At 57.0% G+C, this 57671-nt stretch carries 54 protein-coding genes; 19 read left to right on the forward strand and 35 right to left on the reverse strand.

Annotation, left to right across the window (positions count from 1 at the left end):
• Positions 1–85: 85 nt before the first annotated feature.
• From IM304_RS20910 to soxR, 4 genes are all read right to left on the reverse strand, one after another.
• Positions 86–1732 (reverse strand): Na+/H+ antiporter, encoded by a 1647-nt coding sequence (locus tag IM304_RS20910; RefSeq protein WP_148422186.1) that lies wholly within the window; start codon positions 1730–1732, stop codon positions 86–88.
• Positions 1733–1884: 152 nt separating this feature from the next.
• A complete protein-coding gene (gene ghxP / locus IM304_RS20915; protein WP_193356430.1) occupies positions 1885–3234 on the reverse strand; it encodes a guanine/hypoxanthine transporter GhxP in 1350 nt (449 codons plus the stop codon).
• Between the two features lie 297 nt (positions 3235–3531).
• Positions 3532–4203: a glutathione S-transferase family protein gene (locus IM304_RS20920; RefSeq protein WP_193356429.1), complete on the reverse strand. Its 672-nt coding sequence runs from the start codon at positions 4201–4203 to the stop codon at positions 3532–3534.
• Positions 4204–4498: 295 nt separating this feature from the next.
• Positions 4499–4957, reverse strand: coding sequence for a redox-sensitive transcriptional activator SoxR (gene soxR / locus IM304_RS20925; protein ID WP_176608944.1), 459 nt, complete (start codon positions 4955–4957; stop codon positions 4499–4501).
• Positions 4958–5055: 98 nt separating this feature from the next.
• Here soxR and soxS point away from each other — a divergent pair, with 98 nt between their 5' ends.
• Positions 5056–5382: a superoxide response transcriptional regulator SoxS gene (soxS, locus tag IM304_RS20930; protein ID WP_148422194.1), complete on the forward strand. Its 327-nt coding sequence runs from the start codon at positions 5056–5058 to the stop codon at positions 5380–5382.
• A 6-nt stretch (positions 5383–5388) separates the two neighbouring features.
• On the opposite strand, the gene IM304_RS20935 is transcribed toward soxS, so the two are convergent.
• Positions 5389–6954 carry an EAL domain-containing protein gene (locus IM304_RS20935; protein ID WP_193356428.1) on the reverse strand — a complete coding sequence of 522 codons (1566 nt, stop codon included), beginning with the start codon at positions 6952–6954 and terminating at the stop codon, positions 5389–5391.
• A 719-nt stretch (positions 6955–7673) separates the two neighbouring features.
• Here IM304_RS20935 and IM304_RS20940 point away from each other — a divergent pair.
• The 8 genes from IM304_RS20940 (at position 7674) to fecE (ending at position 15646) form a co-directional block, all read left to right on the forward strand.
• Complete coding sequence (locus IM304_RS20940; RefSeq protein WP_148422198.1) at positions 7674–7955, forward strand: YjcB family protein; 282 nt, start codon at positions 7674–7676, stop codon at positions 7953–7955.
• A gap of 121 nt (positions 7956–8076) precedes the next feature.
• The gene (gene fecI / locus IM304_RS20945) at positions 8077–8598 is read left to right on the forward strand and encodes a ferric citrate uptake sigma factor FecI (RefSeq protein ID WP_020686643.1); all 522 of its coding nucleotides are present in this window, start codon (positions 8077–8079) and stop codon (positions 8596–8598) included.
• The gene (fecR, locus tag IM304_RS20950) at positions 8595–9548 is read left to right on the forward strand and encodes a ferric citrate uptake sigma factor regulator FecR (protein WP_193356427.1); all 954 of its coding nucleotides are present in this window, start codon (positions 8595–8597) and stop codon (positions 9546–9548) included. The genes fecI and fecR overlap by 4 nt, the downstream gene beginning before the upstream one ends.
• Before the next feature lie 86 nt (positions 9549–9634).
• Complete coding sequence (fecA, locus tag IM304_RS20955) at positions 9635–11959, forward strand: TonB-dependent Fe(3+) dicitrate receptor FecA (protein WP_193356426.1); 2325 nt, start codon at positions 9635–9637, stop codon at positions 11957–11959.
• A gap of 74 nt (positions 11960–12033) precedes the next feature.
• On the forward strand, positions 12034–12936 hold the full coding sequence (locus tag IM304_RS20960) for a Fe(3+) dicitrate ABC transporter substrate-binding protein FecB (RefSeq protein ID WP_193356425.1): 903 nt from the start codon (positions 12034–12036) through the stop codon (positions 12934–12936).
• Complete coding sequence (fecC, locus tag IM304_RS20965) at positions 12933–13931, forward strand: iron-dicitrate ABC transporter permease FecC (protein WP_176611146.1); 999 nt, start codon at positions 12933–12935, stop codon at positions 13929–13931. Before IM304_RS20960 ends, fecC begins: the two co-directional genes overlap by 4 nt.
• Complete coding sequence (fecD, locus tag IM304_RS20970; RefSeq protein WP_193356424.1) at positions 13928–14878, forward strand: Fe(3+) dicitrate ABC transporter permease subunit FecD; 951 nt, start codon at positions 13928–13930, stop codon at positions 14876–14878. Before fecC ends, fecD begins: the two co-directional genes overlap by 4 nt.
• On the forward strand, positions 14879–15646 hold the full coding sequence (gene fecE, locus IM304_RS20975; RefSeq protein WP_193356423.1) for a Fe(3+) dicitrate ABC transporter ATP-binding protein FecE: 768 nt from the start codon (positions 14879–14881) through the stop codon (positions 15644–15646). It abuts the gene before it with no gap.
• Positions 15647–15691: 45 nt separating this feature from the next.
• Here fecE and IM304_RS20980 read toward each other — a convergent pair whose 3' ends face one another.
• Both IM304_RS20980 and ssb1 read right to left on the reverse strand, forming a co-directional pair.
• Entirely contained in the window at positions 15692–16327 is a 636-nt protein-coding gene (locus tag IM304_RS20980; protein ID WP_193356422.1) for a hypothetical protein, read from the reverse strand.
• Positions 16328–16427: 100 nt separating this feature from the next.
• Positions 16428–16952: a single-stranded DNA-binding protein SSB1 gene (gene ssb1, locus IM304_RS20985; RefSeq protein ID WP_003860284.1), complete on the reverse strand. Its 525-nt coding sequence runs from the start codon at positions 16950–16952 to the stop codon at positions 16428–16430.
• A gap of 251 nt (positions 16953–17203) precedes the next feature.
• Between ssb1 and uvrA the strand changes: the two genes are divergently transcribed.
• A complete protein-coding gene (uvrA, locus tag IM304_RS20990; RefSeq protein WP_176608951.1) occupies positions 17204–20026 on the forward strand; it encodes an excinuclease ABC subunit UvrA in 2823 nt (940 codons plus the stop codon).
• 3 nt (positions 20027–20029) lie between these two features.
• Here the strand turns inward: uvrA and IM304_RS20995 are convergent, their stop codons facing one another.
• The 8 genes from IM304_RS20995 to dnaB form a co-directional block, all read right to left on the reverse strand.
• A complete protein-coding gene (locus IM304_RS20995) occupies positions 20030–20383 on the reverse strand; it encodes an MmcQ/YjbR family DNA-binding protein (RefSeq protein WP_148422293.1) in 354 nt (117 codons plus the stop codon).
• Positions 20384–20385: 2 nt separating this feature from the next.
• Complete coding sequence (locus tag IM304_RS21000; RefSeq protein ID WP_063159204.1) at positions 20386–20802, reverse strand: secondary thiamine-phosphate synthase enzyme YjbQ; 417 nt, start codon at positions 20800–20802, stop codon at positions 20386–20388.
• Positions 20803–20913: 111 nt separating this feature from the next.
• Positions 20914–21627, reverse strand: coding sequence for an acid phosphatase AphA (gene aphA, locus IM304_RS21005; protein WP_148422216.1), 714 nt, complete (start codon positions 21625–21627; stop codon positions 20914–20916).
• Between the two features lie 212 nt (positions 21628–21839).
• Entirely contained in the window at positions 21840–23033 is a 1194-nt protein-coding gene (gene tyrB / locus IM304_RS21010; RefSeq protein ID WP_193356421.1) for an aromatic amino acid transaminase, read from the reverse strand.
• Between the two features lie 72 nt (positions 23034–23105).
• On the reverse strand, positions 23106–24119 hold the full coding sequence (locus IM304_RS21015) for an AAA family ATPase (protein WP_193356420.1): 1014 nt from the start codon (positions 24117–24119) through the stop codon (positions 23106–23108).
• Positions 24116–24673, reverse strand: coding sequence for a nicotinamide riboside transporter PnuC (gene pnuC / locus IM304_RS21020; RefSeq protein WP_193356419.1), 558 nt, complete (start codon positions 24671–24673; stop codon positions 24116–24118). Before pnuC ends, IM304_RS21015 begins: the two co-directional genes overlap by 4 nt.
• Positions 24674–24693: 20 nt before the next feature.
• Entirely contained in the window at positions 24694–25773 is a 1080-nt protein-coding gene (gene alr, locus IM304_RS21025; protein ID WP_176608954.1) for an alanine racemase, read from the reverse strand.
• An 11-nt stretch (positions 25774–25784) separates the two neighbouring features.
• Positions 25785–27197 carry a replicative DNA helicase gene (gene dnaB / locus IM304_RS21030; RefSeq protein WP_003860298.1) on the reverse strand — a complete coding sequence of 471 codons (1413 nt, stop codon included), beginning with the start codon at positions 27195–27197 and terminating at the stop codon, positions 25785–25787.
• 66 nt (positions 27198–27263) lie between these two features.
• Here dnaB and IM304_RS21035 point away from each other — a divergent pair, with 66 nt between their 5' ends.
• On the forward strand, positions 27264–28247 hold the full coding sequence (locus tag IM304_RS21035; RefSeq protein ID WP_148422224.1) for a quinone oxidoreductase: 984 nt from the start codon (positions 27264–27266) through the stop codon (positions 28245–28247).
• A 184-nt stretch (positions 28248–28431) separates the two neighbouring features.
• On the opposite strand, the gene pspG is transcribed toward IM304_RS21035, so the two are convergent.
• From pspG to IM304_RS21055, 4 genes are all read right to left on the reverse strand, one after another.
• Complete coding sequence (gene pspG, locus IM304_RS21040) at positions 28432–28674, reverse strand: envelope stress response protein PspG (protein ID WP_148422226.1); 243 nt, start codon at positions 28672–28674, stop codon at positions 28432–28434.
• 136 nt (positions 28675–28810) lie between these two features.
• On the reverse strand, positions 28811–29806 hold the full coding sequence (gene dusA / locus IM304_RS21045; RefSeq protein WP_193356418.1) for a tRNA dihydrouridine(20/20a) synthase DusA: 996 nt from the start codon (positions 29804–29806) through the stop codon (positions 28811–28813).
• An 82-nt stretch (positions 29807–29888) separates the two neighbouring features.
• Positions 29889–31175, reverse strand: a complete 1287-nt coding sequence (gene traF / locus IM304_RS21050) for a conjugal transfer protein TraF (RefSeq protein ID WP_227009758.1) — start codon at positions 31173–31175, stop codon at positions 29889–29891.
• Positions 31176–31367: 192 nt separating this feature from the next.
• Positions 31368–31856, reverse strand: a complete 489-nt coding sequence (locus tag IM304_RS21055) for a cupin domain-containing protein (protein WP_176608958.1) — start codon at positions 31854–31856, stop codon at positions 31368–31370.
• A gap of 117 nt (positions 31857–31973) precedes the next feature.
• On the opposite strand from IM304_RS21055, the gene zur reads away from it, so the two are divergent.
• Positions 31974–32486, forward strand: a complete 513-nt coding sequence (gene zur, locus IM304_RS21060; RefSeq protein WP_047052067.1) for a zinc uptake transcriptional repressor Zur — start codon at positions 31974–31976, stop codon at positions 32484–32486.
• Positions 32487–32534: 48 nt separating this feature from the next.
• Here the strand turns inward: zur and IM304_RS21065 are convergent, their stop codons facing one another.
• The 4 genes from IM304_RS21065 to IM304_RS21080 form a co-directional block, all read right to left on the reverse strand.
• Complete coding sequence (locus tag IM304_RS21065) at positions 32535–32744, reverse strand: CsbD family protein (RefSeq protein ID WP_003860314.1); 210 nt, start codon at positions 32742–32744, stop codon at positions 32535–32537.
• Positions 32745–32863: 119 nt separating this feature from the next.
• Positions 32864–34201, reverse strand: a complete 1338-nt coding sequence (gene dinF, locus IM304_RS21070; RefSeq protein ID WP_193356416.1) for an MATE family efflux transporter DinF — start codon at positions 34199–34201, stop codon at positions 32864–32866.
• A gap of 63 nt (positions 34202–34264) precedes the next feature.
• Positions 34265–34873 carry a transcriptional repressor LexA gene (gene lexA, locus IM304_RS21075; RefSeq protein WP_148422235.1) on the reverse strand — a complete coding sequence of 203 codons (609 nt, stop codon included), beginning with the start codon at positions 34871–34873 and terminating at the stop codon, positions 34265–34267.
• 108 nt (positions 34874–34981) lie between these two features.
• Positions 34982–35350, reverse strand: coding sequence for a diacylglycerol kinase (locus tag IM304_RS21080; RefSeq protein WP_148422237.1), 369 nt, complete (start codon positions 35348–35350; stop codon positions 34982–34984).
• 154 nt (positions 35351–35504) lie between these two features.
• Between IM304_RS21080 and plsB the strand changes: the two genes are divergently transcribed.
• A complete protein-coding gene (gene plsB / locus IM304_RS21085) occupies positions 35505–37925 on the forward strand; it encodes a glycerol-3-phosphate 1-O-acyltransferase PlsB (RefSeq protein WP_148422239.1) in 2421 nt (806 codons plus the stop codon).
• Between the two features lie 97 nt (positions 37926–38022).
• Here the strand turns inward: plsB and ubiA are convergent, their stop codons facing one another.
• The 5 genes from ubiA to malK all read right to left on the reverse strand — a co-directional run bounded on the left by ubiA (position 38023) and on the right by malK (position 43095).
• Positions 38023–38892: a 4-hydroxybenzoate octaprenyltransferase gene (gene ubiA, locus IM304_RS21090; RefSeq protein ID WP_193356415.1), complete on the reverse strand. Its 870-nt coding sequence runs from the start codon at positions 38890–38892 to the stop codon at positions 38023–38025.
• A gap of 12 nt (positions 38893–38904) precedes the next feature.
• Positions 38905–39402, reverse strand: a complete 498-nt coding sequence (ubiC, locus tag IM304_RS21095; protein WP_193356414.1) for a chorismate lyase — start codon at positions 39400–39402, stop codon at positions 38905–38907.
• A 172-nt stretch (positions 39403–39574) separates the two neighbouring features.
• Positions 39575–40513 (reverse strand): maltose operon protein MalM, encoded by a 939-nt coding sequence (gene malM, locus IM304_RS21100; RefSeq protein ID WP_148422248.1) that lies wholly within the window; start codon positions 40511–40513, stop codon positions 39575–39577.
• A gap of 113 nt (positions 40514–40626) precedes the next feature.
• A complete protein-coding gene (locus IM304_RS21105) occupies positions 40627–41943 on the reverse strand; it encodes a maltoporin (protein WP_193356431.1) in 1317 nt (438 codons plus the stop codon).
• Positions 41944–41985: 42 nt separating this feature from the next.
• Complete coding sequence (malK, locus tag IM304_RS21110; protein ID WP_148422249.1) at positions 41986–43095, reverse strand: maltose/maltodextrin ABC transporter ATP-binding protein MalK; 1110 nt, start codon at positions 43093–43095, stop codon at positions 41986–41988.
• 370 nt (positions 43096–43465) lie between these two features.
• On the opposite strand from malK, the gene malE reads away from it, so the two are divergent.
• The 3 genes from malE to malG all read left to right on the forward strand — a co-directional run bounded on the left by malE (position 43466) and on the right by malG (position 47231).
• Positions 43466–44656: a maltose/maltodextrin ABC transporter substrate-binding protein MalE gene (malE, locus tag IM304_RS21115; RefSeq protein WP_176608966.1), complete on the forward strand. Its 1191-nt coding sequence runs from the start codon at positions 43466–43468 to the stop codon at positions 44654–44656.
• Between the two features lie 125 nt (positions 44657–44781).
• A complete protein-coding gene (malF, locus tag IM304_RS21120; RefSeq protein WP_176608967.1) occupies positions 44782–46326 on the forward strand; it encodes a maltose ABC transporter permease MalF in 1545 nt (514 codons plus the stop codon).
• Positions 46327–46340: 14 nt separating this feature from the next.
• Positions 46341–47231, forward strand: coding sequence for a maltose ABC transporter permease MalG (gene malG, locus IM304_RS21125; RefSeq protein ID WP_042716434.1), 891 nt, complete (start codon positions 46341–46343; stop codon positions 47229–47231).
• Between the two features lie 96 nt (positions 47232–47327).
• Here the strand turns inward: malG and psiE are convergent, their stop codons facing one another.
• The 6 genes from psiE to pgi all read right to left on the reverse strand — a co-directional run bounded on the left by psiE (position 47328) and on the right by pgi (position 53688).
• On the reverse strand, positions 47328–47738 hold the full coding sequence (psiE, locus tag IM304_RS21130) for a phosphate-starvation-inducible protein PsiE (RefSeq protein WP_063449873.1): 411 nt from the start codon (positions 47736–47738) through the stop codon (positions 47328–47330).
• Between the two features lie 159 nt (positions 47739–47897).
• Positions 47898–49994: a YjbH domain-containing protein gene (locus IM304_RS21135; protein ID WP_148422255.1), complete on the reverse strand. Its 2097-nt coding sequence runs from the start codon at positions 49992–49994 to the stop codon at positions 47898–47900.
• Positions 49994–50731 carry a capsule biosynthesis GfcC D2 domain-containing protein gene (locus IM304_RS21140; RefSeq protein ID WP_148422257.1) on the reverse strand — a complete coding sequence of 246 codons (738 nt, stop codon included), beginning with the start codon at positions 50729–50731 and terminating at the stop codon, positions 49994–49996. Before IM304_RS21140 ends, IM304_RS21135 begins: the two co-directional genes overlap by 1 nt.
• A complete protein-coding gene (locus IM304_RS21145; protein ID WP_148422259.1) occupies positions 50728–51366 on the reverse strand; it encodes a YjbF family lipoprotein in 639 nt (212 codons plus the stop codon). Before IM304_RS21145 ends, IM304_RS21140 begins: the two co-directional genes overlap by 4 nt.
• Positions 51367–51429: 63 nt before the next feature.
• A complete protein-coding gene (gene yjbE, locus IM304_RS21150; protein ID WP_003860341.1) occupies positions 51430–51672 on the reverse strand; it encodes an exopolysaccharide production protein YjbE in 243 nt (80 codons plus the stop codon).
• 366 nt (positions 51673–52038) lie between these two features.
• The gene (gene pgi / locus IM304_RS21155; RefSeq protein WP_148422261.1) at positions 52039–53688 is read right to left on the reverse strand and encodes a glucose-6-phosphate isomerase; all 1650 of its coding nucleotides are present in this window, start codon (positions 53686–53688) and stop codon (positions 52039–52041) included.
• Between the two features lie 374 nt (positions 53689–54062).
• Between pgi and lysC the strand changes: the two genes are divergently transcribed.
• The 3 genes from lysC to IM304_RS21170 all read left to right on the forward strand — a co-directional run bounded on the left by lysC (position 54063) and on the right by IM304_RS21170 (position 56773).
• Positions 54063–55412 (forward strand): lysine-sensitive aspartokinase 3, encoded by a 1350-nt coding sequence (gene lysC / locus IM304_RS21160; protein WP_193356413.1) that lies wholly within the window; start codon positions 54063–54065, stop codon positions 55410–55412.
• A gap of 93 nt (positions 55413–55505) precedes the next feature.
• Positions 55506–56450, forward strand: a complete 945-nt coding sequence (gene panS / locus IM304_RS21165; protein WP_193356412.1) for a ketopantoate/pantoate/pantothenate transporter PanS — start codon at positions 55506–55508, stop codon at positions 56448–56450.
• 50 nt (positions 56451–56500) lie between these two features.
• On the forward strand, positions 56501–56773 hold the full coding sequence (locus IM304_RS21170; protein WP_193356411.1) for a DUF3811 domain-containing protein: 273 nt from the start codon (positions 56501–56503) through the stop codon (positions 56771–56773).
• Here IM304_RS21170 and rluF read toward each other — a convergent pair whose 3' ends face one another.
• The gene (gene rluF, locus IM304_RS21175) at positions 56774–57646 is read right to left on the reverse strand and encodes a 23S rRNA pseudouridine(2604) synthase RluF (protein WP_193356410.1); all 873 of its coding nucleotides are present in this window, start codon (positions 57644–57646) and stop codon (positions 56774–56776) included.
• Positions 57647–57671 lie beyond the last annotated feature (25 nt).

A 57671-nucleotide genomic window follows, 5' to 3' on the forward strand; every position in this document is an offset into this window, starting at 1 on the left:
CCCCAACCCCTCTCCCCATAGGGCTAGGGGCTCGATCGGTTCCCTCTCCCCTATGGGGAAAGGGTCAGGGTGAGGGGCAACAGCGCTACTGATTCTCTATCAGCAGCGCTTCCAGCAGATCCAGATCGTGCAGCAGCTTTTGCAGCGTCTCGTTGCTGATCTGACGCGTCGCGCGCAGGTGATACAGCTCGGCACGCTCGGAGCGCAGCGCCGCAAGGCGGAAACGCCGCTCCAGGTTCTCTTCCTGCAACGAGCTTTCCACGTCGTTACGTCCGTCAGCACGGCGACGCAAATTACCTATCACGCGTGAGCTGACTTCCTTCAGCAGCTGGTTATCAATATTCTCTTCGGCATCGGCTGCCAGACGCTCCTCCATCTTCTCGATGGCCACAATCGCCACCTCTGCCGTCGCCGCACGGGCAATCCGCTCCTCTTTGTGCTGCTGCGAAGAGTCACCCGCGTCAATATGTTGCAGCAGAATCGGCAGCATAATCACGCCGACAAACAGCGAGAAGAGGATCACGCCCGCCGCCAGGAACACCAGTTCGTAACGCGCCGGGAAGACGTCGCCCGTCGGCAGCAGCAGCGGAATAGAGAGCACACCGGCAAGGGTAATCGCCCCGCGAACGCCAGCGAAAGAGGCAATCAGCAGCTCGCGCGTGGTCCAGGAGCCGAACTCCATCGGCTTTTTCGTCAGGAAGCGAACGCTGAACTTTTTCATCGTCCACAGCCAGCCGAAACGCACCAGCATCAGCGCGATGTAGATCAGCACGATGTCGGTAAACAGCATCCAGACTTCAACGTTGGGATCCGCTTCTGCCGCGATAAGCGAGGATTCCATGATGCCCGGCAGCTGCAGGCCCAACAGCAGGAAGACCATGCCGTTAAAGACAAACTCCAGCATCGCCCAGGTGCTGTTTGCGCGCAGGCGCATCGCCAGCGGCGCGCGGCGCATCACGCCGGAACGGGTGATGGTCATCCCCGCCGCTACCGCCGCCAGAATGCCCGATACGCCGATATGTTCGGCAATCAGGTAGGAGGCAAACGGCAGCAGGAACAGCAGAACGATCTGCGTCGCCGGCTCATCGCCGCCCCAGCGGCTGAGGAAGCGCAGCGAGCGGCCGTACAGCCAGCTCACCACAAAGCCTGCGAGGATGCCGCCAATCGCCACCTTGAAGAACTCCAGGGTCGCGCCGCCCACGGTAAAGACCATGGTTCCCATGGCAACCGCCACGGCAAACTTCAGGGCCACCAGGCCGGAGGCGTCGTTCATCAGCGCCTCGCCCTGCAATATGCCCATGATTTTCTTTGGAATACGGCCTTCGCCCACGATGCCGGACAGCGCCACGGCGTCGGTAGGCGACAGCACGGCGGCCAGCGCAAAGGCGGGAATTAACGGGATACCCGGTACGGCCCAGTAGATCAGGAAGCCAATCCCAACCACGGTAACGACCACCAGCGCCAGCGCCAGCCCGAAGATCTCTCGCCCGTGCTCAAGAAATTCGCGCGTCGGCGTTTTCCAGCCATCGGCAAACAGCAGCGGCGGGATAAACAGCACGAGGAACAGTTCCGGATCGAACTCCACGTGCAGACCGAACGTCGGCCACGCCAGCAGCGCGCCGATAGCTATTTGCATTAAAGGCAGGGGGACCTGGAAGGGCAGTACGCGTGTAACCACCCCGGATAATGAGACCACAAGGGTCATGATGAGTATTGTGAAGAAAATTTCCATGCGTTCCCTGTTTGCTGTGTTACTTATGTACTACGGAAGGCGTCGTGCCTTTTATTCTATCCTCACCAGAGTAACGCAAAAGACAACGGGATGAGTCCTGAAAATAAAAAAACGGGCGGCCTTAGCCACCCGTTTTCGCATCAAAGGTTAACTCAGATTGCCCAGCCGCCCGCGTAGAACGCGACCAGCGCAACGGCGATAACCACGGTACCGACGTTCAGCTTGCGCCACTCGCCGGATACCAGACGGCCAATCACCAGCGAGGCGAAACCGATCATAATGCCGGTAACGATGTTACAGGTCAGCACGATAAACACCGCGGTGATCAGGCCGGACATGGCATCCACGAAATCCGCAAAGTCGATTTTCGCCACGTTGCTCAGCATCAGCAGGCCGACGTACATCAGCGCAGGCGCGGTCGCGTAAGCCGGCACCAGATAGGAGAGCGGCGAGAGGAACAGGATCAGCAGGAACAGCACGCCGACGGTAATTGCCGTCAGGCCGGTTTTACCGCCTGCCGCCGTACCCGCCGCGGACTCAATGTACACTGCCGCAGGCGCGGCCCCTACCAGCCCAGAGAAGACGCTGCTCAGGGAGTCGGTGGTCAGCGCTTTGCCGCCGTCGATAATCTGACCGTCTTTATCCAGCAGGTTTGCCTGACCGGCCACGGCACGAATGGTACCGGTCGCGTCAAACACGGCGGTCATCACCAGCGCCAGCACGCTTGGCAGAATAACCGGGTTCAGCGCGCCCACGATGTCCAGTCTGCCGATCAGAGAGTTGCCGTTGTCGTCGCTCAGCGACGGCATGGCGAAGATACCGGAGAAATGAACGGCTGGATCGAAGATCAGGCCGACGATGGAAACGCCGATAATGGTCAGTAGAATGCCGCCCGGCACCTTCAGCTTTTCAAGACCGATAATTACCGCCAGCCCCACCAGCGACATGATCACCGGGAAGCTCGCGAAGTTACCCAGCGCAACCGGCAGGCCGTCCAGCGGGTTCTTGATGACCAGGCCCACGCCGTTCGCGGCAATCAGCAGCAGGAACAGGCCGATACCGATACCGGTACCGTGCGCCACGCCCTGCGGCAGGTTGCGCAAAATCCAGCTACGGATGCCGGTGGCAGAGATTACGGTGAACAGTACCCCCATCAGGAATACCGCGCCGAGCGCTACCGGCACGCTGATCTGCTGGCCCAGCACCAGGCTGAAGGCGGTAAACGCGGTCAGGGAGATGGCGCAACCGATCGCCAGCGGCAGGTTCGCCCACAGGCCCATCACAATAGAGCCAACACCCGCAACCAGACAGGTAGCAACAAAAACCGCCGCTGGCGGGAAGCCGGCCTTGCCGAGCATGCCCGGCACGACGATAACGGAGTACACCATCGCCAGGAACGTCGTCAGACCGGCAACGACTTCCTGACGCACGGTGCTGCCGCGTGCAGAAATTTTAAACATGGCGTCAAGTGAACCGCCGGTACGCGCGGATGGCGTAGACATAGAAAACATCCCCTGAGAGTTTTTATAGAAAGTCCGTAAGCGTGGTGGAGACTCCACTGCCAGCGAAACGTCAAATCCTTGTGCTGCGTTTGCGACGAAAGGGGCGTCACAAAAAAAGCAAACGTTTAGCTCCGCGCTTACAAAACGGGTGGTCAAATTTAGGCAAACGATTATCCAGCCTAATACCCGCCCTTTTCAACTGAACTTTCTCGTTTTTCGCTAAAATTCCCTTATGACGATGAAGAAGTAATCAGAGGATGCGCAAACGTTATCGTCCATGCGCAATTTCGTTACAGATCATTCCTCGCCGGGAATGGTCAGCGGGCCGCCTTTCTCCAGCGTGGTCTGCCAGCCAGGACGCGCTTCCACTCTCTGCTTCCACGCCTGAATATGGTCCAGATTGTCGATGCCGCCTCGCGCCAGCAGGGCAAAAAGCGGAAAACTCATCTGTATATCGGCCATGGTCAGCGCGTCGCCCGCAAACCAGGGGCGCTTAGCCAGATAATCGTTGATAAAACGCGCGTGCGTTTCCAGCTGGCGGTTGAGATATGCCTTTTGCACCCCCTGCCCCAGCGCCTTACCCAGCGTGCGCAGGCCAAACGGTACGGGAGGTTTACCCAGGCTGCTGAAGACCAGCTTCATTAACAGCAGCGGCATCAGCGAACCTTCGGCGTAGTGGAGCCAGAATCGATACTGCACTTTATTGGCGGGATCTAACGGCTTAAATCGTGATTCCGGATCGTACGTTTCCTGAAGATATTCCAGGATAGCCCCCGACTCGGCCAGAACCAGTCCGTTATCTTCCAGCACCGGGGATTTACCCAGCGGATGCACTTTTTTGAGCGAGTCAGGCGCCAGCATGGATTTTTCGCGCTGGTAGCGCACAATCTCATACGTCAGCCCCAGCTCCTCCAGCGCCCAGAGGACGCGATGTGAACGAGACTGGTTAAGGTGGTGGACCGTTAGCATGATGTTCTCCTGTGAGTCATACTTATTAACTATAGAAAACTGAACAACTTCACGAAAAAAATTCGGCTAAAATCCGACCGTCCCCGCTGGAAAAAACGACCACCACGCTTAGAATTAAAGTGTCAGCACAAACCGGAACCTCCTCCACAAGCTCGACACGAGGGGTGCTGACGTCGGGGGAAACCCTCCCGTGAACCAGCGGGATAGAGCGAAAGACAAAGACCGGAAATAAACTAAAGCGCCCTTGTGGCGCTTTAGTTTTTGATGCTTTTACACGGCAACAGGCGGCGCAGGCTCAATCTTCCTCCAGCAGGCGCGCCCCCGTCCCCTGCTCGCCCAGCCTGTCGCCCGGGTTACGTAGCGGGCAATCGCTACGGGATAAGCACCCGCAGCCAATGCATCCGTCCAGCTCATCGCGCAGCGCTACCAGGGTATGAATACGCCGGTCCAGCTCCTCTCGCCACTGGGACGACAGCTCCTTCCACTCTTTTGCGCTCAGGGAGTGCCCTTCCGGCAACACGCCGAACGCGTCCCCAATCGTGGCCAGGGGGATGCCGATACGTTGCGCAATTTTAATGATGGCCACGTAGCGGAGCACGTCACGGGTGTAGCGCCGCTGGTTTCCGGCGTTACGGATACTTTTTATTAACCCTTTGCTTTCATAGAAGTGAAGCGCCGACACCGCCACGCCGCTTCGCTTAGCCACTTCACCGGGGGTTAACAGCGCTTTGATGCGCGGCAATCTCTTTTCCATAAAACCTCTTTACCTCAAGTTAACTTGAGGAATTATACTCCCCCGCAGAGAAAACGACGAATCAACCAGGACAGATGTCTCCACAGAGGGGTAACCTTATGTCGCATCAGCAAATTATTCAGACGCTTATTGAATGGATTGATGAACACATCGACCAGCCGTTAAGCATTGATGTGGTCGCTAAGAAGTCGGGCTATTCGAAATGGTATCTTCAGAGAATGTTCCGCACCGTGATGCACCAGACGCTCGGGGACTATATCCGCCAGCGCAGGCTGCTGCTGGCGGCACAGGCGTTACGCTCTACGCAGCGGCCCATTTTTGATATCGCGATGGATTTGGGTTATGTGTCGCAACAAACGTTTTCCCGCGTGTTCCGCCGCGAGTTTGACCGTACGCCGAGCGACTACCGCCATCAGCTTAATTAATGCGTGTTAACGCGATGGCTGCTGCTGCCAGGCCATAAACGCCTGGGGCGGCATCGCTTTCGCGAAGTGCCATCCCTGACAGTACTGCACGCCGCGTTTCAGCAGCCAGCTCACCTGATCCCCCGTCTCGACCCCTTCCGCAATGGTTTTCAGCCGCAGGCTTTGCGCCATCTCTATGATGTGCTCGGCAATCAGGTGGCTGGTGCTGTTGGTGGTTAAGGTATCGATAAAGGATTTGTCGATTTTCAGAATATCGACGTTCAGCGAATAGAGGTTATGCAGGTTAGAGTAGCCGGTTCCGAAATCATCAATCGCCACTTCATAGCCCGCCTGGCGGAACGCCTGAATCACCGGCGTGGTTTTGGGCACATCAATAAAGCCACGCTCCGTCACCTCAATTTTGATCTGCTGCGCGCGAACCGCGTAATAGCGGGCTTTGTCTGAGATCAGCGCGATAAGACGCGAGGAGTGGAAGTCCGAGGCCGACAGGTTAATCGAGATATAGAGATGAGGATGAGCGGCAAGAAAATGCCCCAAATCGCTGAACACCTCCTCCACGACGTAATCCGTTATGCGCTCAATCATCCCCTCTTTTTCGGCCAGAGGAATAAACTCCGCCGGGCTCATGACCTGTCCGTTAAAGCCGGGCCAGCGCAGCAGCGCCTCTGCACCCACGCACTGGTTATTTTTAATATCAATAATGGGCTGATAATGTACGCAAAGCTGCCGCTTATTCAGCGCCCGGTGCAGAAGGCGGCCAGGGGAATTAAATTCACGGTGCGTGCGGGACCACACCAGCAGAATAATAATGCTGCAAATCATCCCCAGCGGGAGAGTCAGGGTAGCCTGATGATAAAGCGTTTGATAAAAGCGGGCGCTGGAGGTTGAAACGATGGCGGCAATGGGCCGCGTTTCCGATTTCACGATCGTATAAAACCGGTCATCCTTTTGAAACGCCGCGTCCTTATGTCCAATCATCGAGCTTAATAAGGAAATATTGGCTTTCTGGCTAACGGAAAAAAAAGCATTGCTGACGGTGTCATACACGCCCCACGCCAGGGCACGATCGTCTGACATCACTTCGCTATATGAAAGCGGATTAACCACCACCACATTATGTCCGCGCTGCACATATATCATTTTATAGCCGTTAAAAAATGGCGTATCGCGAAAATAATAGATGGCAACGTCGGGCTTACGATTGTAATTGGCAGTGGAGATCGTATAAGGATGTGCCGGTGTAGAAATGGTCGAACAAAGAAAACTCTGACCTTCAGCATAAATTAAATCAGCAACAAACAGGCGGCCGCGGACAACGTTCAACATATATTGACGATGCTCCGGCGTACAAACTTTACCCTGATATTTTTCCGCCTCGTCCTGCGCCAGACCAATCTGTTGAATAACCAGTTCAGTTTTGTCTAAAGCAAGTTCAGCAAACGTGCGAAGCTGGGAACTGGTTTCCGACACGGCTCTCAGCTGGGCAAACCATAGCGCAAGCATCACCGGCAGCATGACTACCATGATAATCCCTACCGCTCTGAGCACCTTGCGCCGCGCGCTACGATTCATTTCCCGCTCTATATCCCTGCATGTTGTACGCCTGCGGCAATCAAGGCCGGCTGCTTTGAAAAACAGGTGATTACGTTGCATGAATCATGCGAAGTTAGCAACTGACTTTTGGTATTAAAAATCTGAAATTTCATGATGACGATAATATTTTCCCGTAAGCCAAACTAAAAGTATTCGTTTCGTTTAAGGTAAGGAAATAATTACCCGCGGCAGAAGTGAAAAGTCCGCCAACATGAAATAGGGGCTATTTGTTCCCGTGCTGATTTATAAATAATCAGATGCCAGGACCGTTTTCCGTTTTTCCGTACGCCTGGCGTCATATAAGGCATTATCGGCACGGGTCAGTATTGCTGAGTTTCCCGCTGCCGCTCACGCTTCAACCACGCCTGCGCTGAAGGAGAGCTCCGGCGCCGCCCCAGGAGAGATTTGCCCCATGCCGCCGGCTGGTGCAGCTTTTTCAGCGAACGCCGGGCGTTGAGCGACGCCAGCGCCTGCATGCCGTCGTTAATAAGCGCCCGTTTTTCTTACATTATCTGTTCTCTGCACCGCAGAGATGCTGATTTACGCGACGGAGATATATTTTCCTGAGCTATAAATCCCCTTTTTTCGACGCGCAGAGACTGGCGAATAAAACAGCAAATGTGATATAGTTCACACATCTTATGTAACGAGAAACATTGTTTCATTCCAGTTCGTCTGCTCTGTCGAGGATGGGTTTTATGGCAACCATTACCACCAGCATGGTACTCCTGCGCTGGCCGTTGTTAAGCGCGGTTTTGATGTTCCTGGCCAGCACGTTAAACATTCAGTTTCGAAAATCGGATTACGCGGGTCTTGCCGTCATTAGCACCCTGCTGGGACTAGGCGCCGCGTGCTGGTTCGCGACAGGTCTGCTCGGCATTACGCTGATGGATATGGCCGCCGTCTGGGAAAACATTAAAGTGGTAATGGTGGAAGCCATGAGCCATACGCCACCAGACTGGCCGATGGTCATTACCTGATTATCTTTTGATAACAAACTGTTGAAAGCCTCCTGCGGGAGGCTTTTTTATTTCCAATTGTAATGATAACCATTCTCATATTAATATAGCGGCGTGATGATTAACTTTTGATGCATTCCGCATGTCTGACCGCGCCGCCAACACAGCTTCTTTGACCCTCGAATCGCTTTACGGCGCGCATCACGGCTGGCTGAAAAACTGGCTTACCCGCAAACTGCAGTCCACCTTTGATGCCGATGATATCGCGCAGGACACCTTCCTGCGGGTGATGGGCAGTGACGCCCTGACCACAATCCGCGATCCGCGCGCCTTCCTGTGCACGGTTGCTAAACGGGTGATGGTCGATCTCTTTCGCCGAAACGCGCTGGAAAAAGCCTACCTGGAGATGCTGGCGCTTATGCCAGAGGCGCTGGCACCGTCACCGGAAGCGCGCGAAAGCCAGCTGGAAACCCTACAGCTTATCGACGCCATGCTTGACGGGCTCAGCGGCAAAACGCGCGAGGCTTTTTTGCTGTCACAGCTCGAGGGTCTTTCCTACAGCGAGATTGCCCAAAGGCAGTCCGTCTCCGTCAGCTCGGTAAAAAAATACGTGGCAAAGGCCGTTGAGCACTGCCTGCTGTTTCGCCTGGAGCACGGCCTGTGAATCCTTCCGTAACCGACTCCCGCCGCCGGGCGCTGCGCTCGGCATCGCACTGGTATGCGGTATTAAGCGGCGAACGCGTCAGCCCGCAGCAGGAAGCGCGCTGGCAGCAGTGGTATGAAGAGGACCAGGATAATCAGTGGGCCTGGCAGCAGGTCGAAAACCTGCGCAGCCAGCTCGGCCGCGTGCCGGGTAAGGTTGCCAGCCGGGCGCTGCAGGACACCCGTCTTACCCGTCGCCACGTCATGAAAGGTCTGCTGCTGTTGCTCGGCGTCGGCGGCGGCTGGCAGCTCTGGCACTCTGAAGCCGGGGAAGGCCTGCGTGCCGACTACCGTACCGCCAGAGGCGCGGTCAGCCATCAGCGGCTGGAGGATGGTTCACTGCTCGCGCTCAACACGCAGAGCGCAGCGGATGTTCGTTTTGACGAGCATCAGCGTACCGTCCGGCTCTGGTACGGCGAAATTGCCGTCGCTACCGCTAAAGATGCGCGCCAGCGGCCTTTCCGCGTTCTGACCCGCCAGGGCCAGCTCACCGCGTTAGGCACGCGCTTCTCCGTGCTGCATCAGGACAACACCACGCTGCTCACGGTCCAGCAGCATGCCGTTGAGGTTTCACTGGCACGCCATCCTCAGGAAAAACGCATCGTAAACGCTGGCGAAAGCCTGCGGTTCAGCGACGCTGAGTTCGGCGAGACGATGCCGGCGGAGGAGGAAAGCGCCAGCTGGACGCAGGGGGTGCTGAGCTTTAGCGATAAACCGCTGGGTGAGGTTATTGCCACGCTGAGCCGCTACCGCAGCGGCGTACTGCGCTGCGATCCGGCGGTGGCGCAACTACGGCTGAGCGGCACCTTCCCGCTAAAAGATACCGATGCGGTTCTGAACGTTATAGCACAGACGCTGCCGGTGAAAATTCAGTCAGTTACGCGCTACTGGATCACCCTCTCTCCAGCGTAAGAAAAATAATTCTCATTTCGATTGTCCTTTTTACCCTTCTCGTTCGACTCATAGCTGAATACAACAAAAATGATGATGGAGAAGGTATGACGCCTTTACGCGTTTTTCACTCAGCAACACCTTTGGTTAACGCCATTCGCCTGAGCCTGCTGCCGCTGGCCGGGCTTTCGCTATCCGCCTTCGCCGTACAGGTTGATATCGCACCGGGCACGCTCGATAAAGCGCTTAACCAGTATGCCGCACGCAGCGGAATTACCCTGTCGGTTGACGCCAGCCTGACGCGCGGCAGGCAAAGTAACGGTCTGCACGGCGACTACAGCGTCGAAAGCGGCCTGCAGCAGCTGCTGAACGGCAGTGGCCTGCAGGTTAAAGCGCTGGGTAACAACAGCTGGACGCTGGAGCCTGCTCCCGCCCCACAGGAAGATGCGCTGATCGTATCAGGAGACTGGCTGGGCGAAGCGCGTGAAAACGACGTATTCGAACATGCCGGCGCGCGCGATGCGATCCGCCGTGAGGATTTCGCCAAAACCGGCGCAACCACCACGCGCGAAGTGCTCAACCGCATTCCCGGCGTTAACGCCCCGGACAATAACGGAACCGGCAGCCACGATCTGGCGATGAACTTTGGTATTCGCGGCCTCAACCCGCGTCTGGCCAGCCGCTCGACCGTGCTGATGGACGGTATTCCTGTGCCGTTTGCCCCTTACGGCCAGCCGCAGCTCTCGCTTGCACCCGTCTCGCTCGGCAACATGGATGCGATTGACGTGGTGCGCGGCGGCGGAGCGGTTCGCTACGGGCCGCAAAGCGTGGGCGGCGTGGTGAACTTTGTTACCCGCGCGATCCCACAGGATTTCGGCATCGAAGCGGGGGTGGAAGGCCAGCTCAGCCCCACCTCTTCACAAAACAACCCGAAAGAGACCCACAACCTGATGGTGGGCGGCACGGCGGATAGCGGATTCGGCACTGCCCTGCTCTACTCCGGCACCCGCGGCAGCGACTGGCGCGAGCACAGCGCAACCCGCATCGACGACCTGATGCTGAAAAGCAAATATGCGCCGAACGACGTGCACAGCTTTACCAGCCTGCTGCAATACTACGACGGCGAAGCAGATATGCCCGGCGGCCTGTCCCGCGCGGATTACAACGCCGACCGCTGGCAATCTACCCGTCCGTACGATCGTTTCTGGGGCCGTCGCAAGCTGGCAAGCCTGGGCTATCAGTACCAGCCTGACGGTCAGCATAAGTTTACCGTTCAGGGCTTTTATACCCAAACCCTGCGCAGTGGCTATCTGGAGCAGGGGAAACGTATCACGCTCTCCCCGCGAAACTACTGGGTACGCGGCATCGAGCCACGTTACAGCCAGAGCTTTACGATCGGCCCGACCGCGCACGAAGTGGGCGTAGGTTATCGCTACGTGAATGAATCCACCCACGAAATGCGCTACTACACCGCCACCCGTAGCGGCCAGCTGCCGTCCGGTTCAAGCCCTTACGACCGTGACACCCGCTCCGGTACCGAGGCGCACGCCTGGTATCTGGATGACAAAATTGACGTCGGCAACTGGACCATCACGCCGGGCATGCGTTTTGAACATATCGAGTCATACCAGAACAACGGCATCAAAGGCACGCACCAGGAAGTGAGCTACAACGCCCCGCTTCCGGCACTAAACGTGCTCTATCACCTGACTGACAGCTGGAATCTTTATGCAAACACCGAAGGCTCGTTCGGCACCGTACAGTACAGCCAGATTGGCAAGGCTGTGCAAAGCGGCAATGTGGAACCGGAAAAAGCGCGAACCTGGGAGCTCGGCACCCGATACGACGATGGGGCGCTGACGGCGGAAATGGGGCTGTTCCTGATTAACTTTAACAATCAGTACGACTCCAACCAGACTAACGACACCGTCACCGCGCGCGGCAAAACGCGCCACACCGGGCTGGAAACCCAGGCTCGTTACGATCTCGGTACCCTGACCCCGACGCTGGATAACGTCTCTGTTTACGCAAGCTACGCCTACGTGAATGCTGAGATCCGCGAGAAAGGCGACACCTATGGCAATCAGGTGCCGTTCTCCCCGAAACACAAAGGTACTCTGGGCGTGGACTACAGGCCGGGCAGCTGGACGTTCAACCTGAACGGCGATTTCCAGTCCAGCCAGTTTGCGGATAACGCCAACACCGTTAAAGAGAGCGCCGACGGCAGCACCGGACGCATTCCTGGCTTTATGCTCTGGGGCGCGCGCGTGGCGTACGACTTTGGCCCACGGATGGCCGATCTCAACCTGGCGTTCGGGGTGAAAAACATCTTCGACCAGGCGTACTTCACCCGCTCTTACGACGACAACAACAAAGGCATCTACGCTGGCCAGCCGCGCACGCTGTATATGCAGGGGTCGTTGAAGTTTTAACTCCCGCCAGCCCGACCTGCACGCGGGTTTTGCAGGTCGGGTCAGCGAAGCGCTACAGGACACAGGCTACTCACATGTTCACACCATTACGCACCCTTTTCGCCGCTCTGCTGCTGATCGCCGGCCACGCCTTTGCCGTCACGGTTCAGGACGAACGCGGCACGTTTACGCTGGATAAAACGCCGCAACGGATCGTGGTACTGGAGCTGTCGTTCGCGGACGCGCTGGCCGCCGTAGACGTCAGCCCGGTCGGTATTGCCGACGATAACGATACCAACCGCATCCTCCCCGAGGTGCGCGCGCGGCTGAAGCCCTGGCAGTCCGTCGGCACGCGTGCGCAGCCGAGCCTGGAGGCGATAAGTGCCCTGAAGCCGGACCTGATTATTGCCGACAGCAGCCGTCATTCAGGCATCTATGGCGCGTTGCAGAATATTGCTCCGGTATTATTGCTCAAGTCACGGAACGAAACGTACGCGGAAAACCTGCAGTCTGCCGCCCTCATCGGCGACGTTGTGGGGAAATCAGCACAGATGAAGGCCAGGCTGGCGCGTCATAAACAGCTGATGGCGCAGTGGGCCAGCCAGCTGCCAAAGGGAACGCTGGCGATCTTCGGTACCTCCCGGGAACAGCAGTTCAACCTGCACACCCGGGAGACCTATACCGGCAGCGTCCTGACCGCCCTGGGGCTAAAGGTGCCGACGGCGATGGCCGGGGCATCCATGCCGTCTGTTGGGCTGGAGCAGCTGCTGGCGCTCAATCCGGCCTGGCTGCTGGTTGCGCATTATCGCGAAGAGAGCATCGTTAAGCGCTGGCAGCAGGATCCGCTCTGGCAGATGTTAACCGCGGCGCAAAAACAGCAGGTTGTTTCGGTCGACAGCAACGCCTGGGCGCGGATGCGCGGTATTTTCGCCGCCGAGCGCATCGCCAGCGATACGGTAAAAATCGTTCATCACCAGCCTTTATCCGATGTGAAATAATGCCTATCAGACATCCGGCGCTACGGTGGGGCCTCCCCGCTGTCGCGCTCTTGCTTCTTTTCTGGCTGAGCCTGTTTTGCTACTCGGCCATTCCCGTTTCCGGGGCTGACGCTTTTCGCGCCCTGCTGCCTGGCCACGCGCCGACGCTCCCCGAGGCGCTGGTGCAAAACCTCAGGCTACCGCGCAGCCTGGTTGCGATCCTGACCGGTGCAAGCCTGGCCCTTGCAGGCTCGCTCCTGCAAACCCTGACGCATAACCCCATGGCCTCTCCTTCCCTGCTCGGCATTAACAGCGGGGCAGCGCTGGCCATGGCGCTCACCAGCGCGCTGAGCCCGACGCCGGTGGCCGGTTTTTCCCTCTCCTTCATCGCCGCATGCGGCGGCGGCGCGAGCTGGCTGCTGGTGATGACCGCAGGCGGCGGATTTCGCCATACGCAGGACAGAAACAGGCTGATCCTCGCGGGTATCGCCCTGTCGGCCTTTTGCATGGCCCTGACCCGCATTACGCTGCTGCTGGCGGAAGATCACGCTTACGGCATTTTCTACTGGCTGGCAGGGGGCGTTTCACACGCCCGCTGGCAGGAGTTCTGGCAGCTCCTGCCGGTGGTGGCCATTGCCGCGCCGGTCGTGTTGCTGCTGGCGAAGCAGCTGAATCTGCTTAACGTCAGCGACAGCACCGCCCATACGCTGGGGGTGGATCTGCCGAGGCTGCGCCTCATCATCAACGTACTGGTGCTACTTCTGGTGGGAGCCTGCGTCAGCGTGGCGGGGCCGGTGGCCTTTATCGGGCTGCTGATGCCGCATCTGGCACGCTACTGGACAGGATTCGATCAGCGCAGCGTTTTGCCGATGAGCATGCTGCTGGGCGCGATGTTTATGCTGCTGGCTGATGTACTCGCCCGCGCGCTGGCTTTCCCCGGCGATCTTCCCGCCGGCGCGGTGCTGGCGCTGGCCGGTGCCCCCTGCTTTGTCTGGCTGGTCAGGAGGCGGGGATGAAAAAGGTGCTGGCCATCGTGCTTGCCCTGGCAGGGTGTTCCCTGCTGTCGCTCCATCTGGGCGTAATCCTCGTTCCGTGGCGTTCGCTGCTGACCGACTGGCAGCCCGGACGCGAGCACTATTACGTATTGATGGATTACCGCCTGCCGCGCCTGCTGCTGGCGCTGTTTGTCGGGGCGGCCCTCGCGGTGGCGGGCGTGCTGGTGCAGGGGATCGTACGTAATCCCCTGGCCTCGCCGGATATTCTCGGCATCAACCATGCCGCCAGCCTTGCCTCGGTGGGCGCTTTGCTGCTTATCCCGTCGCTGCCGGTAATGGTCCTGCCGCTGCTGGCGTTTGCCGGAGGCATGGCGGGTCTTTTCCTGCTGAAAATGCTGGCAAATACCCGACAGGCGATGAAGCTGGCGCTGACGGGGGTCGCCCTTTCAGCCTGCTGGGCAAGCCTGACGGATTACCTCATGCTCCTGCACCCGCAGGATGTGAACAGTGCCCTGACGTGGCTGACCGGCAGCCTGTGGGGACGCGACTGGACCTTTGTGAAAATTGCCGTGCCGCTGCTGATGGTATTTCTGCCCCTGAGCCTGCGTTTCTGCCGCGATCTTGACCTGCTGGCCCTGGGCGATGCCCGGGCAGCCACGCTCGGCGTATCGGTATCCCGTACCCGGTTTCGGGGCCTCCTGCTGGCGGTTGCCATGACCGCAACCGGCGTGGCCGTCTGCGGCCCCGTCAGCTTTATCGGCCTCGTGGTGCCGCATATGGTGCGAAAAATTACCGGCGGAAGACACCGCAGGCTGCTGCCCGTTTCTGCCCTGACGGGCGCGCTGTTACTGGTCATTGCCGACCTGCTGGCGCGGGTGATCCATCCGCCGCTGGAGCTTCCGGCAGGCGTTATGACCGCGATTATCGGCGCGCCGTGGTTCGTCTGGCTGCTTGTGAGAATGCGATAAATGACGTTACGAACTGAAAATCTGTCCCTCCGCTACGGCACGCAAACGGTGCTCGACGGGCTATCTCTTACGCTGCCTGCGGGAAAGATCACCGCGCTGCTCGGCCCGAACGGCTGTGGAAAATCGACGCTCCTGAACTGCTTTTCCCGGCTGTTAACCCCAGAGTCCGGGACGATACTGCTTGATGAACAGCCTGTCGCAGGCATGACGGCCCGCCAGCTGGCTCGTCGTCTGGCCTTGCTGCCGCAACACCATTTAACGCCCGAGGGGATCACCGTTCGGGAACTGGTCTCTTATGGCCGCAGCCCGTGGCTACCGCTATGGGGGCGTTTATCCGTTGAAGACAACGCCCGCGTTAACGTGGCCATGAGCCAGACCCAGACCCACGCTCTGGCTGACCGGCGGTTAACCGAACTGTCTGGCGGCCAGCGCCAGCGCGCGTTCCTGGCAATGGTGCTGGCGCAGGATACCCCCGTCGTACTGCTTGATGAGCCAACGACGTATCTGGACATTAATCATCAGGTTGAGCTGATGCGTCTGATGGGTGACCTCAGGACGCAGGGAAAAACGGTGATCGCAGTGCTGCACGATTTAAATCAGGCAAGCCGCTACTGCGATTATCTGGTGGTGCTGGCAAGCGGACGCGTGATGGCGCAGGGTACGCCAGAGGAGGTGATGACGCCCGCGTTGCTGAAAGCCGTGTTTAACGTGGAGGCGGAAATCCATCCGGAGCCGGTATCGGGCAGGCCGATGTGCGTGGTGGTGTAGTTTTTTACCGCCCGTAGCCGCTTTGACCATCGCGCACTAACACACCTACGCGCTAATCGGCAGCGGAAATTTACTGATAATCGCCAGTCGGTTCTGGTGGTGCTCTTCATCGCCCCAAAGCCAGTTCACCTGATCGCCTATATCACTGTCTTTCACAATCGGCCGCATTTCACAGGTGCTCATGTCGTACGCATACAAATGATGCCCACTGGCGATGGCATCATATAGACGCGACTGCCAGAAGCTCATACCATCTCGTGTCTGATGGCGGTCTGTAACAATGACGTTGTATTTTTCCAGTAAATAGTGAGAAAACACTTTTCCTGGCAAATCGCGCAACACGCCACGGTGCGACGGTTTAGGCGAGCGCCATATCAGAATTTGCGTCACTGGCATGTAATTTAAAAATGCATCTTTCTGATAAATCACGCGATTGTAGTAAACAATCTCCTGCGTAATTTCATTGACCAGCGCCAGTTCAAAGTGCTCATTAGGAATATCAGCAATTCGATTTTCAGCTCTGACAAAATGATATCCCGGCGGGAATGGGCCAAAGCACAGTTCTTCATCCACTGACGCGCAAGGGGAAATTTCATTCAGCAACGCAGCGTTGTGGTTATCCACCGTGAGCATTGCGAATGTCTTCTGAACGTCTGCGGGATCAAAGAGTTGTTGTGGCATAGCTCCTCGCGGATGATATGGGTCAGGTACCCAATATAACGTGATGAGTATTAAACAAGAAGCCCTGCAACAGCAGGGCTTTTTTTAGTGCTGAAGACAATCAGAACGGGATGTCGTCGTCAAAATCCATTGGCGGTTCGTTAGACGGTGCCGGAGCAGACTGCTGCTGCGGACGAGACTGCGCGCCGCCGCTGAACTGGTTGCCGCCCTGTGGCTGCTGAGGCTGGCCCCAGCCGCCCTGCTGCTGACCGCCACCCGCTGGTGCGCCGCCGCCCTGACGGCCACCCAGCATCTGCATGGTGCCGCCAACGTTGACCACCACTTCCGTGGTGTATTTTTCCTGACCGGATTGATCGGTCCATTTGCGGGTGCGCAGCTGGCCTTCAATGTAAACCTGAGAGCCTTTACGCAGATATTCACCGGCCACTTCTGCCAGCTTGCCAAACAGCACTACGCGGTGCCATTCGGTCTGCTCTTTCATTTCACCGGTCGCTTTATCACGCCAGGATTCGGAAGTAGCCAGCGTAATGTTGGCAACTGCGCCACCACTCGGCATGTAGCGTACTTCCGGGTCCTGGCCCAGATTACCGACGAGAATCACCTTGTTTACGCCTCTGCTGGCCATGTTCGTGTCTCCTGAATACGTTTCTTAATAGTGTAAACGCGCGAGTGTACCATTTCCATGCGACACTTTGATAGTTGCGTAGCATGTTCCAGAGTTCTCTCGCGGACTCGACATTGTTACACAGACAATCAGAAAATGCATTCCAATACTGTATATTCAAACAGGTCATTTTGTGTCATAATTAGCCGTTTCTGACAGCCGTTTGTCCTTCAAACAAATCAGGCAATCCGTGTTCCAACCGGGAAAGGTGAATGGATAAGATCGAAGTTCGGGGCGCCCGCACCCATAATCTCAAGAATATCAACCTCATAATCCCTCGCGACAAACTTATCGTCGTGACCGGGCTTTCGGGGTCTGGCAAATCCTCACTGGCTTTCGACACCTTGTATGCCGAAGGACAGCGTCGTTACGTTGAATCGCTCTCGGCGTACGCGCGTCAGTTCCTGTCGCTGATGGAAAAACCGGATGTAGACCATATTGAAGGGTTATCGCCTGCTATCTCCATTGAGCAGAAATCCACGTCGCATAACCCGCGCTCCACGGTCGGTACGATTACCGAAATCCATGACTACCTGCGTCTGCTGTATGCGCGCGTGGGCGAGCCGCGCTGTCCGGACCACGACGTCCCGCTGGCGGCGCAGACCGTAAGCCAGATGGTGGATAACGTGCTGTCGCAGCCGGAAGGCAAACGCCTGATGCTGCTTGCGCCAATTATTAAAGAGCGCAAGGGCGAGCACACCAAAACGCTGGAAAACCTGGCAAGCCAGGGCTATATCCGCGCCCGTATCGATGGCGAAGTGTGTGACCTGTCGGATCCGCCAAAGCTGGAGCTGCAAAAGAAACACACCATCGAAGTGGTGATTGACCGCTTTAAGGTGCGTGACGATCTGGCGACCCGTCTGGCGGAATCCTTTGAAACGGCGTTGGAGCTCTCCGGCGGCACGGCGGTGGTTTCCGACATGGACGACGCAAAAGCGGAAGAGCTGCTGTTCTCCGCTAACTTCGCCTGCCCGATTTGCGGCTACAGCATGCGCGAGCTGGAACCGCGCCTGTTCTCGTTCAATAACCCGGCGGGCGCATGCCCAACCTGCGACGGCCTGGGCGTGCAGCAGTACTTCGATCCGGACCGCGTGATCCAGAACCCGGAGCTGTCGCTGGCGGGCGGGGCCATTCGCGGCTGGGATAAGCGTAACTTCTACTACTTCCAGATGCTGAAATCGCTGGCGGAGCACTATAAGTTCGACGTCGAAGCCCCGTGGGCAAGCCTGAGCGCAACCGTGCACAAAGTGATCCTGTTCGGCTCCGGTAAAGAGAACATCGAGTTCAAATACATGAACGATCGCGGCGATACCTCCGTGCGCCGTCACCCGTTCGAAGGGGTGCTGCACAACATGGAGCGCCGCTACAAAGAGACCGAATCCAGCGCGGTGCGCGAGGAGCTGGCGAAGTTCATCAGCAACCGCTCCTGCGCCACCTGCGAGGGGACGCGCCTGCGTCGCGAAGCGCGCCACGTGTTTGTTGAAAACACGGCGCTGCCGACCATCTCAGACATGAGCATCGGCCACGCGATGGACTTCTTCAACAACCTGAAGCTCTCCGGCCAGCGGGCGAAAATCGCCGAAAAAGTGCTGAAAGAGATCGGCGACCGTCTGAAGTTCCTCGTTAACGTCGGCCTGAACTACCTGACGCTTTCCCGCTCCGCGGAGACCCTGTCCGGCGGTGAAGCCCAGCGTATTCGTCTGGCGAGCCAGATTGGCGCGGGCCTGGTCGGCGTGATGTACGTGCTGGATGAGCCGTCTATCGGCCTGCACCAGCGCGATAACGAACGTCTGCTCGGCACGCTGGTTCACCTGCGCAACCTTGGCAACACGGTGATCGTTGTTGAGCACGACGAAGACGCAATTCGCGCCGCAGACCACGTGATTGACATCGGCCCGGGCGCTGGCGTGCACGGCGGCCAAGTGGTTGCGGAAGGAACGCTGAAAGACATTATGGCGGTGCCGGAGTCGCTGACCGGTCAGTACATGAGCGGAAAGCGCAAGATTGAAGTGCCGAAACAGCGCGTGGCAGCGAACCCGGAAAAAGTGCTGAAGCTAACCGGGGCGCGCGGCAACAACCTGAAAGACGTGACCCTGACGCTGCCCGTCGGGCTGTTCACCTGTATTACCGGCGTGTCCGGTTCCGGTAAATCGACGCTGATCAACGATACGCTGTTCCCGATTGCGCAGACGGCGCTGAACGGCGCGACGCTGGCCGAACCTGCGCCGTACCGCGACATTCAGGGGCTGGAGCATTTCGATAAGGTTATCGATATCGACCAGAGCCCGATTGGCCGCACGCCGCGCTCCAACCCGGCGACCTATACCGGCGTCTTTACGCCCGTACGTGAACTGTTTGCCGGCGTGCCGGAAGCGCGCTCGCGCGGGTATACGCCAGGACGCTTCAGCTTTAACGTGCGCGGCGGCCGCTGTGAAGCGTGCCAGGGCGACGGCGTAATCAAGGTTGAAATGCACTTCCTGCCGGATATCTACGTGCCGTGCGACCAGTGCAAAGGCAAGCGCTATAACCGCGAAACGCTGGAGATTAAGTACAAAGGCAAGACCATTCACGAAGTGCTGGATATGACCATCGAAGAGGCGCGCGAGTTCTTTGACGCCGTCCCTGCGCTGGCACGCAAGCTGCAAACGCTGATGGACGTGGGTCTGACCTATATTCGTCTGGGACAGTCAGCGACGACGCTGTCCGGCGGGGAAGCGCAGCGCGTGAAGCTGGCGCGTGAGCTGTCCAAACGCGGTACCGGTCAGACGCTGTATATTCTGGACGAGCCGACCACCGGCCTGCACTTTGCGGATATCCAGCAGCTGCTGGACGTGCTGCACCAGCTGCGCGATCAGGGCAACACTATCGTGGTCATTGAGCACAACCTGGACGTGATTAAAACCGCGGACTGGATTGTCGATCTCGGCCCGGAAGGCGGCAGCGGCGGCGGTGAAATCCTCGTCTCCGGTACGCCAGAGACCGTTGCAGAGTGCGAAGCCTCGCACACCGCGCGCTTCCTCAAACCACTGCTGTAATCGTCACACGGAGAGCTGCTGTCGAATTGTTTCCGGCAGCAGCTCAACCGCCTGTTGATACGACGCGTCCACCAGATAGTAAATCTGCGATCCCGGCAGCGAGCCGTCGAGAAACACCGTACTCCAGTGCGCTTTGTTCAGATGCTTGCTTGGCCTGACGTCATCGTGCTGCTGGCGCAGTAAATCGGCCAGTTCCGGGCTGGTTTTCAGCGACGCCGCAGGACGTCCCTCCACCTCTTTCACCATCGCGAACAGTACGTCACCCACTTTGATCTGCGTGGCTTTCCAGTCGCTGTGAACGCTTTGTTCCGCGCCAGGCTTGCTCATGCAGTACTGAAGTATCTCCGAAATTGTCATCATTATTCCCCTTGTAGCGTTGCGATAATTTTACGCGAACCACCGTGAATGCGATGCTCTCCCAGCCAGATCCCCTGCCAGGTACCCAAAAGCAGGCGTCCATTGTGGACCGGCAGCATCAGCGAGACGCCCAGCAAAGAGGATTTGATATGCGAAGGCATATCGTCCGCCCCCTCGTAATCATGCTCATACGGAGCGTTATCCGGAACGCTTTTCAGGAAATGTCTTTCCATATCGGACCGGACGGTGGGATCGCAATTTTCATTAAGCGTGAGAGAAGCTGAGGTGTGCTGAAGCAGCAGATGCAGTAAACCCGTTTTAACGCGCGACAGGTCGCGGATTTGACCGATGACTTCGTCCGTCACAAGGTGAAATCCGCGTGGTTTTGCGCTTAGGGTCAGGGTCTGTTGATACCACATGTGCTGCTCCGTGTTGAAAGATGAATCTTTCTAAGTGTGCAGCAAGAAAGCGAAAGGTAAAACCCGCGCGGCGAGATTTGCTTAAAAAAGAATCAACCCGCCGCTAACGCCTCAATATTCGGAGTTAACGATCACCTCTTCGCCAAATTTTCCGGCCATTGGCAACGGCCGGTAGGTCGAGTTCGAGGCGCGTAACACCCGGATGCCTCTGGCTCCCACGTCGTGCGCCGCAGTGATGTCGTTATCCGAATCGCCGTAGAACACCCTGATGTTTTTCTTTTCCAGCCACTGGGTTTTGGTGTTTTGCCCTTCATGGTCACCGGCAAAAATGACCGGGTTCATGCTGGCTGCCGGGATCAGGAAATCATCCTGCAGCGTTTTCGATACGGTTTCGGTTTTGGTCTGGCTGCGCCCGGTTACAAAGTAGATGCTGTCGCCGCGCTTTACGTGCATGGCGATAAGCGCGCGGGCAACCTCTTTCGGGATACTGAACTCATCCCAGCCGTTGTTCATCTTTTCCCAGAATTCCGGGTTTTTCAGATAGGCTTCGCTGCCCGGCGAATAAGTTTTTTTGCCGCGCCAGAAGCCGGGGCTGGAGAAGAGAACGGTGTCGTCAATGTCGAAACCCACGGCCATCGGCGGCCGACCCGTCAGGCTGTTTTCAATTTGTGCCACAGAGACCCAGTGAATGGGCGCCTGTTCGGCAAGAATGGCGGCGGTGGTTCCGGTGTAAAGCGGCGTTGGTGCGGAGGCTCGCGCCACTACGGCGCTATTAAGCGAGAACAATAAGCAGGCGGCGCTGAGCGCCAGTGTGATCTTGCGCATATTTTCCCCTGAATATTCAGCTTGTTATCGTTTTAATTTGAGTGGATGGTCAAAAAACTATCCGACCATAACCCCGACGGGAGGGGATGGAAAGGAGTTTTTACTTATGAAGCTGAATAAAAAGAAGAAGATCACAAAGCGGGACATCGACCTGAGCAGCCTGATGCCCACCCCGACCCTCTCCCACAGGGAGAGGGAAAGTTAGTGAGTGCTTACATGACGGCAGCAAAGGCCTGCGCCACGCGCTGAACGTTGCTGGCGTTCAGCCCCGCCACGCACATGCGGCCGCTGGCGATCAGGTAGACGCCGAACTCTTCGCGCAGGCGATCGACCTGCGCAGCGCTTAGCCCGGTGTAGCTGAACATCCCGCGCTGCTTGAGCAGATAGTCGAAGTTATGCCCCGGCACCGCCTCTTTCAGCACGTTAACCAGCTCCTGGCGCATCGACAGAATGCGCTTACGCATCGCTTCCACCTCCGCAAGCCAGCTGGCTTTCAGCTGTTCGTCGCCCAGGATGGTCGCCACCACCTGCGCGCCAAAATTCGGCGGGCTGGAGTAGATCCGGCGGACCGTCGCTTTAAGCTGGCCGAGCACGCGGCCTGCCGCTTCAGCATCGTCACACACCACGGAAAGGCCGCCAACGCGCTCGCCGTACAGTGAGAAGATTTTCGAGAAGGAGTTGCTGACCAGAGCAGGCAGCCCCGCGCTGGCGATAGCGCGAATGGCGTACGCGTCCTCCTCCATGCCCGCGCCAAAGCCCTGGTAGGCAATGTCGAGGAACGGGATCAGGTTTCGCGCCTTCAGCACTTCGATTACCGCATCCCACTGCGTATTCGTAAGATCGGCACCGGTCGGGTTATGGCAGCACGGGTGCAGCAGCACGATGCTGCGCTCCGGCAGGGTATTGAGTTTTTCAAGCAGCGCGTCAACGCGCACGCCGTTGGTTTCGCTGTCAAACCACGGATAGGTCGCGACCTTAAAGCCCGCGCCTTCAAAAATGGCCACGTGGTTTTCCCACGTCGGGTCGCTGACCCATACGCCGGAATCCGGGAAATATTTTTTCAGGAAATCGGCGCCCACCTTCAGCGCACCCGAGCCACCCAGCGTCTGGATAGTCGCCACGCGCTTTTGCGCGAGCACCGCGTGGTCCTCACCAAACAGCAGCGGCGCGATGGTATTGCGGTAAGCGTTTAACCCTTCCATCGGCAGATAAAGCGAAGCACCGTGCGGCGTGGCGTTAAGACGCGCTTCAGCTTCGGCAACGGCCTGTAGCTGAGGAATAATGCCGTCCTCGTTGTAATAAAGACCGATGCTGAGGTTCACTTTATCGCTGCGAGGATCTTCTTTGAAACGCTCCATCAAGGAGAGGATAGGGTCGCCGGCGTAGGCGTCTACTTTCTGAAACACGCGATGTTCTCCGGATTTTTTTTGCGGCAGGGAATTCCACAATAAACCGGAAGCAGGAGAAGATCGAGAAGGTTATGAAAACCGTTTCTGTATATGCCGACGAATTTGTTCGATACGCTCAGACGTCGACCCTGTGACGTGTAAATACGGGATGTTTCGGCGCGCCAGTTCAGCGATATACCACGCCTGCTGCCTGTGGCGAAACGCCGCGCCTTGCCGGGTACCATCCTGTACAAATGGAAATTCATCGCCGCACAGTATAACCAGCGAATAGTCCCGCCGGGCTAGGTCGTGCAGCGCCTGAGGCGCCGAGCCATACTGGTCGAGCGTATAAAACAGCGTGGTTAAGGGCGACGTATCGCAGATCAGATAAGGCGCCGTGCTGGCTGCTTCCTCACGCCGCACCTGCTCACGCGCAATATGCAGGAGATCGTCGCATTCCAGTACTCCGTTCTTTTCCTCCCAGTATTCGCGCCCGAACTCAGCGACGCAGGGCGCGTTAAGTGCTGCTGCCAACGCCCGGGAAAGCGTGCTTTTGCCCGTCGATTCGCCGCCTAATAAGCAAATTCGAAAGACAAAACTCCGGTAAACCTCCGCCGGGAGCATCTCACGGTAGCGATGAACATCGGAGCGAATAAGCGTGCCTGAGGGCGCATCAGGACCCTTCGGGCGCTGAAGCCGCACGTGCGTAACCGGGGATCCGAAACGCTGGCTTAACACACCCGCAAAACCGTCCCCATAGTCTTCTGCGGTGAATACCGCCTGCGGCTGACAGTGCAGAACGTCTTCACACAGCGTGGCAACGTAGTGACGATGGAGATCGTCGCCAGCGTCATTCGGTGGCGGTGGCGCAATATCGTGGGTCGCCATCACCTGCTCAGACAGCACAAGGTGGCGGCACTGAGGGAAACGCGTCTGTAACCAGTGAAGCCGCTTTTCTGGCTCGTAGCCCGGTATTTCAGGCGACGAATAGCTGATGATAACGACCGTATCGCACTGTACGAGCGCTGCATGGATAAGCGCTTCATGGCCTAAATGTAAAGGTGCAAATTTGCCCACGACCAGGCCGGTTGCGTAACGCTTCATTGCGTACGGAGTTCCTTACGCCATTGATACAGTCCGTGCCAGGCATTACACCAAAACGCCAGGTATAAACCGGCCGTCAGATACAGCTCTCTCGTCGCATACAGCGGAACTGCCAGCGTGTTTACTGCCAGCCACACGTACCAGTTTTCCAGGCGCCGTCCCATCAACATAAACTGAGCAAGGACGCTAAATGTTAAAATAAGGGAGTCCAGCCAGGGGGCCCAGGCATTGGTGTAGAGATGCAATATCAGTCCATACCCCGCCGCCACAATCGTGGCGCAGGCTAGCAAAATAGCAATATGCCCAGGCCTGGTTCGCCGTACAGGTAATACATCTCCACGGTGCCCTTTAAGCCAGTGTATCCACCCCGTTATGCTCGTGATGATGAAGAAGAGCTGTAGGGTGACATCGGCATAGAGCTGCACCGAATAGAAGACCCAGGCGTATAGCCCGCTGCCGAGAATGCCGATCCACCACGTATTGATATTGTTTCTGGCCGCCAGCCAGACGGAGATTGCATAGGCCAGACAAGCAGCCATTTCAGATGGTGACATATCCCTTCCCGGACAATGTGTTAGTCGATGTATTTCATCGCCACCCGCGACGTCAGCCGCGTAATAAGTTCGTAAGCACTCACTTTTGTGATTTCAGCAATGCGCTCAACGGGCAGGCCTTCCCCCCACATAACCGCTTCATCACCCGCCTTATCCTGCGCGTCTGGCCCCAGATCGACACAAATCATATCCATCGCCACGCGGCCGACAATCTTCACTTCCCGGCCGTTGACCAGCACCGGCGTACCCGTTGGGGCAGCGCGCGGATAACCGTCCCCGTAGCCCATCGCCACCACGCCGAGGCGCGTATCGCGCTCGCTGGTCCAGGTTCCGCCGTAGCCCACCGGTTCCCCCGCTTTGTGCTCGCGCACGGCAATCAGCTTTGACACCAGCGACATAACCGGCCTGAAGCCAAAGTCCGGCCCCCAGGGTTTGTGCTCCAGAGGCGAAACGCCATAAAGAATAATGCCCGGGCGCGCCCAGTCGAAGTGCGACTGCGGCCACAGCAGAATACCGCCGGACGCCGCAATCGAGCGCATCCCCGGCTTGCCTTCGCAGAAGGTGTTGAAGATATCAAGCTGCTGCTCGGTCGCACCGCATTCAGGCTCATCGGCACGGGCAAAGTGGCTGACAATATTCACCGGCTGGCGCACATTTTTGCACCGGCACAGGCGCTGATAAAAGGCCTCTGCGTTTTCCGGGCGCACGCCCAGACGGTGCATGCCCGTGTCGAGCTTCATCCACACGGTAACCGGCTCGCTCAGCCCGGCCGTTTCCAGCGCGGCCAGCTGTTCTTCATTGTGTACCGCGGTGTGCAGATGCTGGTCGGCAATGGTCGGCAGATCGGCGGCGTCAAAAAAGCCTTCGAGGAGCAGAATCGGTTGCGTTATGCCGCCCGCGCGCAGGCGCAGAGCTTCTTCGAGACGGGCGACGCCAAAGGCGTCGGCATCGGGGAGCGTTCGCGCGGTCTCAAGAAGACCGTGACCGTAAGCGTTCGCTTTCACGACTGCAACGAGCCTGCTGGCGGGTGCCAGCTCACGCAGTCGTTGCAGGTTGTGTCGCAGAGCGCGGCGGTTAATAACAACAGTTGCCGCTTGCATGTAAAAAATCCTTATTCGTCGTCGTACTGCGGGCCCGCATAGTTATCAAAGCGTGACCACTGGCCGTTAAAGGTAAGACGTACCGTACCGATAGGGCCGTTACGTTGCTTACCGATAATAATTTCGGCGATCCCTTTCAGGTCGCTGTTCTCGTGATAAACCTCATCACGGTAGATGAACATGATTAAGTCGGCATCCTGCTCGATGGAGCCGGATTCACGCAGGTCGGAGTTGACCGGACGTTTGTCAGCACGCTGTTCAAGGGAGCGGTTAAGCTGGGAGAGCGCCACCACCGGGACGTGCAGCTCTTTGGCTAACGCCTTGAGCGAGCGGGAGATCTCGGCGATTTCCAGCGTACGGTTGTCGGAGAGCGACGGGACGCGCATCAGCTGGAGGTAGTCGATCATGATGAGGCCGATGCCGCCGTGTTCGCGGGCGATGCGGCGCGCGCGGGAGCGCACTTCCGTCGGGGTCAGCCCGGAGGAGTCATCGATGTAGATGTTTCGCTTTTCCAGCAAAATGCCCATGGTGCCCGAGATGCGCGCCCAGTCCTCATCGTCGAGCTGGCCGGTACGGATACGGGTCTGATCCACGCGCGACAGGGATGCCAGAGAACGCATCATGATCTGCTCGGAGGGCATTTCAAGACTGAAGATAAGCACCGGCTTGTCCTGCAACATCGCCGCATTTTCGACGAGGTTCATCGCAAATGTCGTCTTACCCATCGACGGACGCGCCGCGACGATAATCAGATCCGAAGGCTGAAGGCCCGCGGTTTTCTTGTTGAGATCGTCATAGCCGGTGTTAACGCCGGTGACGCCGTCGTGCGGCTGCTGGAAAAGCTGTTCGATACGCGCAACGGTGGCATCGAGCACGTCGGCGATGTTTTTCGGCCCTTCGTCTTTGTTCGCGCGGCTTTCAGCGATTTTAAAGACGCGAGATTCCGCCAGGTCGAGCAGATCTTCGCTGGTGCGCCCCTGCGGATCGAAACCGGCCTCGGCGATTTCGTTCGCCACCGAGATCATCTCGCGAACAACGGCGCGCTCGCGAACGATGTCCGCATAGGCGCTGATGTTCGCGGCGCTTGGCGTGTTTTTTGACAGCTCCGCCAGATAGGCAAACCCGCCGACGCTGTCCAGCTGCCCCAGGCGCTCCAGCGATTCTGCGAGCGTGATCAGGTCAATCGGGCTGCCCGACTCCTGCAAACGCGCCATCTCAGTGAAGATATGGCGGTGCGGGCGGGTATAGAAATCTTCCGCGACAACGCGCTCGGCGACGTCGTCCCAGCGTTCGTTATCCAGCATTAAACCGCCCAACACGGACTGTTCCGCTTCAATCGAGTGCGGCGGGACTTTTAACCCGGCGACCTGATAATCACGCTCACGAGGTTCAGTCTGTTTGTTGAAGGGTTTGTTTCCTGCCATAGTGAATGGAGTTACCGAGATAAAGAGTGGGTCGAAAGGTTACCATATTTTTCTTACGGAGGGAGCATGGCAACGCGCATTGAGTTCCAGAAACACGGCGGTCCGGAAGTGCTGAAGGCGGTTGAATTTACCCCCGCTGCGCCTGGCGAGAACGAAATCCAGGTTGAAAACAAAGCGATTGGCATTAACTACATCGATACCTATATTCGCGGCGGTCTCTACCCGCCCCCATCAATGCCGAGCGGGCTGGGCACCGAGGCGGCCGGTATCGTCAGCAAAGTAGGCAGCGCGGTTAAGCACGTTAAAGAAGGCGATCGCGTGGTGTACGCGCAGTCCGCGCTGGGTGCTTACAGCTCCGTTCATAACGTACCGGCCGAGAAGGCGGCGCTTCTGCCAAACGCTATCTCCTTCGAGCAGGCTGCCGCCTCATTCCTGAAAGGGCTGACGGTCTTTTACCTGCTGCGCAAAACCTACGAAATTAAGCCGGATGAGCAGTTTCTGTTCCACGCTGCCGCAGGTGGCGTGGGGTTGATTGCCTGCCAGTGGGCGAAGGCCCTGGGCGCGAAGCTGATCGGCACCGTCGGCAGCGCGCAGAAAGCCCAGCGTGCGCTGGACGCGGGCGCATGGCAGGTGATTAACTACCGGGAAGAGAGCATCGTTGAACGGCTGAAAGAGATCACCAGCGGCAAAAAAGTGCGCGTAGTGTATGACTCGGTGGGGAAAGATACCTGGGAGTCCTCGCTCGACTGCCTGCAACGTCGCGGGCTGATGGTGAGCTTCGGTAACGCCTCGGGCGCTGTCACCGGCGTGAATCTGGGCATTCTGAATCAGAAAGGGTCGCTGTACGTCACGCGTCCCTCTTTGCAGGGTTACATCACCAGCCGGGAAGAACTTGAGGAAGCCAGCAACGAGCTGTTCTCGCTGATCGCCAGCGGCGTAATCAAAGTGGACGTGGCCGACGCGCAGAAGTACGCGCTAACCGATGCGCAGCGGGCGCACGAGGTGCTGGAGAGCCGGGCGACGCAGGGGTCGAGCCTGCTCATTCCCTGAGTTCTGTAAAGAAATTGGGCTTCCCGTGGGAAGCCCTTTCTTTTTTTAGTTCGGCTGTATGTAGGGTACAGCTCGATGAATTCTTTAGCGGCAGCCATAGTGACAGATTCGATAAGTAAATCCTATTCTGTTCTAAACATTGCCGCCGGAAAAGTTGCAGGTATGTGACGTACCCCTCAATACCTTAGTAACGAAAGCGGTTATTACGCTGATAAGCGGGCAGTTTTGGCGATTTAATGGCCCGTATCGCCCATACCACCGCAACCGCCAGCAGCAGCCACGGCAACAGCTTGATCGTCAGGGCAAACAGTCCGCCGACAAACATCACCACCGTAGCGACAACGAGCGCGGCCAGAATACCGAGCAGCGATACGCCCGTGACCATCAGCATGATAAAGAAGCCAATCACAAAAAGTAGTTCCAGCATGGTGCTCTCCCACGAATTCCCGAATGATGCTGCAATCGTTACAAGAATCATGCCAAAAATAACCCTTTGTTTTGAAAACAAAACGCCCCGCAACGTGTTGCAGGGCGTGGTGTTTTTGACCATCTTTTAGCGAATTTTATCGCTTATCCGCAACCAGGCGCAGCGCGTGTTCCAGCACGTTAATATCCGCACCGGCCTTATGCGCGTTCTCGCTGAGGTAGCGACGCCACTGGCGCGCGCCAGGAATGCCCTGGAACAGGCCGAGCATGTGGCGGGTAATGTGGCCCAGATAGGTACCGTTGCTCAGCTCGCGCTCAATGTACGGATACATGGCGCGCACCACGGCTACCGGATCGGCGTCGGCACCTTCAGTGCCGAAGATTTCACGGTCAACCGTCGCCAGGATGCCCGGGTTTTGATACGCCTCGCGCCCGACCATCACGCCATCCATATGTTCGAGGTGCGCTCTGGCTTCGTCCAGCGACTTAATTCCGCCGTTGATCGACATGGTCAGATGCGGGAAATCGCGCTTCAGCTGGTACACGCGCGGGTAGTCCAGCGGCGGGATCTCGCGGTTCTCTTTCGGGCTGAGGCCCGAGAGCCAGGCTTTACGGGCGTGGATGATAAACATCCCGCACTCGCCCTTCCCTGACACCGTGTCGATGAAGTCACACAGGAATTCGTAGCTGTCCTGGTCGTCAATGCCGATACGGGTTTTGACCGTAACCGGAATGGACACGACATCGCGCATCGCTTTGACGCAGTCTGCGACCAGCTGTGCGTTACCCATCAGACAGGCGCCGAACATGCCGTTCTGCACGCGGTCGGAGGGGCAGCCGACGTTGAGGTTAATCTCGTCATAGCCGCGCGCTTCAGCCAGCTTTGCGCACTGCGCCAGCGCGGCCGGATCGCTGCCACCCAGCTGTAGCGCAACCGGATGCTCTTCTTCGCTGTACGCCAGATAGTCGCCCTTGCCGTGGATAATTGCGCCGGTGGTGACCATTTCGGTGTACAGCAGCGTATGGCGGGAGAGCTGACGCAGGAAATAGCGGCAGTGTCTGTCCGTCCAGTCGAGCATCGGCGCAATGGAGAAACGGTGTGCTGGGAAGGTAGTCTGGCGTTCTGACAACATGGCGAAGTTTTAAGCATCTGGTGGAAAAGGGGCGCTACTATAGCACAAAGAAAAGCCGGAGGCGCAGCGCCTCCGGTGTACTTTAGAACGTCATACTCAGCTGAGCGCCGGCACCCCAGGTTTCGTCTTCGCCATAAAGCCCCATCAGATCGACATGAACGGTGCTGAACGGCGCAAACCCGACGCCGCCGGTAAAGACGTTGCTGTCATTACCTTTCATGTCCGCACGGTAACCGGCGCGCACCGCCAGCCAGCTAAGCGGCGTGACTTCAGCACCAATGCCGGCGTACTGGGAGGTATCTTCGCTTTTGAAGCCTTTGGTTTCGGTCAGGTCACCGTCCGCGGTCAGCGTCACCAGATCGTTATGCCAGGCGGCCCCGGCGGTCACCAGCGGACGGATCTGATAGGTGTCTTTATAACTCACCACCTCTCCCGTACGCCCGTTGCGAATGCGGATATCTTTGGTATCGATATCGCGCGACATCAGGTTTTGCCCGCTCACGCCAACCGTCCAGTTTTCACCGAAATCAGCAGCAATACCGGCATCGACGTTGAAGCCGGTGTCGTCGGTACGGTAGCGGCTGTCGTTCCACTTATTACTGTCGTAATCGTAGATTGAGGTGGTGTAGTTATAGAGCCAGGTTTTTTGCAGCTTTGGCGTGACGCCAACGGAAACCGGAACGCCGCCAAAATCGAACTGGCGGGCCACCGCAATACCGTAGTCGGACACAATTGCCGCCCGGCCGGACGCCGTAGAGTTCAGGTTTTTGGTGATTTGATCGGTACCGTTTAGCGCGGCGTCCAGCGCCACGCCGGCAGCCACCGCATCGCTTCCCTGAATACCGCGCAGATAATCAATGTCCTGCTGATCGATAGAGGAGCTGACCCGGCCATGGGCGTAGCCTTTCGCCATAAAGGCCACCGAGAGCACATCGTTAGGGATACTGACGGCAATTCCGGCGCCCGCGTTAGCGCGTGCGGTTTTGCCCTTCAGGTAGTCCAGCTCATCAGCGAGATCTTTCGCGGCGCCCTGGAACTGATTGATCGAACCTAATGGATTGGTGATGATATCAATGGGCGTCAGGCTATCAACCACATCCTTGTAGCGATTGATTTTGTCGTTAATGGTGTCGATCTCGTCCTGAAGATTGTCTTCATCGGTCACCTGCACGCCAACGGACGGCAAAATGACCGTCACGTCATCTTCAGGTTTAGACTTTGCCAGCAGCGCGGGGTTGATTAACGCCCCGCTGCCATAACTGCCTGCTGCCACGCCCGTGCCGCCCATTGCGTCACTACGCGCTTCCGTCCAGGTATTGGCTGCTCCCGCCTGATTTGCCATAAAAAAGGAGACAGCGATGCTAACCATCGAAAATTTAGAATGTTTTTTCACAGTGTGCTCGTAAATAGTTTGTTATTAGTTAACCCTGTCTGTTATCACCCAAACAGGAACGAACTATTGCTGTGAATAAGTGCAAAAAGACCCGCTATTTCCTTAAGTTAAATTCCATCCCGGCCTGTTGTAATATGTGACGACCATCAATATTTATAGAAGAGGAAATTATTTTCGCCCAGGTTTTCCATCGTGCGGACCAAAAAATTGAGGCGGATGATCCACCCAGCGGTCTTCGCGGGTCGCGGCATATACCGGATTGAGCGGATAGTAGATGCGGTTATGTTTTTTATTGGCCTCCCCCACCACCAGCAAGCGTACCTCTTCATCGGTGTTGTTGATAAAGGTATGGCAGACTCCCGTCCCGGCAGGGAACCCCACGCTGTCTCCGGGTTCGAGCTTCCACAGATAGCCATTGATCCAGGCCTCCGGGTAACCCTCCAGAACGTACACAAACTCTTCTTCGTCGCTTTCCGCATGGGGATAAGACGTGCGGCGTCCGGGCGGCAGCCGTTCATGGTGAATACCGATGCGGCCCAGCCCCAGCTTGCGGGACAGCGGCGCGCCAATTGAAAAATGTTCGTTGCTGTCAGGATAGGTGGCGTTATCGGCACCTTCTACGTCCCGCCAGTGCCGAATACAGTCAGGTCTTTTCATTATGCATTCTCCCCATTTGCGATGCGTCAGGTATAGCACAGCCCGGCGGATCTCGGTGTTTTTATCAGAACATGATAAAGTGAGGGTTTTCTACCCTTTCCACATCCGAGGTGCCCGATGGACAAGTCCACAAAAGAGCTGTTAGCGCAAGCTGAAAAGCTGTGCGCGCAACGCAATGTGCGCCTGACCCCGCAGCGCCTTGAGGTACTGCGTCTGATGAGCCTGCAGCAGGGCGCCATCAGCGCGTACGATTTGCTCGACCTGCTGCGCGAAAGCGAGCCGCAGGCAAAACCGCCAACCGTCTACCGGGCGCTCGACTTCCTGCTCGAACAAGGGTTTGTGCATAAGGTGGAATCAACAAACAGCTACGTGCTTTGCCACCTTTTCGACCAGCCGACCCACACGTCCGCTATGTTTATCTGCGATCGTTGCGGCGTGGTAAAGGAGGAAGGTGCAGAAGGCGTGGAAGATATTATGCATACGCTGGCAGCCAGAATGGGCTTTGCGCTGCGCCATAACGTGATAGAAGCACACGGCTTATGCTCTGCCTGCGTGGAGGTGGAATCATGCCGCCATCAGGATGCCTGCCAGCACGATCACTCCATTCTGGTGAAGAAAAAGCCGCGCTGACGGCAAAGAAAAAGGCGGCTCATGGCCGCCCTTTGGGGTACTGTCCGGTTACCAGCGGTAGTCGTTACGGGTTTCCCAGTCTTTGACTTCGTTTTCCGCCTGATCTTTTTCGTAACCGTAGCGCTCCTGGATTTTACCTACCAGCTGATCGCGCTTGCCTTCAATGACGGTCATATCGTCATCTGTCAACTTACCCCACTGTTCTTTCGCTTTACCTTTGAATTGCTTCCAGTTGCCGCCGATTTCATCTTTATTCATAATCGTGTCCTCGTGTTAAGCGTCTAAGAGTATCGTCCGCTTCGTTCTTTTCTGCTGGACGTGATTATTATTGTAGTTAAGGATTCGGCAGCTGGTTTTATATTCGGAATCTTTAACCGTTACGATATATCGTGTCGGGCAGGAAACCAGGTATTGTTTCGCCAGTGGCGACGCCAGATAACAGCCAGCGAAAGGCCGCGCAGTGAGAGAAAGACCGCCAGCGCCAGCCACAGACCGTGGTTGCCGAGATACGGCAGCGTCAGCAGCGTCAGGCCGAACCCCGCCGCAGCGACGGCCATGCTGTTACGCATCTCCGCCCCTCGCGTCGCACCGATAAACATGCCGTCCAGCAGATAGCACCACACGCCCACCACCGGTAAAACCACCTGCCAGAGGATATAGCGATCTGCCAGCTCGCGCAGCGCGGGCAACGAGGTGAGTAGCGCGACAATATGTCCGCCAAAGCAGGCGTAAACCAGCGCAAAAATCAGCGCCACCAGGCCCGCCTGCCGGCAGGCTGCACGCCATACTTCGCGCAGCTGGCCGCTTTCACGCGCGCCATAGGCCTGACCTGAGTGCGCTTCCACGGCGTAAGCAAAGCCATCCAGCGCGTATGCGGTAAAGGTCAGGAGCGTCATCAGAACGGCGTTGACCGCAACAATTTCTGGCCCAAGGCGCGCGCCAAAAACCGTCAGTGCGCCAAAGCACAGCTGCAACAGGAGCGAACGCAGCATGATGTCGCGATTGAGCGCCAGCAGCTTACGCATATTGCCGCGCCAGGCCGTTTTCAGCAGCGCAAGCGTAATACCGCGCATCGCCAGCACGCGCCAGACCATCCACAAACCGATAAGCAGCGTGCCGTATTCGGCGATTGCCGTGGCCAGCGCCGCGCCGCGGACGTTCATGCGCAGCCCCATTACCAGCCAGAGATCGAGGACAATATTGAGAAGGTTACCCACCACCAGCAGGATCACCGGCGCGCGGGCATACTGCACGCCCAGCAGCCAGCCCAGCAGGACCAGGTTTGCCAGTGAAGCAGGCGCGCTCAGCCAGCGAATTTCAAGGAACCGCCGGGCCTGCTCCAGTACAGCATCGCTGCCGCCCACAATATGAAGCGCCAGATCGATAAGCGGCGTACGCAACAGAACGATTAACGCGCCGGCACCAAAAGCCAGGATAAGCGGCTGAACCAGCGCGCGAGCAAGACGCAGGGGATCTTTTGCACCATACGCCTGGGCCGTCAGGCCTGTCGTACTCATGCGCAAAAAGAGCAGCAGCATAAAGAGGAAGCTGGTCGCCGTTGCGCCAATCGCGACGCCGCCCAGATAAATCGGCGAATCCAGATGCCCGATTACCGCCGTATCAACCAGCCCCAGCAGAGGAACGGTGATATTGGAAAAAATCATCGGTAGCGCAAGACGCCACAACGCCTTATCGGCAGAAGTTAGCAAGGCCATTGAAATTACCGGAATCAGAAAATAAGCCAGGCCGCAGAGGAACTGCGGCCTGTCAGGAAGAGATTACAGCCATTCGCCGTTGCGGATAACACCTACCGCCAGGCCTTCAACAGAGAAGTTCTGCTCGCGGAGATCCACTACAATGGGGGAAAACTCGCTGTTTTCTGGCAGAAGCTGTACGGTGTTACCCTGTTTCTTCAGGCGCTTAACCGTCACTTCATCATCAATGCGCGCTACGACCACTTGTCCGTTACGCACGTCCTGGGTTTTGTGTACCGCCAGCAGATCGCCATCAAGAATACCGATATCTTTCATGGACATTCCGCTAACGCGCAGCAGGAAATCAGCGCTCGGCTTGAACATGCCCGGGTCAACCTGATAGTGCCCTTCGATATGCTGCTGTGCCAGCAGGGGTTCGCCTGCGGCGACGCGCCCCACCAGCGGAATACCGGTCTCTTCTTCCACCAGCAGACGAATACCGCGTGACGCGCCGGAAACTATCTCAATGACGCCTTTACGCGCCAGCGCTTTAAGGTGCTCTTCGGCAGCATTAGGAGAACGGAAGCCCAGACGCTGCGCGATTTCTGCACGCGTGGGTGGCATACCCGTCTGGCCGATATGATCCCGAATGAGATCAAACACCTCTTGCTGCCTGGTCGTTAACGCTTTCATTCCGCCCCCTGGGTGTATATACAGTTATGCTGTGAGTATATACAGTCAAAGGCGATTTTGGAACCAAAAACTGCACAAAAAACCAGGGACTTAATTATTCCTCGAGGCTCATCGGAAATGTGACCAAAGCAGCGTGACCCAGGTTATTACCGCAGTGATAATCGACAGCAGCACGGCGGCAGAGCCCATGTCTTTCGCCCGGCCAGAAAGCTCATGGAATTCTGACCCAATACGGTCAACGACGGCCTCAATAGCGCTATTAAGAATTTCCACTATCATCACCAACAGTACGGAGCCAATTAAAAGCACGCGGGTAATCGCGTCAACATCAAGGAAACAGGCGATAATCACCGCAACAATAGCTGCGATACCCTCCTGGCGAAATGCGGCTTCATTGATCCACGCGGCACGGAAACCTTTCCAGGAATAGCCGGCGGCTTTAATGATTCGGGTTAACCCAGTGGTATTATTGGCCATTTAAAGAACCTTTTAGGAAAAAGAGCGTCTGTAACAGGGGGCGCAGCGCGTTGCGCTACAGCCTCAAGTATGACGGGTAACAACAGAAATTTTGCGCGCTTTCTGTTATCCTTGCGCCGCAATTGCATTATTAACCAGAGGCTTTACATCGTTTATGTCCGGCTGGCCACGAATTTACTACAAATTACTTAATTTACCATTAAGCGTACTGGTAAAAAGTAAGTCTATTCCAGCAGAACCCGCGCTGGAATTAGGGCTCGATACGTCGCGCCCTATTATGTACGTTTTGCCTTATAACTCGAAGGCAGACCTGCTGACGCTTCGCGCTCAATGTCTGGCGCACGATTTACCCGACCCGCTTGAACCGCTGGAAGTCGACGGCACCCTGCTGCCGCGCTACGTGTTCATTCATGGCGGGCCACGCGTGTTTACCTATTACACGCCGAAAGAAGAGTCCATCAAGCTGTTCCATGACTACCTCGATCTGCACCGCAGCAACCCCGATCTGGACGTACAGATGGTGCCGGTGTCGGTGATGTTTGGACGTCGTCCGGGACGCGAAAAAGGGGAAGAGAACCCGCCGCTGCGCATGCTCAACGGCATTCAGAAGTTCTTCGCCGTCTCCTGGCTGGGACGCGACAGCTTTGTCCGCTTCTCTCCTTCCGTTTCATTGCGCCGCATGGCGGACGAACACGGCACCGATAAGATCATTGCGCAAAAGCTGGCGCGCGTTGCCCGAATGCACTTTGCACGCCAGCGTCTGGCGGCAGTGGGGCCACGCCTCCCGGCGCGACAGGATCTGTTCAACAAGCTGCTGGCATCCAAAGCGATTGCCCGTGCCGTAGAAGACGAAGCGCGCAGCAAGAAAATTTCACACGAGAAAGCGCAGCAGAACGCGATTGCGCTGATGGAAGAGATCGCCGCGAACTTCTCCTACGAGATGATTCGTCTGTCCGACCGTATTCTCGGCTTCACGTGGAACCGCCTCTATCAGGGCATTAACGTCCACAACGCCGAGCGCGTGCGTCAGTTAGCGCACGACGGCCATGAGATTGTCTACGTGCCCTGCCACCGCAGCCACATGGACTACCTGCTGCTCTCTTACGTGCTTTATCACCAGGGTCTGGTACCGCCGCACATCGCTGCCGGCATCAACCTGAACTTCTGGCCAGCGGGCCCGATTTTCCGCCGTCTGGGCGCATTCTTTATTCGTCGAACCTTTAAGGGCAACAAGCTCTACTCCACCGTCTTCCGTGAGTATCTGGGCGAGCTGTTCAGCCGCGGCTATTCCGTTGAATACTTCGTGGAAGGAGGACGCTCCCGTACCGGTCGTCTGCTCGATCCGAAAACCGGCACGCTGTCGATGACCATCCAGGCGATGCTGCGCGGCGGTACGCGCCCTATCACGCTGGTGCCGATTTACATTGGTTATGAGCACGTGATGGAAGTGGGAACCTACGCAAAAGAGCTGCGCGGTGCGACCAAAGAGAAAGAGAGCCTGCCGCAGATGCTGCGTGGGCTGAGCAAGCTGCGCAACCTCGGTCAGGGCTACGTAAACTTTGGCGAGCCAATGCCGCTGATGACCTGGCTGAACAACCACGTTCCGGAGTGGCGCGAGTCTATCGATCCTATCGAAGCGGTACGCCCGGCCTGGCTGACGCCAACGGTTAACGGCATTGCTTCCGAGCTAATGGTGCGCATCAACAACGCCGGCGCAGCGAACGCCATGAACCTGTGCTGTACCGCGCTTCTGGCCTCTCGCCAGCGTTCACTCACCCGCGAACAGCTGACCGAGCAGATCGATTGCTACCTGGACATCATGCGCAACGTGCCGTATTCCGCGGATTCGACCGTGCCGTCTGCCACCGCCAGCGAGCTAATCGACCACGCGCTGCAGATGAACAAGTTCGAAGTCGAGAAAGATACGATCGGTGACATCATCATTCTGCCGCGCGAGCAGGCCGTGCTGATGACCTACTACCGCAATAACATCACGCATATGCTGATGCTGCCGTCGCTGATGGCGGCCATTATTACCCAGCATCGCCGTATTTCACGTGAGGAGCTGCTGCGCCATATTCAGACCATCTACCCGATGCTGAAAGCGGAGCTGTTCCTGCGCTGGAGTAAAGATGAGCTGGCGGTAGAGCTCGATAAAATGTCGGCAGAGATGCAACGTCAGGGGCTCATTACCATCAATAGTGACGAACTGCATATCAATCCGTCACGTTCTCGCACCCTGCAGCTCCTCGCTTCCGGCGCGCGCGAAACATTGCAGCGCTATGCCATCACCTTCTGGCTGTTGAGTGCAAACCCTTCAATCAACCGCGGTACGCTGGAAAAAGAGAGCCGGACCCTGGCACAGCGCCTGTCCGTACTGCACGGCATTAACGCACCGGAATTCTTCGACAAAGCGGTATTCAGCTCGCTGGTACTGACGCTGCGCGATGAAGGGTTTATCAGCGATACGGGCGACGCCGAGCCTGCTGAGACGCTAAAAGTTTATCAGATGCTGGCGGAGCTGATTACCTCGGATGTGCGTTTGACGATTGAGAGTTCGACGCAGGGGGAGTGATGTTTCAGCGGTTTGATGCCCTATCCCAGGTGCGTATGTGAAAACATGAAAAACGGCAGTCAGAGACTGCCGTTTTTTTTACCTCATCACCGGGCTTTCAGGAGAAGTAACTCATCGCCAGCCCCAGAAACAGCACCAGCCCGACGTAGTTATTATTCAGGAACGCCTTAAAGCAGGCTTCACGCTCGCGCTTTGCGATCAGCTTCTGCTGGTACGCAAACAGCAGCCCCGCCACCAGTACGGACCAGTAAAACTCCCAGTTCAGCCCGTTCAGGCGACCAATCGCCACCATCAGCGCCAGCACTGCCACCTGCAAAATGCCGATGATCACCCTGTCGTGACGACCAAACAGGATCGCCGTCGACTTAATGCCGATCTTCAGATCGTCATCGCGATCGACCATCGCATATTGCGTATCGTACGCGACGGCCCAGAGAATATTCGCCAGGAACATCAGCCAGCAGCTAAGCGGAACGGACTCGCTGACCGCGGCAAACGCCATCGGAATCGACCAGCCAAATGCCGCACCCAGCACCACCTGCGGCAGATGGGTGTATCGCTTCATAAACGGGTAAACCCAGGCCAGCGCCAGCGCGGCGACGGACAGCAGGATAGTCATGGTGTTTAGCGTTAACACCAGCAGGAAAGAGAGCAGCACCAGCACCACAAACAGGATGCGCGCCTCTTTTCCGGTTACCTGACCGCTCGGCAGAGGACGATTGGCGGTGCGCTTAACGTGTCCATCAAATTTTCGGTCGGCATAGTCGTTGACCACGCAGCCCGCGGCGCGCATCAGCCAGACGCCCGCCACGAACACCGCCAGGATCCACAGCGGCGGCACGCCCGGCGTTGCAACCCACAGCGCCCATAAGGTCGGCCACAGCAGCAGCAGCGCGCCGATGGGTTTATCGGTACGCATTAAGCGGTGATAGGCCAGCAGCTTATTCTGCGTCAGACTCCACTCCATTTTTTCTCCCTCTTAGTACAACGGCGATGCGGGCAAAAATAGTTCCGTCAGTATTAACGGCTTGCCGCTCAAACGAAGGCGGGAACGGCGCCCCCACAGGTCGGCATCGCGACCAATTTCAATAAAATCACGGGTCAGTTCAGACGAGGTGAACAGATATCGCCCCAGCGGCGTTTTGCCGAGGCGTTGCAGTGCAAGCTCCGGCCCGGAAAGTGTAGACTCAGGAACGACCGTCCGCCCGGCAAGCCACGGTTCACCGTCAGCACAGAGTAAAATTTCACGCAGCCAGTAGCGTTCTTCCTGCGGCAACAGCGGCAACTCGCTGGCAATCGCCTCAGCCGAGACAAACCCTTCCTGAATCATCGTCACCGTGACCGTTTTGCCCTGCTGCTCAAAACGTTTTGTCATGGAATCTTCCAGCAGCAGCCAGTCCAGCTGTTCCGGGTCAAGCGCAGGGATGTGGTCGAAATAGCGTAGCGCACGCAGCTGCGTTAGCGCGGGGTGTGACATGCCAGACTCTCCGATACATAACGTAAAAGCATTGTATCGCAGATTGGCAAAATGAGGACGGACAAACAAAATTTAACGATCACTATCGCAACAATGGCGCAACGAAGCCAAAAAAAGTGCGCCCGTTAAGGCGCACTAAACTACTAACAAAATCAGCACTGTGGGGAGACGGTTACCCCTTGCCTTTTACACTGCTGATAAAGGTGGAACGGGCAGTGGTTGAACCTAAACGCTCGGCTTCATCAAGCAGCTTCAGCGCTTTATCGACGTCGCCGCGCTTCACCGCCTGCTTAATGGCGTTGTTGAAGTATTCTTCGGTGTCGTTCAGTACCGGCTCAGCTTTCTTGGCCGGGGCTGGCGCTGCGGCTGGTGCAGCGGCAGGGGCGGCATAAGCAGGCGCGGCGGTATTACCTACCGTTACCGGGCCAGGACCCGACGAGCCGAACAGCGGGCCTACGAGCACGCTGGAGGCGCTGTTGGTGGACACTTTCAGTTTGATCAGGCCGTCGGTAGTATGGCGAGCATGCGGGTCCGGGATGTCCGGGACAGCGTTACCGGTGCCTTTCGCGTAGGCTTTTGCCGGATCGACAAGCTTCGTTGTCTGTTGCAGATCTTTCTCTGTGGTGAACACCAGAACATAAATCTTCTGCTGACCCAGGGCCGGCGTCAGGCGCATAACGCCTTCCAGACGGTCTGCACTCATCACGCCAGGCTCCTGATAGCTAAAATAGGAGCTTGGGAAGAATGCGGATGGCGTCATGTTCTGATCGAGGATCAGCACGTTAGGCGCGAAGACGCTGGTCTGTTTATTGACTTCACTGGTCAACGTCAAGGTCAGCTCGCCGATATTCGCGGGCACGCTGAACGCCGCGACAGGACCGCTGATACCCGGAACGTTCAGCGACTGACCGCCAGCGGCAAGCTGGGTGGTTTGCGTTTTCGACTGGTCAACTGGCGTCCACACCAGCTGCTGAAGTGCCGCCGCCGGAATAGCTGGCGCAGCACTGGTATTTTGAGGAACGAAATTCACATCTGCAAAGGTGACCGCAGGCGCGCAGGCCAGCAGCCCCGCAGAGAGGCACAGCGCGACGAGACTTTTCTTCATTTTCATTGTTATTACCTCTGATAGCGTGAGCGCTGCGGTGGCCAGGCAATAGCGCGCAGCGCCTAAGGAGAGAGGGGCTTACGCCCCTCTTTTCAGGTCATTACGTCAGGTTTGACGAATTACCACCAGATTTCCATCTGGGCGCCGAAGGTCCACTCATCGTTGTCGCCACGGCTGAAGGTACGTGCTGAAGTGTCGTTATACGCTACGCCAGGGGTGTAGCCTGCGTCCTGATCGCTGCCGCTATTTGCGTAGCCCCATTTTTCATCCCACTTCGCGTAGGTTGCAAAGACGCGGATAGCCGGACGAGACCAGATGCTGTCGCCTGCCTGCCACTGCTGGGCCAGGGTGATTTTGTACTGGCTGTTTTTGTCGTCAGTTTTCTGAGACTTAACGTTGTCGTAGCCCACTTCCAGCAGGGTGCTCATGATCGGCGTCCATTTGAACATTGGACGAACGCCCACGGTCCACCACTCGGTACCGTTGTTGTTATCACGATCGATGTTCTGGTACATACCGACGTACATCAGGTCCCAACGGTCTGCCAGGGTGATTGCACCGTGGTCCAGCACGCGCCACATGGAGCCGTCGTTATCGATGCTGCCACCCTGCGGAATGCCTTTACCGTTAGAGGTCATGGAGTCCGTACCGTACTGGAGCACGAACTTGTTGAAGCCCTTCATCATGCTCTGGGTGTGTTCAGCGGTGAACAGCCAGCCATCTTTAGAGGCGCCAGGTTGCAGGTAGTAGTCGTCAGGAATGTTCGTGTGACCGTAGTCAACGCCCAGCTCCAGCGTACCGCCCGGGTTGGTTTCCAGACCGGCTAAGCGAACGTCGAAGACGTCGTTTGGTACAATGTTGTCATAAACACGGTCGCCGTTCGCGTCACGATCGGCGAAGGTTGCAGAGCCGCCGGATTCAGAAGAACGAGTCGCGGCCAGAGACAGTTTACCGAAGCCCAGATCGATGTTTTCAATACCCGCACCAGGACCAGAGATATCCCAGTAGTAGAAGTCGATCATGTGGACGTCATGACGCTGATAGAAGCGCTTACCGGCCCAGATGGTGGAGCCCGGCAGCCACTCAATCAGGTTTTTACCCTGCACGTTAGCTTCACGGAAGGCCGGGCTGGTAGATTCCCAGTCGTTCTGCTGCGAAACGGAGTAGGCTACGTTGGTGTCGAAGTAGAAGCTCTTGTCGCCCTCTTTCCACACTTCCTGGCCCAGCTTCAGCTCGGCGTAGGTTTCACATTCGTTACCGAGACGGTACTTACTTTGTGCCCCGGTTGCCTGGAAACATTGTTGTTCACCGCCACTACCGGTCCAGCCGATGCCGGAACGAGCATAACCTTTAAAGTCTACGGCGCCCGCCTGGGCAGACAGGATGCCTGCCGCAATGGCGACAGCCAGAGGGACCTTGCGCAGAGTAATCATTATTCTATCTCCTGAGATCATTGCTTTTCTTTGTAATTGGAATGCTTAAACGCCTGGCTCTTTGTGCAGCCGACGACATGCTGTGCCATCCTCACGGAACAGATGGCAACGCTCTGGCGGCAAACCGATAGCGAATGTGGCACCCTCTTCTACCAACACCACGTCATTCTGGCGGTAGACCAGGTTCTGACGGATGGCGGGGATCTGGATATGAATCTGTGTTTCGTGACCAAGCTGTTCGACCACCTGAACTTCACCTTCCAGCGTCACATCGGCGATATGGCTCGGCAGTAAATGCTCAGGACGGATACCGAGGGACATATTGGCCCCCACCTGTACGTTGGCGCTGTCGACCGGCAGCCAGACTTGCTGACGGTTAGGCAGCTCCACCTGTACCTGTTCAATCGCCGTCGCGGTCACTTTAACGGGCAGGAAGTTCATTTTTGGCGAGCCAATGAAGCCCGCAACAAAGCGGTCTGCCGGATAGTGATAGAGCTCAAGCGGTTTGCCCACCTGCGCCACGCGGCCGGCATCCAGCACCACGATCTTATCGGCCAGCGTCATCGCTTCGACCTGATCGTGGGTGACGTAAATCATCGTGCGGCCAAGACGCTTGTGCAGACGGGAGATTTCGATACGCATCTGGACACGCAGGGCGGCATCCAGGTTAGAGAGAGGTTCATCGAGCAGGAATACGCGCGGCTCGGCCACCAGCGTGCGGCCAATCGCCACGCGCTGACGCTGACCACCGGAGAGCGCTTTCGGCTTACGCTCCAGCAGGTGTGCCAGCTGGAGCACTTCCGCCACCTGAGTGACGCGCTGGTTAATGGTCTCTTTTTTCGCCCCGGCCAGCTTCAGGCCAAAGGACATATTCTCGGCAACGGAAAGATGCGGATACAGCGCGTAGGACTGGAACACCATGCCCACGCCGCGTTCAGCGGGCGGGACGTCGTTCATTCGGGTATCACCAATAAACAGATCGCCGCTGGTGATGGTTTCAAGACCGGCAATCATACGCAGCAGAGTCGATTTACCACAGCCTGATGGACCAACAAACACCACGAACTCGCCGTCGTGGATGTCCAGATTGATGTCTTTTGACACCACTACGTCGCCCCAGGCTTTCGTTACATTACGCAGCTGTACGCTCGCCATGCCCTTCTCCCTTCGTTACAACCTGTCACCGACAGAAACATTCAAGATAAGTTCACTATGCGTGTTTCATTACTTTCGTGAATCCTCCACCCCCCGGCTTTTTTATGGGGGAGGAGGCGGGAGGATGAGAGAGCAGGCTCTGCGACCGCAGCTGAGGGGCTGAGGCAAAAATCGTGAAGCGGCCTGCAAATTTCGGTGGGTTTTTATGTGCGCCAGCACTCATAACTTAAATTTATGTTACAGCGATCACACAAACGGGGGGTGGGGCGTAGGGCCTGGGAGGATGGAAAGAGGATGTCAAATAAGGAGACTGAGTCACGTTGAACCACCTTATGTATCCACGAGCACATCACCAAAAAGGATGGCAGATATGAAGATCAAGACTGGCGCACGCGTTTTCGCATTGTCCGCCCTCGCAGCAATGATGATTTCCGCACCGGCTCTCGCCAAAATTGAAGAAGGTAAGCTGGTTATCTGGATTAACGGCGACAAGGGCTATAACGGCCTGGCCGAAGTGGGCAAAAAATTCGAGAAAGACACCGGTATCAAAGTTACCGTAGAACACCCGGACAAGCTGGAAGAGAAGTTCCCGCAGGTTGCCGCGACGGGCGATGGCCCGGACATCATTTTCTGGGCGCACGACCGTTTTGGCGGCTACGCGCAGTCTGGCCTGCTGGCGGAAGTCACGCCAGACAAAGCCTTCCAGGACAAGCTGTTCCCGTTCACCTGGGACGCCGTTCGCTATAACGGCAAGCTGATTGCTTACCCAATCGCGGTTGAAGCCCTGTCGCTGATTTACAACAAAGACCTGGTGCCAAACCCGCCGAAAACCTGGGAAGAGATCCCTGCTCTGGATAAAGAGCTGAAGGCGAAAGGTAAATCCGCCCTGATGTTCAACCTGCAGGAGCCGTACTTCACCTGGCCACTGATTGCTGCCGACGGCGGCTACGCGTTCAAGTTTGAAAACGGCAAATATGACGTGAAGGACGTGGGCGTGGACAACGCGGGCGCGAAAGCGGGCCTGACCTTCCTGGTTGACCTCATCAAGAACAAACACATGAACGCCGATACCGACTACTCCATCGCGGAAGCGGCGTTCAACAAAGGCGAAACCGCGATGACCATCAACGGTCCGTGGGCCTGGACCAACATCGACAAGAGCAAAATCAACTACGGCGTTACCCTGCTGCCAACCTTCAACGGCAAGCCGTCTAAACCGTTTGTTGGCGTGCTGAGCGCGGGCATCAACGCCGCCAGCCCGAACAAAGAGCTGGCGAAAGAGTTCCTGGAAAACTACCTGCTGACCGATGAAGGTCTGGGTAACGTGAACAAGGACAAACCGCTGGGCGCCGTTGCGCTGAAATCCTTCCAGGATCAGCTGGCGAAAGATCCGCGCATTGCGGCCACCATGGATAACGCCCAGAAAGGCGAAATCATGCCGAACATCCCACAGATGGCAGCGTTCTGGTACGCCACCCGTACCGCCGTCATCAACGCCGCCAGCGGTCGTCAGACTGTCGACGCCGCGCTGAAGGATGCTCAGGGCCGTATCACTAAGTAATGCCGTAGTCTCCTCTCCCTCTGGGAGAGGGTTAGGGTGAGGGTTGTCGCTATCCGCACGCCCTCACCCCGGCCCTCTCCCCCAGGAGAGGGAGAAAAGATCAAATGTTGTAGAGGAAGAACCCCATGGATGTCATTAAAAAGAAACACTGGTGGCAAAACGACGCGCTGAAGTGGTCAGTGATTGGTCTGCTGTGTCTGCTGGTGGGTTACCTTGTTGTTTTAATGTACGTGCAAGGGGAATACCTTTTCGCCATCATGACGCTGATTTTAAGCTCGGTTGGCCTGTATATTTTCGCCAACCGCAAGGCGTATGCCTGGCGCTATGTCTACCCTGGCGTTGCCGGAATGGGGCTTTTTGTCCTCTTTCCGCTGATCTGCACTATTGCGATTGCCTTTACCAACTACAGCAGCACCAACCAGCTCGCGCAAGAGCGCGCCACTCAGGTGCTTCTGGACCGTTCCTATCAGGCCGGTAAGACCTTCAACTTCGGTTTGTATCCTGAGGGCGACGAATGGAAGTTAGCGCTTACTGACGGCGAGAGCGGCAAACATTATATTTCCGACGCGTTCAGGTTTGGCGGCGAGCAGAAGCTGGCCTTAAAAGAGGCGGCGGCCCTGCCGGAAGGTGAACGTGCCAACCTGCGTATCATTACCCAGAATCGTCAGGCGCTGACCCAGCTCACCGCCGTGCTGCCCGATGACAGCAAAGTGACCATGAGCTCGCTGCGCCAGTTCTCCGGCACGCAGCCGCTTTACACCCTGGCGGATGACGGCACGCTGACGAACAACCAGAGCGGCGTGAAGTACCGCCCGAACAACGATATCGGTTTTTATCAGTCCGTGAATGCAGACGGCGGCTGGGGTGATGACAAACTCAGCCCGGGCTATACCGTCACCATCGGCTGGGATAACTTTACCCGCGTATTTACCGACGAAGGCATTCAGAAACCCTTCTTCGCCATCTTCGTCTGGACGGTGGTGTTCTCCGTACTGACTGTGATCCTGACCGTAGCCGTGGGCATGGTGCTGGCCTGTCTCGTTCAGTGGGAGTCACTGAAAGGTAAAGCGATTTACCGCGTGCTGTTGATTCTGCCCTACGCCGTACCGTCGTTTATCTCGATTCTGATTTTCAAAGGGCTGTTTAACCAGAGCTTCGGTGAAATCAACATGATGCTGAGCGCGCTGTTCGGCATCAAACCGGCCTGGTTCAGCGACCCGACCACCGCCCGCTCGATGATTATCATCGTGAATACCTGGCTGGGTTATCCGTACATGATGATCCTGTGCATGGGGCTGCTGAAGGCCATCCCGGATGACCTGTATGAAGCCTCGGCGATGGACGGCGCAGGCCCGTTCCAGAACTTCTTCAAAATTACGCTGCCGCTGCTCATTAAGCCGCTGACGCCGCTGATGATCGCCAGCTTCGCCTTTAACTTTAACAACTTCGTGCTGATTCAGCTGTTGACCAACGGCGGCCCGGACCGTCTCGGCACGACCACGCCGGCAGGCTATACCGACCTGCTCGTGAGCTACACCTACCGTATCGCCTTCGAAGGCGGCGGCGGTCAGGACTTCGGTCTGGCGGCAGCGATTGCCACCCTGATCTTCCTGCTGGTTGGCGCGCTGGCGATTGTGAACCTGAAAGCCACACGTATGAAATTTGACTAAGGAGGGCACTGAATATGTCTATGGTACAACCCAAATCTCAGAAGCTGCGCCTCCTCGCGACGCACTTAGGCCTGCTGATTTTCATCGCGGCAATCATGTTCCCGCTGCTGATGGTTATCGCCATCTCCCTGCGTTCGGGTAACTTCGCAACCGGAAGCCTGATCCCGGACGAAATCTCCTGGGAGCACTGGAAGCTCGCGCTGGGCTTCAGCGTTGAGCACGCCGACGGCCGCGTCACCCCGCCGCCGTTCCCGGTGCTGCTGTGGCTGTGGAACTCGGTGAAGGTGGCGACCATCACCGCGATCGGCATCGTAACGCTCTCCACCACCTGCGCTTACGCTTTCGCCCGTATGCGTTTCCCTGGCAAAGCGACGCTGCTGAAAGGGATGCTGATTTTCCAGATGTTCCCGGCGGTGCTTTCTCTGGTGGCGTTGTATGCCCTGTTTGACCGTCTCGGCCAGTACGTGCCGTTTATCGGCCTGAACACCCACGGCGGCGTGATCTTCGCCTATCTTGGCGGTATCGCCCTGCACGTGTGGACCATCAAAGGCTATTTCGAAACCATCGACGGCTCGCTGGAAGAAGCCGCCGCGCTGGATGGCGCGACCCCGTGGCAGGCATTCCGTCTGGTACTGCTGCCGCTGTCGGTCCCGATTCTGGCGGTGGTATTTATCCTGTCGTTTATCGCCGCCATCACCGAAGTGCCGGTCGCCTCGCTGCTGCTGCGTGATGTGAACAGCTACACCCTGGCCGTGGGCATGCAGCAATACCTCAACCCGCAAAACTACCTGTGGGGCGACTTTGCCGCTGCGGCCGTACTTTCCGCTATCCCGATTACCGTGGTGTTCCTGCTGGCGCAGCGCTGGCTGGTTAACGGCCTGACGGCGGGCGGTGTGAAAGGTTAAGTTTCATCTGTTATGCCACTGCAACCCTCAACTTTAGACGTATTGTATTAACCCAACTTGTGACTGTTGTTAGGCGCTCTCCGGAGCGCCATTTTTTTATTCGCGTTTAAGCCGCTTCGAGTTGCACAGCCAAAGGGTGATCACCAGCAGCAGGATCGCCGCCGAGTAGATCAGCACGTCGAGCGGGGATTTGTGATCGACGATGATCAGCCGCACAATCGCGGTGATGCCAATGTAGATGAAATAGCGCAGCGGGAAGTGAAAGCCGGACTGGAAATACTTCACAATCAGGGCAATAAATTCGAAGTAGAGAAAATAGACCACCAGGCCTTCCACCAGCGCGTATTTGCTGGTTTGTTCGGGAGCAAACAGCACATCCGCCAGATGCACCGTCTCTTTGCCGAGAAAGACGACCAGGATCAGGCCAAGGCTTAGCAGACCGAGGTTGAGCACGGTCTGGAGGATGGTTGAGATGAACTCAACGCGCGGACGAGTCAGGGATGTCATACAGCACCTCATTCTCCGGGGCGAGGTTCCTGTATAACGCAAAAATGTGACGGGGATCTATATTTTTTGTTTATGTTTGACGCAGTGGAGAGGGGACTGTTCGGTGCGGTTTTCACCCTCGCCCCTCTGGGGAGAGGGACGGGGTGAGGGGAACAAGCGTCAGCGGAAGTTAATGTTCTTATCGCTGGTCATGTTATACAGCTGGAACTTACGCCCAAGCTGCTGACCACCGTCACGCGTCAGCGGGGTCCAGCCCACCGCCGCGCGGCTGCGGGTTGGGCCTGACGAGAAGAGATCCAGCGGAATCGACACATACACCCCTTTGGTGAAGTCCCCTTCACCGTACTCGTCCGGCGAAACGTTGGTGATGGTGGCATAACCGCCCACCACTACGCCGCTGTCGAAGTGTTTAGAGATATCCAGCGTGCCGCCCTTATCGCCGGCCAGATACTGCCCGACGCTGGCTTTCACCAGCACGTCCTGCGCGAACGACGGCGTCCAGTAGGCGGTCAGGTGGCCGGTTTTGACGCTGTAGTCGGTGAACTTCATCATGTCCTGCGCGCTGCGCCAGTCACGCTGCTTCACGTAGTTGGCATCAATCCCAAACGCCCAGTTGCTGTCGACGGGACGGTAAAGTACCTCAGCGCCCGCACCGCCAAACATGGTTTCCAGATAGCCACCGTAAACCTGGCCGTAGAAGCCGTTGCCGAAGTACTGGAAGTAGTTGGCCTGCAGGTTGTTCACGTAAGCGTTGTTCTGTACGTATTCACGCACCTGGGTACGCACGCGCGGCAGTTTTGAATCGTTCGGCGGGTTGGTGTAGTTAAATTTATCGTAGTTGTTCGCAATATTGCCGAACAGGCTGCCCGTCGTCAGCAGGTGATCGGTGACCCACAGATCCGCCGTCGCCATGACGCCCAGCTGATACATGTAGAAGTTTTCCGGCCCGCCGACGGACTGGTTCAGTACCGGATCGATATGGAAATCGAAGCGGGATTTATCGATATACCAGCCCTGCTCGGTGGTTTCTGGCACTACCGGCTCAACGCGTTTTTGCACCAGCTCGGTTTCATGCCCCAGCGGTTCGCCTTCCAGATGGCGCTTAAGGCTGGCAACATCGGTTTCGGTGGTCACCTGCGGCAGGTTAAGACGGTTCTCCGTAATGCGGATCGTGCGGATCCCCTCCGGCAGATCGTTCATGACGATCCGGTTGGCGCGCTCGATCCCTTCGCGGGAGTCACGGTATTTCACCTGCTCGCCGGTGACGTACAGCGTATCGCCTTTGGTCTGGATCTTCGGATCCGCCAGCCCCGCGTTATACTTCAGCAGCGTCAGCTGGTTCGCCACCACGGAGTGCTGAATGATCGCATCCTGCGGCTCCGGCTGGTATTTCGGCCGCGGATTGTCGTTATAGCGCGGGCGCATGTCGTTAAAGTTGGTGCGCAGCGTAAAGCCAAACATCAGGGTATTGCCGCGCTCGTAGCTGAGGTTAACGTCGGCCCAGTCGGTCACGCGATAAATGGCCCCGACGTTAAACTTGCTCTTCTGCTCAATTTTGCCGGCGAAATCTTCGCTGTAGTTATTGCCTTCGTATTCCAGCTTCAGGCGCAGGGGCTGCCATGGGGTTTGATACTCGACGCCGCCAAACAGCGAGGCCGGGCCGTGGAACATCTGGTCGCCGTTGATGGAACCCGCTTTTTTGTAGCTGTTATCGCGGTAGCAGTATTTGTCGCTGTAGGTACAGAACGGGTTGGTTACGTTGCCGCTGGTACCGAGGTAGCCCCAGCCAAGACCCAGCGAGAAATCAAACGGTCCCCAGGCTTTGCTGGCAACGATGTATTCCGCATCAAACAGGCCGGTCCCGCCAATGTCCTTCGCCCCAACGGAGACCTGCGGCATCCAGTAGCTCTCTTCCCACAGGCGCAGCTTCACGTCGAAGGCTTTGTCTTTATAGGTCTGATCGCCGGAGAAGGCGTCGACGCTGCTGTACTGTTTTGTACGCACGTCGGTGTAGCGCAGCGTGGTCTCCAGCCAGGGGAACAGCTGCACGGACGCAGAGTAATAGCGGTACTGATCGTTATCGCGATAGTTAAGGCTAATTTCCCCCTCGCGCGCCATACGCGCGGTTGGGGTTTGCAGTAAGCCCACGCCGCCAAAGTCGGACTGCGACGGGCCAATCGGTGCCGGATACGTTTCTGCATGACAGGCGGCACTCACGCACAGTGCAAGCATGCTGTAGAGATAGGTTTTTTTCATTATTCCGGTATCCGCTGTATCAGGGAGCGAAGGATATCGGCATTAAGCCCGTCATACGCTTTCGTCCAGAAATGGTCGGCAAATCCGACAAAAATGATGCTGCCCGGCATGGGTTCGATATGGCGTTTATTCCAGTAAGCAACCGGCGCCTTTTGCGTGCGCCCGTCAGGGTAAACGACCCAGGCGTAGCTGTTATCGGCACCGCTCAGCAGGCTTTGCTCGTCAAGGTAGCTCGCAACATCGCGGCCCGGCGTAAACGGCTTATCGCCAGGGCTGCTGATAAGCCCCATCACGGTGACGGTGGACGGCTGAGCCGGAAGCCACAGGGTATATTCCCCTTCCAGCGACGGGTTGCCGTTTTCCGCCACCCGCACTTCGTCGGGATCGAGGTTCACCTTCTGGCGTCCCGTCACCTTCAGCGCCTGGAGCTGCTGGCGCAGGCTGTTGATGGCGCCCGCATCGTCAGCATCTTCCTGTTGCGTCAGCCCGGTCAGTCGGGCGAGCAGCGCCTGATGCCTTTGTTCCGCGCGAATCGTCGCCTGACGCTCGCTTATTACCGCCCCGGTCCACCAGCTTTTCGCCAGCCTCGGCTGTCCAACCAAATCAAGCAGGTGTCCGGCATTGGTTAAGGTTTTGGGTTTTTCGCTGTCGGGAGTATAGACCTGCACCGTTCCGGCAGACCATGCCAGCGGTGAGGCAAGAGAGGCGATCAGCGCCGCGTGAAGAAGTGCTTTCATGATTTCGCCGCCTTGATCAGGGTGGTTTTCACCGGGAAGAAACCGGCACCAAGATACTGTAAGGACTGGCGTATCTGGCCCTCGTCATCCACCCAGAAGCGGTTATGCCAGGTGGCCCGATCGGTTGTCACCTCTTCATCAAGCACGCGAACCTGCGTTTCGTCGCTGCCGACCTTCACGGTGTCCGTACCGTCCCAGCGGAAGGTCGAGCGAGCCGTGGCATAGCGCACCTGCTTGTGCTCGGTCCAGCCCATCGTGCGCGTCCATCCTGCGCCGTCGACGATCTGATTTGGCCTGACGAGCGGATCCGCAGCCAGGTTGTTCACCTCAAGCAGGTTGTCGCCGCCGAGCAGGGTTTTCACGATGCGGGCGTGCTGCGTCACGATGGTGGCCTGATCCTGCGTCACCCATTTCTGCTGCCCGTTTTCGTCGAAAGCGAGCACCACAAACAGTTGCGGACCATCGTTTAGCTGCATGTACTGGCTGGCATACGGCATGTTCTGAAGTTCGTCATCGGTCAGATGCACGCCCGGTGTGCCGAACATGCTGTCCCACAGTGAGTTGCCCAGCCCTTTGGTGGTGGCTGAGCACGCCTGCAACAGCAGGCAAATCAGGATGATTGCAGGTCGCTTCACGACTCTTCTCCGAAGGGGCGAAATAACCACACCGAAGTGTGGTTATGATTAAAACACCCGGAATTACTGGGTGCTGGTCGTCGTAGTGGTCGTGGTTCCGGTATTGGAGCCATCACCGCCACCGGTTGCCGCCAGCGCGACACCCACGGCTGAACTTACGGCGCTGGTGCTGGCTGCGGTAGAACTCCCCGCAGACGCAGACGTCGCTGCCGACCCTGCTGCTTCCCCGACCTGGACCGGAGCTGCATAGACAGACGTCGCCGCAAGTGCAGATATGGCAAAAATGCCATACAGTACTTTCTTCATAACAATTTCCCTTCAATGAATGAATGGAGATTTGCCCGAAAAGAAATTCAGGCGGATTCGAGTATACACAACTAAAGCAGCGGGTTTACCGTGGGGGGAAATAGGGATGAAGTTTTCGGACTAATGGTTAAAATCGAAAGAGGATAAAAATAAATAAAATATATAAACCATAAAAATCAGCTAGTTATAATATACTCACAATATATGCCTGCTCCGTATTTTCTTAAAATAAACCGCAGTAATTAACGGGTTTCCCGTCTTTTTCGGATTAAACTCAGATTCAGAATTTGAGTTAACTAACAGACATCAGGAATTATCCGATAAAAAAATGCCGGCATATCGCCGGCATGCTTCATGACATATTTATTACGCGCGCCATGCTTTATAACGGTTAATCAAACCATTGGTGGAGCTGTCGTGGCTGTCGATCGCTTTATCGTCACCCAGCTCTGGCAGAATACGGTTTGCCAGCTGTTTGCCCAGCTCTACGCCCCACTGGTCAAAGGTGAAGATGTTCAGGATGGCGCCCTGAGTAAAGATCTTGTGCTCATACAGCGCAATCAGCGCGCCCAGGCTAAACGGGGTGATTTCGCGCAGCAGGATGGAGTTGGTTGGGCGGTTGCCTTCGAACACTTTGAACGGCACAACGTGTTCCAGCGTTGCCGGATCTTTACCCTGGTCACGGTACTCCTGCTCAACCACCTCGCGGGATTTACCAAACGCCAGCGCTTCGGTCTGCGCGAAGAAGTTAGACAGCAGCTTCGGATGGTGGTCGGACAGCGGGTTGTGCGTGATAGCCGGGGCGATGAAATCGCACGGTACCATTTTGGTGCCCTGGTGGATCAGCTGGTAAAACGCGTGCTGGCCGTTGGTGCCCGGCTCACCCCAGATGATTGGGCCAGTCTGGTAATCCACGGCGTTGCCGTTACGGTCAACGTATTTACCGTTGGACTCCATGTTGCCCTGCTGGAAGTAAGCCGCAAAGCGGTGCATGTACTGGTCGTACGGCAGAATTGCTTCGGTTTCAGCGCCGAAGAAGTTGTTGTACCAGATACCGATCAGCGCCAGCAGCACCGGCAGGTTTTTCTCTGGTGCGGTGGTGGAGAAGTGTTTATCCATGGCGTGCGCGCCGGAGAGCAGCTCAACGAAGTTGTCGAAGCCCACGGACAGGATGATGGACAGGCCAATCGCAGACCACAGGGAGTAGCGGCCGCCAACCCAGTCCCAGAACTCGAACATGTTCGCGGTATCAATACCGAACTCGCCTACCGCTTTACCGTTGGTAGACAGGGCCGCGAAGTGTTTCGCTACGTGCTTTTCGTCACCCGCGGTTTTCAGGAACCAGTCGCGCGCGCTGTGGGCGTTGGTCATGGTTTCCTGGGTGGTGAAGGTTTTAGACGCTACCAGGAACAGCGTGGTTTCCGGGTTCACGTTCTTCAGCACTTCGGCGATGTGGGTACCATCGACGTTAGACACGAAATGCATGTTGAGGTGGTTTTTGTACGGACGCAGCGCTTCGGTCACCATGAACGGGCCGAGGTCAGAGCCGCCGATACCAATATTCACCACGTCGGTAATCGCTTTGCCGGTGTAGCCTTTCCAGCTACCGGAGATGATTGCTTCTGAGAAGGTTTTCATCTTTTCCAGCACCGCGTTCACTTCAGGCATCACATCTTTGCCATCAACGATGATTGGCGTATTGCTACGGTTGCGCAGCGCCACGTGCAGCACGGCACGGTCTTCGGTGCGGTTGATCTTCTCACCGGAGAACATGGATTTGATGGCGTCTGCCAGCTCGGTCTCTTTCGCCAGATCCTGCAGCTTTGCCAGCGTCTCTTCGGTGATACGGTTTTTGGAGAAATCCACCAGCATCAGGTCATCGAACGTTGCGGAGAACTTGCTGAAACGATCGGCATCCTGCGCGAACAGATCCGCGATGGTGACGTCTTTCATTTCATCAAAATGTTTCTGTAGTGCCTGCCATGCAGCGGTCTGCGTTGGGTTGATGTTTTTCATAGCAATACTCTTCTGATTTGAGAATTGTGACTGCGGTCGATTGTAGCGCCTGCAAATAAAAATTGTGATGGTTTTTATGCCATTGCCCTGGCCTGCATCAAACGCAGGTTAAAAGACCCGAAAAGTATAGCTGCTGACGCCCCCTCCCGGAGGGGCGAAATGTCGGTCAAAATGGGGTAAAAAGGAGCATAAAATATGGGCCTGTTATAAGTCCTGTTTCTGAGGGGTACCCCCCCATGAAAAATCCGCATAATCCCAGCATTGACAGGACCTCCCCCGCATTTTATTTATAGGGCCGTATTTTGCGCCTGCACCTGTTCTCGCTCCACTCTTGTGCCAAGGTCGCTCTATTCATTCCCTGACACGAGGTTGTTATGACGAGTTTTGTGGTCGCCAAGTTTGGCGGCACCAGTGTGGCAGACTACGCTGCCATGAACCGCAGCGCCGATGTGGTGCTGGCCGATCCGAATACCCGCCTGGTGGTGCTCTCTGCATCCGCCGGCGTGACGAACCTGCTGGTTTCGCTGTCTGAAGGGCTGGAAGCGACCGAACGTTTCGTGAAGCTGGATGCACTGCGCAAAATTCAGTTCGATATTCTTGAGCGTCTGCAAAATCCGAACGTCATACGTGAGGAAGTGGAACGCCTGCTGGAAAATATCACCACCCTGGCAGAGGCCGCGTCGCTGGCAACCTCCACCGCCCTGACCGACGAGCTGGTCAGCCACGGGGAACTGATGTCCACCCTGCTGTTCGTTGAGATCATGCGCGAGCGTAATATTCAGGCGCAGTGGTTTGACGTGCGAAAAGTGATGCGCACCAGCGATCGCTTTGGCCGCGCCGAGCCGGACGTGGAAGCGCTGGCCGAGCTGACCAACCAGCAGCTTGCCCCGCGCCTGGAAGAAGGCATTGTGATCACTCAGGGCTTTATCGGTAGCGAAGCCAAAGGGCGTACAACGACGCTGGGCCGTGGCGGCAGCGACTATACCGCCGCCCTGCTGGGCGAGGCCCTGCACGCCACCCGCGTGGATATCTGGACGGACGTGCCGGGCATCTACACGACCGACCCGCGCGTGGTGTCTGCGGCAAAACGTATTGATGTGATTGCGTTTGAAGAAGCGGCTGAAATGGCCACCTTCGGCGCGAAAGTGCTGCACCCGGCAACGCTGCTGCCAGCCGTGCGCAGTGACATTCCGGTCTTCGTTGGCTCCAGTAAAGATCCAAAGGCGGGCGGTACGCTGGTCTGCAAGAAGACGGAGAACCCGCCGCTGTTCCGCGCGCTGGCCCTGCGCCGTAAGCAGACGCTGGTCACGCTGCACAGCCATAATATGCTGCACTCACGCGGCTTCCTGGCAGAAGTGTTTGGTATTCTGGCGCGCCATAATATCTCCGTGGATTTGATCACCACCTCGGAAGTCAGCATTGCGCTGACGCTCGACACTACCGGCTCCACCTCAACCGGTGACACCCTGCTGACGCAGTCGCTGCTGATCGAGCTATCCGAACTGTGCCGCGTGGAAGTAGAAGAAGATCTGGCGCTGGTTGCCATTATTGGTAACAAGCTCTCACGCGCCTGCGGCGTAGGCAAAGAGGTCTTTGGCGTACTCGACCCGTTTAGTATTCGCATGATTTGCTACGGCGCATCCAGCTATAACCTCTGCTTCCTGGTGCCCGCCAATCAGGCCGAGCAGGTCGTGCAGAAACTTCATCAGAATTTGTTTGAATAAAATTCGTTAGCACGATAAACAATACCAATAAGCCGGGCACAGACCCGGCTTTTTTATAACAAAACAACACGACAATACTGCAAGGAATCCACTATGTTATCCGCCATCACCCGGCTGTTCCCGTTATGGGCGCTGCTGCTCTCCGTACTCGCGTACTACACCCCCACCACGTTCACCGGCATTGGTCCGTGGGTAACCACGCTACTGATGCTGATTATGTTCGGCATGGGCGTACATCTTAAAATCGACGACTTTAAGCGCGTGCTTGCGCGTCCGGCCCCGGTTGCCGCAGGGATTTTCCTGCACTATCTGGTGATGCCGCTTGCGGCGTGGCTGCTGGCGATGGCCTTCAGGATGCCGCCGGACCTCTCCGCCGGGATGGTGCTGGTGGGCAGCGTAGCCAGCGGTACGGCCTCTAACGTGATGATCTATCTGGCGAAAGGGGATGTCGCGCTCTCCGTCACCATCTCGTCCGTTTCGACGCTGGTGGGCGTGATTGCCACACCGCTGTTAACCCGCCTGTACGTGGATGCGCATATCCAGGTGGACGTGATGGGCATGCTGCTGAGCATTCTGCAAATCGTGGTGATCCCGATCGCGCTGGGGCTTATCATTCACCACCTGTTACCGCGTGTGGTGAAGGCCGTTGAGCCGTATCTGCCCGCGTTTTCGATGGTCTGCATTCTGGCCATCATCAGCGCCGTGGTGGCGGGTTCCGCATCGCACATCGCATCCGTGGGCTTTGTAGTGATTATCGCGGTGGTGCTGCACAACACCATCGGCCTGCTGGGCGGATACTGGGGCGGGAGGCTGTTTGGCTTTGACGAATCCACCTGCCGCACGCTGGCGATCGAAGTGGGAATGCAAAACTCTGGCCTGGCGGCGGCGCTTGGCAAAATTTACTTCTCGCCGCTGGCGGCTCTGCCGGGGGCGCTATTCTCCGTCTGGCACAACCTGTCCGGTTCGCTGCTGGCGGGCTACTGGTCCGGCAAACCGATTGACGAACAAGCGAAAAAAGATGCGGTGAAGCAGGGTTAATTTACGCGGCTTGCTTTACACTGAAGCCTCCCCATCAGGAGGCTTCAGCAATGGCTACACCACGATTGACCCAGAAAGACATGACGGAAGCCGAGCAGCGCGAACTAAAAACGCTTCTCGACCGCGCCCGCATCGCGCATGGCCGCACGCTGACCAACGCCGAAACCAACCAGGTTAAAAAAGAGTACATCGATAAACTGATGGCACAACGTGAAACCGCGGCGAAAAAGGCCCGCAAGCTGAAAAAAGAGCAGGCTTACAAGCCGGACGCAGAGGCGACCTTCTCCTGGTCCGCCAGCACATCAACCCGTGGAAGGCGCTAATCAGCGCCCTTTCTTTTTACGCCCCGGCTGGGTAAAGCGTTTTCCGTTACCCGGCTTGCCTCGCCCTTTCTCTTCCGCCTGCGGCGCCTTAACCACCGGACGCTTAACCGCCTGCGTTTTCGGTTTGGCTTTGGCTTTCGGCTTCGCTTCTGACGAGGAGTTCTCGATAAGTTTGAACAGCTCAATCAGCTCATCGTCCGTTAAGTCACGCCACTCGCCCAGCGGGATCCCGGACAGGCTGACGTTCATGATGCGGGTGCGTTCCAGCTTCGTTACTTCATAACCGAAGTATTCGCACATGCGGCGGATCTGTCGGTTTAAGCCCTGCACCAGAGTAATGCGAAACGCGAACGGCGCTTCTTTCCTCACCTTACACTTCTTCGTCACGGTGCCCAGAATTGGCACGCCTGCGCCCATTCCGCGAATGAATTCGTCCGTGACCGGCTTGTTCACCGTAACGATGTACTCTTTTTCATGGTCGTTACCGGCACGCAGGATTTTGTTCACCAGGTCGCCGTGGTTGGTGAGAAAAATCAGCCCCTGAGAGTCTTTATCCAGGCGGCCAATCGGGAAAATACGGCTGCTGTGGTTCACGAAATCAACAATGTTGTCCCGCTCGCCATCTTCCGTGGTGCTGACGATACCAACCGGTTTATTCAACGCGATAAACACCAGGTCTTCGGCATCACGCGGTTCGATGACCTGACCATTCACTTTGACCACGTCGCCAGGCACCACCTGATCGCCGATGGTGGCGCGTTTGCCGTTCAGAAACACGTTACCCTGTTCAATGTAACGGTCAGCCTCGCGACGTGAGCAGATCCCGCTCTCGCTAATGTATTTGTTTAATCGGGTTGATTGAGTTGGCAGCATAGTTTCTCCTGTGAAGGGCGAAATA

Origin of the sequence: Enterobacter cloacae complex sp. P40C2 (assembly GCF_014930695.1) — a bacterium.
Taxonomy (GTDB): Bacteria; Pseudomonadota; Gammaproteobacteria; order Enterobacterales; family Enterobacteriaceae; genus Enterobacter; species Enterobacter pasteurii.

Excerpts from the sequence above, each read along its gene's own strand:
- malG (WP_042716434.1), top strand. The coding sequence starts at position 46,341 with ATGTCTATGGTACAACCCAAATCTCAGAAGCTGCGCCTCCTCGCGACG.
- fecD (WP_193356424.1), top strand. The coding sequence starts at position 13,928 with ATGAAAAAGGTGCTGGCCATCGTGCTTGCCCTGGCAGGGTGTTCCCTG.
- fecE (WP_193356423.1), top strand. The coding sequence starts at position 14,879 with ATGACGTTACGAACTGAAAATCTGTCCCTCCGCTACGGCACGCAAACG.
- alr (WP_176608954.1), bottom strand. The coding sequence starts at position 25,773 with ATGCAAGCGGCAACTGTTGTTATTAACCGCCGCGCTCTGCGACACAAC.
- dnaB (WP_003860298.1), bottom strand. The coding sequence starts at position 27,197 with ATGGCAGGAAACAAACCCTTCAACAAACAGACTGAACCTCGTGAGCGT.
- lexA (WP_148422235.1), bottom strand. The coding sequence starts at position 34,873 with ATGAAAGCGTTAACGACCAGGCAGCAAGAGGTGTTTGATCTCATTCGG.
- aphA (WP_148422216.1), bottom strand. The coding sequence starts at position 21,627 with ATGCGCAAGATCACACTGGCGCTCAGCGCCGCCTGCTTATTGTTCTCG.
- IM304_RS20960 (WP_193356425.1), top strand. The coding sequence starts at position 12,034 with ATGTTCACACCATTACGCACCCTTTTCGCCGCTCTGCTGCTGATCGCC.
- IM304_RS20920 (WP_193356429.1), bottom strand. The coding sequence starts at position 4,203 with ATGCTAACGGTCCACCACCTTAACCAGTCTCGTTCACATCGCGTCCTC.
- malE (WP_176608966.1), top strand. The coding sequence starts at position 43,466 with ATGAAGATCAAGACTGGCGCACGCGTTTTCGCATTGTCCGCCCTCGCA.
- dinF (WP_193356416.1), bottom strand. The coding sequence starts at position 34,201 with ATGGCCTTGCTAACTTCTGCCGATAAGGCGTTGTGGCGTCTTGCGCTA.
- IM304_RS21080 (WP_148422237.1), bottom strand. The coding sequence starts at position 35,350 with ATGGCCAATAATACCACTGGGTTAACCCGAATCATTAAAGCCGCCGGC.
- IM304_RS20995 (WP_148422293.1), bottom strand. The coding sequence starts at position 20,383 with ATGACAATTTCGGAGATACTTCAGTACTGCATGAGCAAGCCTGGCGCG.
- ubiC (WP_193356414.1), bottom strand. The coding sequence starts at position 39,402 with ATGTCACACCCCGCGCTAACGCAGCTGCGTGCGCTACGCTATTTCGAC.
- pnuC (WP_193356419.1), bottom strand. The coding sequence starts at position 24,673 with ATGTCACCATCTGAAATGGCTGCTTGTCTGGCCTATGCAATCTCCGTC.
- zur (WP_047052067.1), top strand. The coding sequence starts at position 31,974 with ATGGACAAGTCCACAAAAGAGCTGTTAGCGCAAGCTGAAAAGCTGTGC.
- lysC (WP_193356413.1), top strand. The coding sequence starts at position 54,063 with ATGACGAGTTTTGTGGTCGCCAAGTTTGGCGGCACCAGTGTGGCAGAC.
- soxR (WP_176608944.1), bottom strand. The coding sequence starts at position 4,957 with ATGGAAAAGAGATTGCCGCGCATCAAAGCGCTGTTAACCCCCGGTGAA.
- IM304_RS20980 (WP_193356422.1), bottom strand. The coding sequence starts at position 16,327 with ATGCCACAACAACTCTTTGATCCCGCAGACGTTCAGAAGACATTCGCA.
- plsB (WP_148422239.1), top strand. The coding sequence starts at position 35,505 with ATGTCCGGCTGGCCACGAATTTACTACAAATTACTTAATTTACCATTA.
- uvrA (WP_176608951.1), top strand. The coding sequence starts at position 17,204 with ATGGATAAGATCGAAGTTCGGGGCGCCCGCACCCATAATCTCAAGAAT.
- IM304_RS20940 (WP_148422198.1), top strand. The coding sequence starts at position 7,674 with ATGGCAACCATTACCACCAGCATGGTACTCCTGCGCTGGCCGTTGTTA.
- ssb1 (WP_003860284.1), bottom strand. The coding sequence starts at position 16,952 with ATGGCCAGCAGAGGCGTAAACAAGGTGATTCTCGTCGGTAATCTGGGC.
- IM304_RS21065 (WP_003860314.1), bottom strand. The coding sequence starts at position 32,744 with ATGAATAAAGATGAAATCGGCGGCAACTGGAAGCAATTCAAAGGTAAA.
- IM304_RS20910 (WP_148422186.1), bottom strand. The coding sequence starts at position 1,732 with ATGGAAATTTTCTTCACAATACTCATCATGACCCTTGTGGTCTCATTA.
- ghxP (WP_193356430.1), bottom strand. The coding sequence starts at position 3,234 with ATGTCTACGCCATCCGCGCGTACCGGCGGTTCACTTGACGCCATGTTT.
- soxS (WP_148422194.1), top strand. The coding sequence starts at position 5,056 with ATGTCGCATCAGCAAATTATTCAGACGCTTATTGAATGGATTGATGAA.
- rluF (WP_193356410.1), bottom strand. The coding sequence starts at position 57,646 with ATGCTGCCAACTCAATCAACCCGATTAAACAAATACATTAGCGAGAGC.
- IM304_RS20935 (WP_193356428.1), bottom strand. The coding sequence starts at position 6,954 with ATGAATCGTAGCGCGCGGCGCAAGGTGCTCAGAGCGGTAGGGATTATC.
- malM (WP_148422248.1), bottom strand. The coding sequence starts at position 40,513 with ATGAAAATGAAGAAAAGTCTCGTCGCGCTGTGCCTCTCTGCGGGGCTG.
- pgi (WP_148422261.1), bottom strand. The coding sequence starts at position 53,688 with ATGAAAAACATCAACCCAACGCAGACCGCTGCATGGCAGGCACTACAG.
- panS (WP_193356412.1), top strand. The coding sequence starts at position 55,506 with ATGTTATCCGCCATCACCCGGCTGTTCCCGTTATGGGCGCTGCTGCTC.
- IM304_RS21170 (WP_193356411.1), top strand. The coding sequence starts at position 56,501 with ATGGCTACACCACGATTGACCCAGAAAGACATGACGGAAGCCGAGCAG.
- IM304_RS21035 (WP_148422224.1), top strand. The coding sequence starts at position 27,264 with ATGGCAACGCGCATTGAGTTCCAGAAACACGGCGGTCCGGAAGTGCTG.
- dusA (WP_193356418.1), bottom strand. The coding sequence starts at position 29,806 with ATGTTGTCAGAACGCCAGACTACCTTCCCAGCACACCGTTTCTCCATT.
- IM304_RS21015 (WP_193356420.1), bottom strand. The coding sequence starts at position 24,119 with ATGAAGCGTTACGCAACCGGCCTGGTCGTGGGCAAATTTGCACCTTTA.
- malK (WP_148422249.1), bottom strand. The coding sequence starts at position 43,095 with ATGGCGAGCGTACAGCTGCGTAATGTAACGAAAGCCTGGGGCGACGTA.
- malF (WP_176608967.1), top strand. The coding sequence starts at position 44,782 with ATGGATGTCATTAAAAAGAAACACTGGTGGCAAAACGACGCGCTGAAG.
- traF (WP_227009758.1), bottom strand. The coding sequence starts at position 31,175 with ATGGTTAGCATCGCTGTCTCCTTTTTTATGGCAAATCAGGCGGGAGCA.
- IM304_RS21140 (WP_148422257.1), bottom strand. The coding sequence starts at position 50,731 with ATGAAAGCACTTCTTCACGCGGCGCTGATCGCCTCTCTTGCCTCACCG.
- IM304_RS21055 (WP_176608958.1), bottom strand. The coding sequence starts at position 31,856 with ATGAAAAGACCTGACTGTATTCGGCACTGGCGGGACGTAGAAGGTGCC.
- fecI (WP_020686643.1), top strand. The coding sequence starts at position 8,077 with ATGTCTGACCGCGCCGCCAACACAGCTTCTTTGACCCTCGAATCGCTT.
- fecA (WP_193356426.1), top strand. The coding sequence starts at position 9,635 with ATGACGCCTTTACGCGTTTTTCACTCAGCAACACCTTTGGTTAACGCC.
- IM304_RS21135 (WP_148422255.1), bottom strand. The coding sequence starts at position 49,994 with ATGAAAAAAACCTATCTCTACAGCATGCTTGCACTGTGCGTGAGTGCC.
- psiE (WP_063449873.1), bottom strand. The coding sequence starts at position 47,738 with ATGACATCCCTGACTCGTCCGCGCGTTGAGTTCATCTCAACCATCCTC.
- pspG (WP_148422226.1), bottom strand. The coding sequence starts at position 28,674 with ATGCTGGAACTACTTTTTGTGATTGGCTTCTTTATCATGCTGATGGTC.
- yjbE (WP_003860341.1), bottom strand. The coding sequence starts at position 51,672 with ATGAAGAAAGTACTGTATGGCATTTTTGCCATATCTGCACTTGCGGCG.
- IM304_RS21000 (WP_063159204.1), bottom strand. The coding sequence starts at position 20,802 with ATGTGGTATCAACAGACCCTGACCCTAAGCGCAAAACCACGCGGATTT.
- ubiA (WP_193356415.1), bottom strand. The coding sequence starts at position 38,892 with ATGGAGTGGAGTCTGACGCAGAATAAGCTGCTGGCCTATCACCGCTTA.